Raw genomic sequence first — 55,381 nt, 5'->3', positions numbered from 1 at the left:
GCCGCGCAGCCCGTCCTCGACTTCTGGGAGCCGATCCACCGCTCGGGAACGGGCGAACTCGTGCTCGACCCTGACGAATTCTATATCCTCGTCTCCAAGGAAGCCGTGCATGTGCCCCCCGCCTATGCGGCGGAAATGACGCCCTTCGACCCGCTCGTCGGCGAGTTCCGCGTGCATTACGCTGGCTTCTTCGACCCCGGCTTCGGCCATAGCCCGGCGGGCGGCACCGGCAGCCGCGCGGTTCTGGAGGTGCGCAGCCATGACGTGCCTTTCATTCTGGAAGACGGGCAGATCGTCGGCCGCCTCGTCTACGAGCGCATGGCCTCGCTGCCCGACCGGCTCTACGGTCTTGATCTCAACTCCAACTATCAGGCGCAGGGGTTGAAGCTGTCGAAGCATTTCGTCTGAGCGGCGTCTTCCTCTCCGGCGGACTGCGGACGGACCTTGCCCTCGGCGCCATCGTTCTGGCGCTGGCGCTTTGGGCCTTCTGGCGCGGCCGGCGCGCAGCCTCTCTGGCGCGCGAGCTCAAAGCCCTGCGGGCGGACGAAGCGCGCCGTCGCCAGTTTGCCGAAGAGAACGATCTCTCCGATACTGACAATCAGCTTCGCTTCATCGCGGCGGCAAACCTGCGCGCCGTGCGCCCGGTGAACAAGGAAGCCCAGCGTGTCCTCGACAGTCTGGATGCCTGGATCGCGGAGCATCGGCCGGATTGGCGCGTCTCCTTCGAGGTGGCGATGGGCGCTTTCGTGCGCACCGCCTATAACCCGAGAGACTGGCGGCAACGCGCCGCCTTCCGCTCCTACAACAGCAAGCGCGTGGACTTTCTTGTCGTGGACGGAGCTGGCGAGCCTCGGCTCGTCGTGGAATATCACGGCACGGGTCATGATCTTTCGGGCGACGCGGCAGAGCGTATTAGCGTCAAGCGTACCGTCTTGGAGCGCGTTGGTATCCCCTTGGCGGAAGTCCCGGCCAAGGCCGGGCGCGCTGCAACCTGGGCGCTGATCGACGCGGCGCTGGGACATGTGGAGCCAGGCAGGGGGGCGCGCTCCGGGCGCACAGGCCAGCGTTAAGCCGATCTCCTTTTCCGCTCTCCGACCACCCTCGATCCGCTTGCGTCGGCACGGGGCTTGCGCTACGACTTTGTGAGACGCGGGCGTAGTTCAGCGGTAGAACGCCAGCTTCCCAAGCTGGATGTCGTGGGTTCGATCCCCATCGCCCGCTCCAAACCTTTTCCAAAAATTCGCTTCTGTTCAGCCTCTGCGCAGGCCGCTTTGCATGGTGCGACCGCTGTCGGGGTTGGTCTCGAAAGTTTCGTGTTTTCTTCACAAAGCCGCTTGCCAACGGCAACGGGATGGAGCATAAGCCGCTCATCGGCAGCGGCCCAGCGGGCAGCGGCGGAATGACAGAGCGGGCGGGCGTAGCTCAGGGGTAGAGCACAACCTTGCCAAGGTTGGGGTCGTGGGTTCGAATCCCATCGCCCGCTCCAGTCTCACCAGATATTATCTCACATGTTCAAGCTCGATGTGCATCGCATCGGGCTCTTTGCGTTTCAGCTTCCTTGCAAATCTGGCGAGCTGTGCTTGTCTCGGCTCTTGCGCTACGGGCCGGCTTCGATGGGCGGGCTCCTCAGAGCCCGCCCATCGCGATGGTCAGTAGCTGATTCCGCTCGCGACGCGCGGGCCGCCCACGAAGAGGTTCGAGCCCCAGGCACGGGCCGAGGCCATGGCGGGGAAGGGGGAGAGGGGCGGCGTGCCGGAGGGGCCGACGCCCAAAATCGGCATGACGCGCGCGATGATCTGGCCCGTCACCGGCACGGCGTTCCAGCCCGAGGTGCGGAAGCCATAGGTTTCCGGCAGGGGCTTGGGCTCGTCCAGCACCGTCATGAAGAGATAGCGCGGCGCATGGGCGGGCGCGATGCCCATGAAGGCGGTCAGCACCGTGCCGCTGTCATAACGCCCGTTCACCACCTTCTCCGAGGTTCCCGTTTTGCCGCCAATGAAATAGCCGTCCACATCCGCCTTGCCGGCCGAGCCGACGCGCGCGTTGAGGCGCATCAGGAAGCGTAGCGCCTCGCTGGTGCGCTCGGACACGACGCCCTCTGCCACCACGCGCTCCTCCACCGGCGCGCCCTTCACGAAGGTCGGGCGCAGGAGGCGGCCATTGTTGACGACGGCCGCGATGCCCATGCTCGCCTGAAGCGGCGTCACCGCGATGCCGTGGCCGAAGGAAATGGTGGCCGTGTTCAGCTCGCCCCATTTGGAGGGGAAGAGCGGGCTGGCGCTTTCGGGAAGCTCCGTCGTCAGCCGGTCGAGCTGGCCGAGTCGCTTGAGGAAGGTGCGGTGATGCTCCGGCCCGACCGCCATGGCCATCTTGCCCATGACGATGTTGGACGAATGGATGAAGGATTCGGGAATGTTCAGCGGCCGATTCTGGCCACGATAGTCGCGGATCGAGAAGCGCCCGAAGCGCAGCGGCGCGCTGGCGTCCACGACCGAGCGCATATCGAACAGGCCGGAATCCAGCGCCATGGCCGTGGTCATGGCCTTGAAGGTCGAGCCCATCTCATAGGTGCCGACGGCGACGCGGTTGATCCGGTCGGGCTTCAGCGCGTCGGTCGGCACGTTCGGGTCGAAATCGGGCAGGGAGGCCAGCGCGATGATCTCGCCATTGGCGATGTCCATGACGAGCCCCGCACCGGCGATGGCCTGGAACTTCGTCACGGCCTCCGACAATTCGGAGGTCAGCGCGTGCTGGGCGCGCAGATCGAGGCTGAGCTGGATCGGCTCCAGATTGCCGCCGAGATTGAGGCCCACACCGCGCAGCGCCTGAAGCCCCTGCCGGTCCACCCAGCTTTCGATCCCCGCAATGCCGATATTGTCGACATTCACCGCGCCGATCACATGGGCGGCCGCGCGCCCGTTCGGGTAGAGCCGGCGCAGTTCGTCGCGGAAGCCGACGCCGGGAATGCCGAGCGCCCAGAGCTGGTCGCGCTCGGCCTTGCTCGTGGTGCGCTTGATCCAGGTGAAGGCCGAGCGGCTCGACAGGCGGCGGCGCAGATCGCTGGCGTCGAGATCGGGGAAGACGCGCAGGAGGCCTTCCACGGCCTCGTCCACATCCACCATCTTGCGCGGCTCGGCATAGACCGAGGCGCTGGGGACATCCATGGCGAGCACATGGCCGTTGCGGTCGAGAAGGTTCGGCCGCGCCTTGGAGGGAGGCGAGGGCCAGGCGACGGACACTGCTTCCTCCACCGCGCCCAGCATCACGAGCCGGCCGCCGATGGTGAGGTAGCAGGCCGCGAAGATCGCGAGCATCAAGCCGGTGCGGATGCGCACATAGGGCGGTCGCCGAGAGCCGAACTCGGGCGTGGCTTTCACGGACAGGCGTCGAAGGAAGGGGAGGGGCATGGGTCTGGGGCATCCGCAGCGGCATCGGGCCGATCGAAGCCGATCGGCGGCACTGGCGGAGGGAAGTCTGCGAAAACGCTCGTTTGCCGCATCCGATCCGAGCCGTGGATGGGCGCGGGCGAGCCTGTCAGGAGGAGGGGCGGCTGTCGCCTGTCCCGGCCCGACCCACCTGTTTCTGCAAACAAGGCAGCCGGCCTATCCTGATCATGGCGCGGATTGTCAGACGATTTCGCTGGCTTCGCTCCGAAACGCTGGATGCGCGCGCGGAGGCGGGCGGTCGGGACCGCCCAGAACGGGCGTCAGCCTCGGCGATGTGCGAGCCTGGCGGAATGAGGTGCCGGGCCTGGTGGCAGGGCGCCAGGGATGAACGGCGAGAGCATCCAGCGAATGCGGCTCGTCGGATGGCGCACCGCTAGGATCGACCGAGTGACCGTTCGCGGGCGATGCGGCGTGGTCATCCGCAGGTGTTTCGCCCACTTCGAAGGCTAAGGCGAGCGAGGCGCTCGCTTGGGCGAAGCTCGCCGGCGATGTGACGAAGCCGATCGCCACCAGCGCCATCAAGGCGAAGAGCGTGCTGGCGATCCGGTATGGGGGCCGAGCGAGACGAAGCCACATGGCACCAATCTCGCGCAGTCTTGGTTAAGGCGAGGTAAAGAGCGGGGGCTTTGCGTTCCCCTCTGGCGTTACGGATTGCCGCTGGGATTGGTCGGGGTGCTGCTTTGCTGCGACATGGACATTTCCGCGACGCTGGGGCTGGCGGTCGGTGCGCCCAGAATCAGCGTGCTCAGCATCGCACCGAAAAGCACGACCAGAAACGCCGCAATAGCGAAGCGCAGCTTTGGACCCATGGGCTTGCCATGGGTGATCGGCCGTCCGTCTTCCAGTCTTTCGATGGTCATAGCGACACTCCTCGCAATATCTGGAGGAGAAACGGGCAAGGTCACCAGCACGTTCCATCGGAGCGCGAACGCATGACTTCGACGTCGGTGCGGTGTCCTGCAGTTCGACGATGGTGATCTGTGGAGGGTGGCTCCCCGGGCCGGATTCGAACCAGCGACCGATCGATTAACAGTCGATTGCTCTACCACTGAGCTACCGGGGAATGACGCGCTCGTACCAAGAAACCGGCAGGAGAGCAATCGCAAAATGACATTTTCATGCCAGCGCGATGAAGAAACATGGGCGGCCACGAGACCCTGACAGAGCAGTCGGGAAACGCGACCAAGGCCGATCCGTGGGAGGACTTAGCACGTGCAACATGCTCCCCCGACCGCGTGATGTCCAGCGCGCGTCTGTCGGGACGTTCCCGACGGCATGGGTTCGGGGCGTCGGCGGAACCCAAAAGACGCGCCGGCCTTTCCCTGAAAACCAAGGAAGGATTTGGGCATGAACGACAACAGGAAGCGTGTCGGGCCGGAAGACGAGTCGCGCGAGGCACAGATGGACGATGCCTCGCCTTCGAAGACGCCCGGCGATCTGGAGCCCAGCGACCAGCGCGGGCGCGATGAACCGAAAAGCGACGGCAACCCGTTCGTGACCGGAGACGTTCGCTCCAGCTGAACAGGGAAACGGCCTCTGCGAAGGCGGCCGTTTTTGGGAAAGTCTGTCAGGCGCTCAGGCGCTCGAAACCCGGTTCGTGCTCTTCGGCGTCGAGATCCAGCATGGCCGGGCCGGCGGCGCGACGAAGGGTGGACAGCTTGCGGGACGGTGCGGCGGAGGCGCTTCGCTGCGCGGCCTTCAACTTATTCTGTTCGATCTGGCGATTGGTGGCGGCGATTTCCTGTGCCTCCACTTCGCGCAGCCGCTCGCGCTCTTCCTCCGACAGTCGGAAGAAACCGGCGCGCTCTTCGAGGCGGCCCGCTTCGGAGGCGAGATGGTCGGCCGTGGCCGTCATGTCGCTTGCCGCGCCGGCATTGGCCTGCGTCACCTGATCCAGCTGGCTGATCGCCTGGTTGATCTGCTCGATGCCGATGGACTGCTCGCGGCAGGCAGCGGAGATTTCCGAGACCAGTTCCGCGGTGCGCCGGATATCCGGCACCAGCCGCTCCAGACGCAGGCCCGCATCTTCGGCGACCACCAGCGTGCGGGTGGAGAGCGTGCCGATCTCGGTCGCGGTGGCCTGGCTGCGCTCGGCGAGCTTGCGCACTTCCGAGGCGACCACCGCAAAACCCTTTCCATGCTGCCCGGCGCGGGCCGCCTCGATGGCCGCATTCAGCGCGAGCAGGTCGGTCTGACGCGCGATCTCCTGCACCACGGCGATCTTCTCGGCGATCTCACGCATGGCCTTCGTCGATTGCGCCACCGCTTCGCCCGTCGTGCCGGCATGTTCGGCAGCTTGGGCCGCGATCTTCTCGGTGGTGGAGGCGTTTTCGGCGTTCTGGCGGACATTGGCCGTCATTTCTTCGATCGCGGCGGATGCCTGTTCGGAGGCGGCGGCCTGCTCGGTCGAACCGGACGAGAGTTTTTCGGCGGTTTCGGCCGAACGGGCCGAGCCGGCGGCCACCAGCGAGGACGAGGCGCGTACACCCGAGACGGTTTCGGAGAGTTTCGCCGTCATGTCGCTCATGGCGCGCTGCAGATCCGCGATCTCGTCGCGGCCCTTGGACAGACGCACGCCCCGCGCCAGATCGCCCGCCGCCATGTGGAGCACGTCCTCGCGCAGAAGGCGCAAGGGGCGAAGCATCGGGCCGATGGCGAAATAGGCGAGAACTCCGACACCCACGAGAATTGCGGCGTTGGTTCCGGCCAGCGTGACCAGAAGTCCGTTCAAACCCGCTAGGAAATGGTCCTGCGCGACGCCGACGAACAGGACGCCGATCGTCTGGCCCGAGGCATCCTTGATCGGATCATAGGCCGTATAGAACGGCTGCCCGAGAATATCGGCCTTGCCCCGGTAGGGCTGGCCGTTTTTCAGAACGGCCTCGATGACGGGGGCGGCGGTCAACTTGGTGCCGACTGCACGCGTTCCGTCCGCCTTCACGACATTGGTGGAAACCCGCGTATCGCCGGAGAACACCGTGGCGACGCCGCCGACCAGCGCCTTGATCTGATCCACCGGCTCGAAAAAACCATCGAGCTTCTGCTGGCTGACGAAGAGTTGCCCGTCCACCATGCGGAAGTCCTGACCATAGTGGTGCAACACATCCCATGCGATATTCATATTGGTCGTCTGCTGCGCGCCAGCTTTCTCTTCGGCGTCCTTCATCATCCTGTCGCGGACCTGCCAGAAATTGGCCAACGATAAGATGAGAAGACCGCTCAGGAGCAGCATCGTCATTTTCAGGCGAACCGTCAGTCGCGGAAGGTGGGCCATGTAGAGCCTTCGTATCGAGAATGCGCACCCGGCGGATCGGTGCGGTCCAGTTCCTCGATAAAACAGGCGCTAGGGTTTCATCGGTATGAAGGGCAGGGTTGTGTGGTTCAAAAATGATACCTAAGACGCATTTATCGTTACCCAAACATTCGCGCGCTCATTCGTCTCCTGCTTCAGCCAGGGGCTGCCGGGTGAAGCCGGCGAGATCGCCGCTCTGCTTCAGGTCGCGCTCGATCTCCAAGGCTGAGACCGCATAGGCGGTGAGAAGCTCGGCCAGCGAGCGCAGGGCGTGCATGTGGATGCGCTCCCAGCCATGCGAGGCATCGACGCCGAAGGTGACGAGGGCCGTGCGCACATCATGCCCGGCCTCGACGGCGGAAGCCGAATCCGAGCGATAATAGCGGAAGACGTCCTTCTGGAAGCGGATGTCCTCGTCGCGGCAGAGGCGCACGAGCTTGCGCGTCAGATGATAGTCGAAGGGGCCGGTCTGGTCGGCCATGGCGACCGTCACGCCGAATTCGGAGGAGTTCTGCCCCGGCGCGCTGGTGCCATTGTCCACCGCCACCATGGAGGCGACCTCGGGCTTCAGGATCGAGGCCGCGCCGACGCCGACCTCCTCCGCAATGGTGAAGAGCCAGTGGATATCCACCGGCGTCTTGGAGCCCGCGCGCTCCATCGCTTCCAGAGCGGCCAGCATCACCGCGACGCCGGCCTTGTTGTCGAGATGGCGCGAGACGATGAAGCCATTGTCGAGGAATTCAGGCTGCGGGTCGATGGCGACCGTATCGCCCACATCGATGCCGAGCTTCACGACATCGGCCGGCGTGCGCACGATCTCGTCGATGCGCAGTTCCACATGCGCCCAGCCGATGGGCGCTGTGTCCACCTCCTCGTTGAACGTGTGGCCGGAGGCTTTCAGCGGCAGGATCGTGCCGCGATAGGTGGCGTCCTCGGCGAAGATCGTCGCCCGCGCCCCTTCCGCAAAGCGCGCCGACCATGTGCCGATCGGCACGAGTTCGAGCCGCCCGTTGGATTTCATACCCTTGACCTGCGCGCCCAGCGTATCGAGATGGCTGACGATGGCGCGGGCTGCCGCGCGGCGCGAGCCCTGCCTGATAGCGCGGATCGCCCCGCGCCGTGTCAGTTCCACCTCCAGCCCGAAGCGCTGCAATTCCTCGCTGACATAGCGCACCACCGTGTCCGTGTAGCCGGTGGGGCTCGGGATCGCGAGGAGGGCGCGCAGCTGCGCGGCGAGATAGTCGGTATCGATCGAATGGCGGGCCATGGTCGGGCGTTCAGTCCAGGCGGCGTTTGAGGCGCGCGGTGCGGGCGGAGGAGGGGATGGAGAGCGGAAACAGGAGGTCGATGAAGCGCTCGGCGGTCGGCTGCGGCTCGTGATTGGCCAGGCCCGGCCGCTCGTTCGCCTCGATGAAGACATAGGGCTCGCGCGAGGGGTCCTCGACCATGAGATCGATGCCGCAGACGGGAATGTCGATGGCGCGCGCCGCCGCAATGGCGGCCTCCACCAGACGCGGATGCACGATGTCGGTGACGTCGTGGATCGTCCCGCCCGTGTGAAGATTGGCGGTGCGGCGCACGGTGATGCGCTCGCCCTCCGCTGGCACGTCCTCCATCGCGTAGCCGGCGGCCTTCACGGTCCGCTCGGTCTCGGCGTCGAGCGGCACGCGGCTTTCGCCCGAGGTCGCGCTCTGGCGGCGGCGGGACAATTGCTCGATGAGTTCGCGCACGCTGTCCACGCCATTGCCAGTGATGGCCGGGGGCTCGCGGATCGCGGCGGCGACGAGCCGGAAGTCGATGACGACGAGCCGGAGATCGCGCCCCTGAAAGCAGCTTTCGATCAGAACACGCTTGCATTCGCGGCGAGCGGCCTCGATCGCCGCCTTCGCCTCCTCCAGCGTTTCGACGCCGACGGAGATGCCGCGCCCCTGTTCGCCGCGCGCGGGCTTCACCACGATCTGCCCATGGCTCTGGAGAAAAGCGGACAGCTCCTCGTCACCGCCCGCCGCGATCTGCTCGGGCACCACGACGCCGGCATCGGCCACGAGGCGGCGCGTCACGCTCTTGTCGTCGCAGATGGAGAGCGCGACGGCGGAGGTGAGGTCCGACAGGCTTTCGCGGCAGCGCAGGCTGCGCCCGCCATAGGTCAGGCGGAAGAAGCCGCCGTCCGCGTCGAGGATTTCGGCATGGATGCCGCGCCGGCGCGCCTCGTCCACGATGATGCGCGCATAGGGGTTCAGCGCCTCGTCGGCGGCGGCTGCGCCGGTGAAGAGCCGCTCGTTGATCGGATTGCGCCGCTTGACCGCGAACACGGGCAGCCGGCGGAAGCCCAGCCGCTCGTAGAGCGCGATGGCGGCGGCGTTGTCATGCATGACGGAGAGGTCGAGCGAGCGCCGCCCGTCCGAGCGCAGGCGCCCGGCCAGCGCGCGCACCAGCGCTTCGCCGAGGCCGGGATAAACCGCCTGCGCGTCGATCGCGAGGCACCAGAGCGAGGCGCCGTTCTCCGTGTCGCCGAAGGCCGCGACATGATCGAGCCCCGTGACGGTGCCGATCACCGCGCCGGTGCGCTCGTCTTCGGCCACGAGATAGCGCAACGCCGAGCCCTCGCGCTGCGACCAGAGAAAGCTCGGCTCGACCTCCACCATATGACGCACGCGGTAGATGCGGTTGATGGCGGCCGTGTCGCTTTCGCGCTCCAGTGGCCGAATGCGAAAGCCGCTGGGCGCTCGCGAGGCCGGCTTCATCGCGGCGAGATCGAGCCGGTAGGTATGGGATGGGTCGAGGAAGAGGTCGATCGGTGCTTGCGCCAGAAGCACGTGCGGCTCCGAGACATAGAAGGCGATGTCGCGCCGGGCGGGGCCTTCCTCCTCCAGCGAGCGGGCGAGATGGGCGGGGTCTTCGAAGGTCTGCGCGAAGCAGAGCCGGCCCCAGCCGCAATCGAAGGACACGTCGCGCGCCTGCGCGCTGTCGGTTTTCAGCGCCGCCATCGTCACAGCCCCTGTTCCTGGAGCCAGAGTTCGAGCAGCGCCACCTGCCACAGCTCCGAGCCCTGAAGCGGGGTGATATGGCTCGCCGGGTCGGCAAAGAGCGTGTCGAGATAGGCGGGGTCGAACAGGCCGCGCTCGCGCGCCCTCGCCGAGCCCATCGTATCGCGCACCATGTCGAGCGTCGGGCCGGCGAGATATTTCAGCTGCGGAACCGGGAAATAGCCCTTCTTGCGGTCGATCACCTCGGAGGGGATGATGCGCCGGGCCACGTCCTTCAGAATGCCCTTGCCGCCGCCCTTCAGCTTTTCGAACGAGGGAATGCGGGCGGCCAGTTCCGCCAGTTCATGGTCGAGGAAGGGCACGCGCGCTTCCAGGCCCCATGCCATGGTCATGTTGTCGACGCGCTTCACGGGGTCGTCCACCAGCATGATCTGGCTGTCGATCCGCAGCGCCTTGGCGACGGGATCGTCCGCGCCGGGCAGGGCGAAGTGATCGCGCACGAACTCGAAGCTGGCATTGCGCCCGCCGCGCCAACGAGGCCCGAACTGGCTTTGCAGCACATCGTGCGAGCGGTCGAAGAAGGCGCTGGAATAGGCGGCGAGCGGGTCGGCCGCGCCCTGCATCGGCGGATACCAGTGATAGCCGGCGAAGATCTCGTCCGCGCCCTGGCCGGACTGGACCACCTTGATATGCTTGGAAACCTCCCGCGACAGGAGGAAGAAGCCGATATTGTCGTAGGAGACCATGGGCTCCGACATGGCGCGGATCGCCGCCGGCAGGTTCTGGAGGAGTTCCGCGCCGGGCACGAAGATGCGGTGATGCTTGGTGCCGTAATGGCGCGCGATCAGGTCGGAATATTCGAACTCGTTGCCGACCTCGCCATGGGCGTCTTCGAAGCCGATCGAGAAGGTGGAAAGGCCGGTCTGCCCGGCCTCGGCCAGAAGCCCGACGATCACGGAGGAATCGACGCCGCCCGACAGGAGCACGCCGACCGGCACGTCCGCCACCATGCGCCGCTCCACGGCGCGGCGCAGATGCTCCAGAACCTCGTCTTCCCAATCCTTCGTGGTCTTGCCCGCATCCTCGGGGCGGGACGCGAAGGCGGGCGCCCAATAGGTCTCGTCGGAGAAGCGCCCGTCCGGCTCCACGATGCGGGTCGTGGCCGGCGGCAGCTTGCGCACGCCCTTCAGGATGGTGAGGGGGGCGGGCACCACGGCGTGGAAGCTCATGTAATGGTGCAGCGCGTCCGGGTCGATCGAGGTGTCGATACCGCCGGCGGCCACGATCGAGGGCAGGGACGAGGCGAACAGCAGCCGGTCCTTGTCCTGCGCGAGATACAGCGGCTTGATGCCGAAGCGATCCCGCGCGAGGCAGACGCGGCCCGTTTCGCGCTCGTGGATGGCAAACGCGAACATGCCGTGGAAGCGCTTCACGCAGTTCCGGCCCCAGGCATGGTAGCTTTTCAGGATCACTTCCGTGTCGCCATGCGAGAAGAAGCGATAGCCCATCCCCTCCAGCTCGCGCCGAAGCTCGGGATAATTGTAGATGCAGCCGTTGAAGGCGATGGTGAGCCCGAGTTCGGAATCCTCCATCGGCTGGGCGGATTGTTCGGTGAGGTCGATGATCTTCAGCCGGCGATGGCCGAGGCCCACGCGGCCGCGCAGGACCATGCCCGATCCGTCCGGCCCGCGCGGGGCGAGGCAGGTGGCCATGGCGCTGAGCGTCTCGGGGGAGGCGAAATGGCCGTCGAAGCGGATCTCACCGCAGAGTCCACACATGAGGTTTTCTTTCCGTGGGATGTCTTCGGGTTGTCTGGTCGGGCCGGTAGCTAGGGCGGCTTTTGCCGCAACCCAGCAAAAAGCGCCGTCGGCTGGCCGATCCAAGCGTGGCCATCGCTGGCCGGAGCCTCTATGACCCGGACGAAACGGAGGTTTCAGGACAGGCCATGACCGCGACCACTCCCAAAGGGCCCACCCTCGTGCCGATGGAAACCTATCGCGCGTATCTCGACGGCGAAGACTTCGTGTCCGACTGGCTGGTGGTGGACCAGCGCATGATCGACACGTTCGCCGAGGCGACGCACGACCATCAATTCATTCATGTGGACCCGGTACGCGCGGCGGCCGAGACGCCCTTCGGCGGCACGATCGCCCATGGGTTCCTGACGCTCTCGCTTCTGTCCATCCTCGCCTATGGCGCGATGCCCGGCGTGGTGGGCACGAAGATGGGCATCAATTACGGCTTCGAGAAAGTGCGCTTCATCACGCCGGTGAAATCCGGCGCGCGGGTGCGCGGGCGCTTCCGCCTCGTCGGGCTGACGGAGCGCGCCGTCTCCGTCCAGTCCGCCTGGGAGGCGTCCATCGAGATCGAGAACGCGCCCAAACCCGCACTCACCGCCCATTGGATCACGCTCGCCGTGATCGAGACCCCCGCCGCCTGAGCCTGGAGATAAACCTTATGTCCGACGCATCCTGGCCGAAAGCCGTTCTCTTCGATCTCGACGGCACGCTGATCGACTCGCTGCCCGATATCCACGCCGCGCTGAACGAGACCATGGCGAGCTATGGCGAGCCGCCCTTCACGCTGGAGGCGGTCGCCGTCATGGTCGGCGCGGGCGTGCAGGCGCTGATCGAGCGCGCCTATGCCGCACTCGGCAAGAGTATCGACCCAGCCTCGCGCGACAAGGTGGTCGCCCGCTACCTGTCGATCTACGGCCCGCGCGCGACCGAACTCACGACCCTCAATGCCGGGGCCAACGACACGCTGCGCATCCTGGGCGAGGCCGGTTTCCAGCTTGGCGTCGTCACCAACAAGCCCCGCGCCGAGACCGACGATATCCTTCGGCATTTCGGCATTCTGGAGCGCATGGCCCTCGTGGTCGGCGGCGACGCCGGCCCGCGCAAGAAGCCGGCCCCCGATCTTCTGCTCTTTGCCGCGCAGGAACTCGGGCTGGAGCCGGCCAACATTCTCTTCGTCGGCGATTCCGAAAACGACGTGGACGCGGCCAAGGGCGCGGGCATGAAGGTCGTTGCGCTGCGCGGCGGCTACACGGCGCTGGGGGCCGACGCGCTCGGGGCCGATCTCGTGGTCGACCGGCTGGACGAGATTCCCGGACAGCTGCACAGCCTCAAGGCGTAGTCGCGCCGCTTTTTTGCCGCAATCGGACTCGCCGTGCGTCACCTCGCCGCTATCGTCTCCCCAAGAGGGAAACCGGGAACGGGAGGATCGGGATGGGGACGCAGGACAGGCACGCCAGCCTCAAACGGGCGGTCGGCTTTCCGCAGGTTGCCCTGTTCGGGCTCGGCTCCATGCTGGGGGCGGGCATCTACGGGCTGATCGGCGAGGCGGCGAAGGAACTCGGCAGCGCCATCTGGATCGCCTTCGTGGTGTCCATGGTGGCGGCGCTGCTCACGGGTCTGTCCTATGCCTCCATCGCCTCGCGCTATCCGCGCGCCGGCGGCGCGGCCTATGTCACGCAGCGCGCCTATGGTCGGCCGATGCTGTCCTATGTCGTGGGCCTCGCCGTGGTCTGTTCGGGCCTCACTTCGATCGCCACCCAGAGCAATGTCGTGGCGCGCAATTTCATGGGCGTCACCGGTATCGACGCGCCGCAAAGCGTGCTTGCCATCGGCTTTCTCGTGCTTCTGGCCGGCGTCCTGTTCCGGGGCATTTCCGAATCGCTCTGGCTGAACGCGCTCTGCACGGTCGTCGAAGCCTTCGGCCTCCTGCTCGTCATCGCGGTCGGCGTCTCCTATTGGGGCAGCGCGAACCTTCTGGAATTCCCGACGGGCGAAGGCGGCGAGGCACTCAGCGGTTCGGTCGTGCTGCTCGTCGCGCAGGGCGCGGTGCTCACCTTCTTCTCCTTCATCGGCTTCGAGGACATGCTGAATGTCTCGGAGGAGGTGCGCGAGCCCGAGCGCACCATGCCCAAGGCCATCATCGCCGCCATGCTGGCCGCCACCGCCATCTATATCGCCGTCGCCGTCACGGCGGTTTCGGTCGTGCCCTGGCGCGAGCTGGCCGAAGCGCCGGGGCCGCTGATCCTCGTGGTGGAGCGCGCCGCGCCCTGGTTCCCGACCAGCGTCTATGCCGGCATCACGATCTTTGCCGTCGCCAACACAGCGCTCGTCAACTATGTCATGGCCTCGCGCCTGCTCTATGGCATGTCGCGTCAGGGCCTCCTACCGGAAGCCTCCGGGCGCGTCCACGCCACGCGCCACACGCCCTATGTCGCCATTGCCGCGCTCTTGGTGATCGTGGTGGCGCTGTCGCTCGTCGGCAATATCGGCGCGCTCGCCGCCTCCACCGTTCTTCTGCTGCTGACGGTCTTCACCGTGGTCAACATCGCGCTCGTCGTGCTCCAGAACCGCAAGGGCGAGGCGAAGGGGCGGTTCGAGATTCCGCGCATCGTGCCGATCCTCGGCGCGGCGCTCTGCGCCGCGCTGATCGTGGTGCGCATCGCGGAAGGCGATTGGGCCGCGCCGCTTATCGCAGGCGGATTGCTCCTCGCCATTCTCGTTATGTATCTGGTGACGGGCGCCGGCCGGGAAGGGCGCATCGACGCCTTTCTGGAAAGCGAAAGCGCCAGCTGAGCCCCAACGAAAAGGGCCGCCCCGAAGGGCGGCCCCGCATGAGAGGTCGAGCGGTAGGCCTCACGCGTAGTCGTCGTCGCCACCGCCGTCGTCGAAGCCGCCATCGTCATAGCTGGCGTCCTGATATCCCGAATTGTCATAGCCATTGTCGTAGCCGCCCTGATCGGCCACGTCCTGCGCCTGCGGCGCCTCGTTGATGATCTCGGTGTTCTCGACCGTCGTGTTCTCGACCACGGGCGTTTCGCCCGGGTTCATGAAGGAATGCGAGCCGCCGAACATGTTGCCCAGCATGTTGCCGAGCACCACGCCACCAGCGACGCCGACGGCCGTCTGTGCCGCGCCGGCGAGGAACCCGCCGCCGCGCCCGCTCTGCATGGGCGGCTGATAGCCGGCCGGCTGACCATAGCCGGGCTGGGGCGCGCCATAACCGGGCTGGGGCTGACCATAGCCCTGCGGGGGCTGGCCGTAGCCGGGGGCCGCCTGCTGTGCGCCGCCCCAAGGGCCGCCGCGCTGAGGCTGCGGCGCGCCGTAGCCGCCTTCCGGCCCGCTCTGATAGCCCTGCGGAGCGCCCATCGGTCTGTTATCGCGCGCAGGCGCATTGTCACGCGAGGACGAGCCGCCGCCGAACAGGCTGCTGAGGAAGCCCCCACCGCCGCTGCTTTGGGCCGGACGCTGGCGCTCGGCTTCTTCCAGTTCCTGAATGCGCGCATGGGCGGCCTTGAGGGCCTCCTCCTGCACGATGATCGTCTGCGCCATGTAATAGGGCAGGTGCGGCGCGGTGGAGACACGATCGCGAATGAAACTTTCCGCCTCGCCGTCGCGGGGGGGCGCCCCCCGCTCCGCTTCGCCCAGGCGGGTGAAGAGGCTCTGAAGCATCTGACGTTCGTCGGTGTTCATCTCGTTCGCTCGTTCGCAAGCCGCCGGGGCGGCCAATCGCTTGTCCTCGGCCGGCGACTCGAAACGGAGCGCTCGGCGGACTGCCTAGAGATGAGCGAGGGATTGTGGCGGTTCCAGCGGGGCGACGATAGATTCTTTGCGAGACGCCCGTCATCGCGCCGAGGCTGGAGCCGGCCCTGCGCCCGGCGGGCGTCGCCATGGCGTGGCCGTTCGCGCTGGCGTAAGGGGGAGGGCGTTGATCACGTGCGGTCTTGCTGCGTGCGCTTGAACTGGGCGGCGGTACGGATCGCGGCCAGCTTTCGCTCGGTAAGGCTGGGTCTTGCCGGATGACGGCTGCGGCCGGCGGCTTCGGCTATGAGGAGTTCCTTCGATGCGGCATGGTGCATTTCGGCACGGCTTGATCCTCAGTCTCCTGGTGTCGACGCTGGCCGGCGCGCCGGGCTCCGCCCTCGCCGAAACCTCACCCCGCGCCGTTATTGCCTCCCAGGCGATCGAAAAGGTCATCCGGCCCGGTTACGAGCGGCTCGATAAAGCCGGCGAGGCGGAGGCCAAGGCCTTCGACACGCTCTGCGCCAAGCCGGACGAAGCGGCGATGGTCGCGGCGCGCCAGAGCTTCGGCGAACTGGCGCAGGCCTTCGGCGCGGTGGAGTTCATCACCTTCGGCCCGATCGCCGAGGGCAGCCGGCTGGAGCGCTACCTGTTCTGGCCCGATCGGCGCGGCGCGGCGCAGCGTCAGGCGCAGATCATCGTCAACCGGCGCAACGCGGACGCGGCGACGAGCGATCTCCTGCCGCGCCAGAGCGTCGCCGTGCAGGGGCTGACGGCGCTGGAATATGTTCTCTTCGGCGCGGGATCGGACAATCTGACGTCGCAGGCTGGCGCCTTCCGCTGCCGTTACGGCGCGACGATAGTCGGCAATCTCGGACAGATTTCCGATGCGGTGGCCGAGCAATGGCGCAACCCCAACGGCTTTGCCGGACGACTCACCCAGCCCAAGACCTCCGACCCCGTGTTCCGCAGCCCGGACGATGTCCTGGCTCTGTTCCTGACGACGGCCGTGCGCGGCCTCGATGAGATCGGCGACACGCGCCTCGCGCCCGGTCTTGCGGCCAGCCAGGGCGAAACACCGTCCAATCTCTTTCTGTTCGGCCGCAGCGGGCACGACACGGCCATGCTGGTGGCCGATATCGAAGGGCTGCGCGCGCTCCTCGCGCAGTCCGGCCTCCTCGCGCTGACGCCGGGCTTGAGTCTCTCGCCCGACACGGAACTCGGCGCGGTCGCCGTTTCCGTCCGCTCGCTCGGCCCCGATCTCGGGTCCGTGGTCCAGACGACCGAAGGCCGCGCCAAGCTCGGCGCGGCGCTGGAGCGGATCAAGGCGGTGAGAGCGGTTCTCGCCGACGAACTCGCGCCGGCCCTTGGCCTTCGGATCGAAGCAGCGCGCGCGACGCCCTGATGCTAGCGAGCCGCCCGGCGCGCGAGGCGCCGATCAGGCGACGGCGCGGCGGGGCAGGCGATGCGAGCGGCGCACCAGCGCGCGCACGGCGATCTGAATGTCGATCGGCTGCGCCAGAATCGGCAGGACGCCGCTTTCCCACACGCGCCGATCCTCGATCGACAGGCTGCGCTGGCCATCGCTCGCCACGCGCTGCGCCACGACCATCTCGCGCGACCCCGGCATGAGAAGGCCTGCGTCGATCACGTCGGCGATCAAGCGGGACAATTCGGGGTCGGCGGACATGGGAGTTACTCCGGAAACACGTTACTCCGGAGATAGGGCCGAGACGCGCGATTTCCACGCCGCGCGCCGGCAAAGCGCAAGCTTGTGTTCAGAAATCGATCTTGCGGGGCACATAGCCGCCGCGCTGCACAATGGAGGCGATGGCCAGTTGCTCGCGGATCGGCTTGGCGAGGATCGGGAGGACTTTGGTTTCGAACAGATCGCGCTCGTCGGACCCCAGCGCGCCGAGACCTTCCTGCGCCACGCGCGCGGCCACGACATGCTCCGGCGAGCCGGGCTTGATGAGCCGGGCGTCCATCACCTCGTGGATCAGCGCGTTCAATTCGGGGTCTACGGTCTTCGTCATCAGTCGTGCCTTGCGATTGCGCGGCGAGAGGTAGCGATGGATCGTGGCGCTGTCGAGAAAGCGCGAGGGGAAGTTTTTGTGTGGTCGGCCCTTGCGTTTTTCGCCGCGTAACTTTGCCGCTGACCGGAGCAAATGCCGGTGGCCCGCATTGCGGTTCGGAGGCCAAACAAAGGACCCCATCATGAGCCAGAAACTCAGCGACCACGCGCTGTCGATCCTGACCTTCGCCGCCTATCACTCGCTGGTCAGCGGCGAGGCGGTCACGCGCGTCGTTCTCGACGACGGCAAGGGACACAAGGCCGACTCGGCCGGTGTCGAGGAACTGGAAAAGGCCGGTCTTCTGAACGAGACCGGCGATCGCGGAACGCTGACGGACTCCGGCACGCAGCGTCTGGCCGGCCTGATCGAGGCCATCCGCCAGTCCGCCTGACAAAAAAGGGCGGCCGGAGCCGCCCTTGAACCTCGTCCCTTCGGGGCGAGAGCCGGTCAGGCCGTGCGGCCGACTGCTGGAAGCGAGGCATCGGAGCCTCGGCGATAGATCAGAAGCGTGGCGACCAGTCCGCAAGCGCCCCCGAAGGCCATCCAGAGGCCGGGCGCGGCCTTGTTGCCGGTTGCCTCGATCATCCAGGTCGAAACAAGCGGCGTGAACCCGCCGAGCAGCGCGGTGGCCAGCGAATAGGCCAGCGAGAAGCCCGCCGTGCGCACGCTGCCCGGCACGATCTCGGTCAGCGCCACGACCATCGCGCCATTGTAGCTGCTGTAAAGGAAGGACAGCCACAAGAGGACGACCAGCATATGGCCGAAGGTCGCGTTCGCCACGAGCCAGGACAGGGCGGGATAGGCGGTGAGAATGGTCAGCGCCGAGAAGGTCAGGAGAAGCGGCTTGCGGCCGATCCGGTCCGACAGCGCGCCCATGATCGGCAGCCAGAACAGGTTGGACAGGGCCGTGCAGAAGGTGACGATCAGGCTGTCGGTCTCGGAGAGTTTCAGCACCGCCTTGCCGAAGGTCGGGGTGTAGACGGTGATCGTGTAGAACGAGATCGTCGTCATGCCGACCATCAGCATCCCGAGCAGCACGATCCGCCAGTTGCGCGTCAGCGAAGCGAAGACCTCGCGCATGGCGGGGCGGTGCTTGCGCTGCTGAAACTCGTGCGTCTCCTCCAGCGAGCGCCGGATATAGAACAGGAAGGGCACGATCGCGCAGCCGATGAAGAAGGGAACGCGCCAGCCCCAGTCGCTCATGGCGGCCGGCGCCAGCATGTTGTTCAAGGCGTAGCCGATCGCGGCCGCGAACATGACGGCGACCTGCTGGCTACCCGACTGCCAGGACACATAGAAGCCCTTGCGCCCGGGCGTCGCCATTTCGGCGAGATAGACCGACACGCCGCCCAGCTCGACGCCCGCCGAGAAGCCCTGCAGCAGGCGGCCGACCAGCACCAGAAGGGGCGCTGCGAGACCGATGGTCTCGTAGCCCGGCACGAAGGCGATCAGGATCGTTCCCGTCGCCATGATGCCGAGCGTGACGATCAGACCCTTGCGCCGCCCGATACTATCGACATAGGCGCCCAGAAAGATCGCGCCGAGCGGGCGCATCAGGAAGCCTGCGCCAAAGGTCATGAAGGTCAGCATCAGCGAGGCGAACTCGCTGCCGGCCGGAAAGAATGTCTTGGAGATATAGGACGCGTAAAATCCGAAAAGGAAGAAGTCGAACATCTCCAGGAAGTTGCCGCTCGTCACGCGCAACACGGTGGCGATCTTCGAGCTGGCGGGCCGAACGGGCGTCATGGCATCCTCTCTGGAGTGGCGGCGTCCAAGGGGGACGCAGAGGCGGAAGTGGCATCATCACGCCGCCCGTCCGGGCACGGGGGCGGGTGCCGTCCTCCTTGGCTCGCGATGGAGCGTGCGGTTGTGTAGACGAAGAGCCGGCGGCTCACAATCGAATCTTCACGCGATTGTCAGAGCGTGCGCTCTTGCCAAATGGAAAACGCTTCGACCGCACTTTCGCGCTGGTGGCTTTCCGGCGATCGAAACTCCCCGACGCTACGCCTCGCCGGCGAAATCCTTGCGGCTGATGCCGTGGCGCTGGAGCTTGTCGTAGAAGGTCTTCCGGGGAATGCCGAGCGCCTCGATCGTCAGTTTCACGTCGCCGTTGTTCTCTTCCAGCGCCTCGCGGATCGCATCCGCCTCAAAGGCGTCCACGCGCTCGGGCAGGGTTAGGCCCGCGCGGGGGATTTCCGGCCGCGATGCCACATCGGCGATCCCGAGGGCGACGCGCTCGGCGAAATGCACGAGCTCGCGCACATTGCCCGGCCAGTCATGCTCGCGCAGATGCCGGATCACGCCCGGAGATATCGCGGGCGGCTCGCGGCGGAAGCGCTTGGCCGCACGCTCCAGAAAGGTCGCAAACAGAAGCGGCACGTCGTCCCCCCGCTCGCGCAGGGGCGGGATCTGCACGGTGACGACGTTCAGGCGATAGAACAAATCCTCGCGGAAATAGGCCCGCGCTTCGGGCGCGCCGAGGTCGACCTTGGCGGCGGCCACGACGCGCAAATCCACCGCGCGGCGCTCGTTGGTCCCTAGCGGATCGACCTCGCGCGTTTCCAGAACGCGCAGGAGCTTCACCTGCAGCGCTGCCGGCATGGACTCGATCTCGTCCAGAAACAGCGTGCCGCCGCTCGAATGCTCGATGCGCCCGACGCGGCGCTTGGCCGCGCCCGTGAACGCGCCGCTTTCATGGCCGAACAATTCGCTCTCGATCACGGTTTCCGGCAGCGCGCCGCAATTGAGCGCCACGAAGGGTTTGGGCGCGCGGCGGCTCCAATGGTGCAGGGCGCTTGCCACCACCTCCTTGCCGGAGCCGGTCTCGCCTTCCACCAGAACGTCCACATCCGCATCCGCGATCTGGCGGATCGTGTGGCGCAGGCGCTGCATGGCGGGGCTTTCGCCGATCAAGGGCGCATCGCTCGCATCCACCTGCCGCGCGAGATCGCGCAGCCGTCGGTTTTCCAGAACCAGCCGCCGCTTCTCGCCGGCCCGCCGCACGGCATCCATCAGCCGCGCAGCCGAATAGGGCTTGGCGATGAAGTCGTAGACGCCCTCATGCAGGGCATCCACGGCGGTCGCGACATCGCCATGGCCGGTCACCAGGATCACCGGCAGGTCCGCGTCCACCGCGCGCAGGCGGCGGAACAGGTCCAGCCCGCTGAGGCCGGGCATCCGCAGATCGGTGACGACCACGCCTTCGAAGCCCTCGTCGATCGCAGCCAGAAGCGCTTCGCCCCGCTCGAAAAGAAGCGGGCGATAACCGGCCAGAAGCAGGGATTGTTCGTTGGCGGCGCGAATGTCGGCCTCGTCGTCCACGAAGGCGACGGGCAGGGGCAGGGTCTCGCTCATGCTGTGTTCCCTGTTTCATGGACCCATCGAAGCCGCGCCGTGAAGGTCGCACCTCGGCCCGGTTCGCTTGTCGCCGAAAGCTCGCCGCCCCATTCGGCGAGAATGTCACGCGAGATGACGAGGCCGAGGCCGAGTCCGCGCGGCTTGGCGGTGGAAAAGGGGATGAACAGGCGCGGCAGAACGGACGGGTCGATGCCCGGCCCGTTGTCGCCGACGCTGAGCGCGACCTCTTCGCCGTCCCGCCAGGCAGCCAGCACGATGCGCGCGCCCTCCGTCTCGGCCACGGCATCGAGCGCGTTCTGGAGCAGGTTCACCAGAACCTGTTCCAGGCGAATCGGCTCGCCAAGCACGCTGAGGTCCCAAGCGTCGCCCTCGCGCACCAGATCGGCCGAGACGACCGAAAAGCGATTGTGCAGCAGCATTTGCGCGCCGTCCGCCGCCTCGCGCAGCGAGACGGGGCCAAGCGGCTGCGAGCCGCGCCGCGAGAAATTGCGCAGCGCCCCGGTGATCGAGCCGATGCGATCCGTAAGGCCCACCACGAGCTTCAGATTGTCGGCCGTGCGCTGCGTGTCGCCGCGCTCCAGAAACAGGCCGGCATTCTCGCCATAGGTGCGAATGGCCGTGAGTGGCTGGTTGATCTCGTGCGCCACGCCCGCCGCGATCTGCCCGAGGGTCGCCAGGCGCGCGGCCTGGTCCAGCTCCTCGCGCAACTCGCCCGCCCGCTGGTCGGCGCATTCCCGCGCGTCCATGGCATCACGCAGGCGGCGGTTCGTGTCCGCGATCTCGGCGGTGCGCTCGGCAACGCGGCGCTCCAGTTCGGCGGCCGTGGCGCGCAGGTCGGCCTGTCGCTGGTGCGAGCGGCGGCGGCGGCGCTGGAGCGCGATGCCGGGGCCGACCACCGCCAGCACGATCGCAAAGCCGACCAGCCGGCTGGAGCGCTGCGCCTCGTCCAGCACGTCTTCGGATGGCAGAAGAAGATAGAGCCGCCAATTCAGGCTGGGGTCTCCGAGCGGGCGCTCCGATACGAAGACGGGAATCTCCCGGTTCGGCCCGCTCGCCAAGCGGCCCTGCGTGCCGCCGTTCAAGGTCAGTTCGCTCAGCGGCGTCAGGGGCGCTTCGCCAAATTGCAGCGTTTCGCGAATGGCGTATCGCTTCTGTGGAGCAAGAGGTTGCAGCGTGTGAAAGCGCCAGTCCGGCCGGGTCGTCGCGAGGATCACGCCCGGCTCGTCGGTCGCGAAGACGATGTTGCCGCCGGCGCGCCATGTCTCTTCCACGGCGTCCAACTCCATCTTCAGGACCACGACGCCGAGCGGCGCTTCGGCGCTGCCGACCCGGCGCGCGATATAGAGCCCCGGCCGGCGGCTGACCGAGCCCAGCGCATATTGCTCGGCTTGGCCGCCCGTGATGGATTCGGAGAAATAGCGGCGAAAACGGTAGTCGTTGCCGATGAAGCTTTGCGGATCGGCATAATTGCTGGAGGCAATCGCCAAGCCCGTGCGCGCCACGAGATAGATCACGCTCGCGCCCGTCGTCGCCGCCAGGCCGTCCAGCCGGCGGTTCACACGCTCCAGCATCGGCTTTGTCGGCTCGCGTAGAACCGCCAGCACTTCGGGGTCTTCGGCGAGCACGCTCGGGACGGCGCGCTGCTTGCCGATCTCGCTGCGCAGGACCGAAGCCGCGGCAGCCAGAGCGCTTTCGGATCGATCCGCCAACTGGCTGTCGGCGCCGCGCCGCCCGATCTCGCCCGCCGCCAGCCAAGCCACGACCAGAAGCGCGAATCCGCCCGCCAGCGTCACGAGACGCATCACGGTAGGAGACGGACGAGGTGAAGCAGCATGGATCATCTTGTGCGGAATATCGCACAAGCGCCGGCAAAGGTTGAGTGAAAATCCGCACACGTCACGCAGTGCCAGCACTTCAAACGATTTAGAAAGCCTTGCGTTCCCGGCATGTCTGCCCTGCGCGGCATTTGGCACGGCGCTTGCAATGATGGTTTTCGAAAGGTTTGCGGATCGCGAGCCTTCACGACGCGGTCGGGATGAGCCGCGCGAAGAAACCTGTTTGGGAGGTATTCATGGCATCCATACCCGTGGTCGCGAGCGAGCCCGCTCCCCGCAAGCCGCTTTACGCGCAGCTCTACGTTCAGGTTCTGGCGGCGATCGCCGTCGGCATCCTGCTCGGCCATTTCTACCCGCAGACCGGCGAGGCGATGAAGCCGCTCGGCGATGCGTTCATCAAGCTCGTCAAGATGATCATCGCGCCGGTCATCTTCCTGACCATCGTCACCGGCATCGCCGGCATGAGCGATCTGAAGAAGGTCGGGCGCGTCGCCGGCAAGGCGATGCTCTACTTCCTCACCTTCTCGACCCTGGCGCTGATCATCGGCCTCATCGTCGGCAACGTGATCCAGCCGGGTGCGGGCCTCAACATCGACCCCGCCTCGCTCGACGGCAAAGCCGTCGCCGACTACGCCGTGAAGGCGCATGAGCAGACCATCACGGGCTTCCTGCAGAACATCATCCCGACCACGATCGTCGGCGCCTTCTCCTCGGGCGACATTCTTCAGGTCCTGTTCTTCTCCGTCCTGTTCGGCCTGGCGCTCGGCATGGTCGGCGAGAAGGGCAAGCCGGTTCTCGACTTCTTCCAGGCCGTGTCGGCTCCGATGTTCAAGCTGGTCGGCATCCTGATGAAGGCCGCCCCGATCGGCGCCTTCGGCGCCATGGCCTTCACCATCGGCAAGTACGGCATCTCCTCGGTCGCCAATCTCGCCATGCTGATCGGCACCTTCTACATCACCGCCTTCCTATTCGTGTTCGTCGTGCTCGGCGCGGTCTGCCGCTACAACGGCTTCTCGATCGTCGCGCTGGTCCGCTACATCAAGGAAGAGCTGCTGCTCGTCCTCGGCACGTCCTCTTCGGAAGCCGCTCTGCCTTCGCTCATGGAAAAGATGGAAGCGGCGGGCGCCAAGAAGTCGGTCGTCGGCCTCGTCATCCCGACCGGCTACTCGTTCAACCTCGACGGCACCAATATCTACATGACGCTGGCCGCGCTCTTCATCGCACAGGCCACCGGCATCCATCTCTCGCTGGGTGAGCAGGTTCTGCTGCTTCTCGTCGCCATGCTCTCGTCCAAGGGCGCGGCGGGCATCACGGGCGCCGGCTTCATCACGCTGGCCGCGACGCTCTCGGTCGTGCCTTCCGTTCCGGTCGCCGGCATGGCGCTGATCCTCGGTATCGACCGCTTCATGTCGGAATGCCGCGCGCTGACCAACCTCGTCGGCAATGCGGTCGCGACCCTCGTCGTCGCTCGCTGGGAAGGCGAACTGGACACCGACCGCCTCCATGCCGCGCTGGCCGGCCACGCCAAGCCGCTCGGCCCGGCCACGGAAGAGACCGGCACGATCCAGGTCGTCCCGGCCGAGTAAGCCTCTGCTCTTGGAGCGATTGTGAGAAACCCGCCCCGATCGATCGGGGCGGGCTTTTTCGTTTGGGGCTTCACGCTCCTAGCGCGGCCGTGATGCGTTCGGGCCGCAGGGGCAGATCGCGCAGGCGCGAGCCAGTGGCATGGGCCAGCGCATTGCCGATGGCCGCCGCCGCCGGCCCCTGCGCGGCTTCGCCTGTGCCGAGAAAAGGCTCGTCCGGCCGGTCGAGAACATGCACCTCGACCGAGGCCGGCACGGACGAGAAGCGCAGGATCGGATAGCTCGCCCAGTCGCGCGAGGCCGGGCCGCGCTCGCCGAAGGCGACCTCCTCGAAGAGAGTCCAGCTTGTGGCCTGGATAATCCCGCCTTCGATCTGGTTGCGGATGCCGTCCGGGTTCACCGCCTCGCCGCTGTCGCAGGCCGCGACGACGCGCCCGATCTGGATGTTTCCCGTGTCACGCTCGACGCTGAGCTCCAGTGCGACGGCGCAGTAGGCGGCGAGATTCTTGTAGCGGGCATAGCCGAAGCCGCGTCCGTGCATCGGACCTTTGGGCACCCAGCGGTCCCAGCCGAAGCGCATGGCCGCCGCTTCCACCACGGCGCGCGCGCGCGAGTCGCTCAAATGCGCCAGCCGAAAGGCCACGGGGTCCGCCCCGGCGCGGAGCGCCAACTCGTCCATGAAGCTCTCGAGCGAAAAGACATTGTGATAGGCCCCCAGCGAGCGGAGCGCCGACACGCGCACCGGCATCTCAGCGACGAAATGGTTGGTCACGCGCTGGTTCGGGAGGTCGTAGCCCGGAATGGCGTTGCGGTCGCCGCCGCCCGTCGGCTGCGGAATGGGACGCGGCGTTTCAGGCTCGAAGGGCGGCTCCACCAGCCGGCCGGCCAGAAGATTGCCCGCCGTGCCCGGCCGCGTCGAATGGGGCATGGACCAGACATCGTAGCACCATTGCGTGATCCGCCCCTGGGGCGAAAGCCGCGCGCCGATCTGCGAGACCGTGGCCGAGCCATAGGGCTCGAACAGATGCTCGTCCTCGCGCATCCATTGCAGGCGCACCGGCCGGCCCGGCACGGCGAGCGCCAGAAGCGCGGCATCGCCGGCCGCATCGTCCGCGCCATTATGACCGTAGCAGCCCGCGCCCTCCGCGTGGATGACGCGCACGCGCTCCGGGGGCAGGCCCGTCAGTTCGGCAATGGCCGCCCGGTCGGGGAAAACGCCCTGCGTATGGCTCCAGACGGTGAGCTGGCCGTCGCGAATCTCGGCCAGCGCGCAGGACGGGCCGATCGAGCCGTGCATCTGATAGGCCCGCCGATAGGTCGCGGTGATCCACTCGCCCTCCGGCGCGGGGCCGGCGGTCTCCGCGATCACGCTCGTCTCGGCTGGCGCCATGCGCAGCCAGTCATGAATCGAGCCGGCCGGGGGCAGGGGGGCGGGCTCGTTCCAGCGCGCCAGCCGGGCGAGAGCGTCGCGCGCGCGGATCGCCTGCCATTCCGTTTGCGCCACGATGCCGACGAAGCTGCCCTGACGCACGACTTTCAGAACGCCTTCCATCGCCTCCACCTCGGCTGGCGCGAGGTCCAGAAGCCGCGCGCCCGGCAGGGGCGGGCGCAGGACGCGGGCATGGATCATGCCCTTCGGTCTCATATCCTGGATATAGGCCGCGCGACCCGTCAGCTTGGCGGGAATGTCGAGGCGCGGCACGGGCTGGCCGACCACGCGCCGCTCGGCTCCCTGGATCAGGGGCGCGCCGGGGCGGGCGTCGATCGCCAAATCCAGCCCGGCCACAAGATCAGCATAGGCAAGGCTCCGCCCGTCCGGCGCGCGTACGATGCCGTCTTCGGCGTTGAGGCTCTCGGGGGCAAGCCCAAGCCGTTCGCCGGCGCGCGCAAGAAGAAGGGCCCGAACCTCGGCCGCCGCATGGGCGATGGCCGCGCCGCTTTCGCTGATCGACTGGCTGCCGGCGGTGAAGCCTTCGTTCGGCGTCGCGCCCGTGTCGGCGGTCTGGAGCCGGACCCGATCGGGCGCCATGCGCAGCTGTTCCACCGCGATCTGCCAGAGCGCGGTGCGCACGCCCTGGCCGAGCTCCGCCTTGCCGGTGAAGACGGTGGCGGTGCCATCGGACCCCAGCCGAATCCAGCTGTCCAGGCGGGGCGTGTCTTCCAGACTGCCCGGTAGCGCGCCGCCGGCCTGCGCGCCCTCGCCGCCGATATCGGCCTCTTGCGCGCGCGCGGAACCCGGCGCGAGCGCGAAGAAGAGCGTCAGCGCGCCGCCTTTCAGCACGAGGCGGCGGGAGAGGTCGGGGCTCATGGCTTGGAGCCCTCAAGCTTGGCCGAGGCAGCGGGAGGCGTCGTCACGCGCAGGGCCGCGCGGAGAATGCGCGCGTGGGTTCCGCAGCGGCAGAGATGGGGCTGAAGCGCTTCACGGATCGCCGCCTCGTCGGGCGAGGCGTTGCGGCGTAGGAGCCCTTCCACGGCGATGATCATGCCGGGAATGCAATAGCCGCATTGGGCTGCCTGCTCGGCGATGAAGGCGGCCTGCACCGGCCCCGGCTTCTCGCCCGCGCCGAGCCCTTCCAGCGTCACCACCTCGCGCCCTTCGAGCGCCGCCACGGGCAGGAGGCAGGAAAAGGAGGAGCGTCCGTCCACCAGCACGGCGCAGGAGCCGCATTGGCCGACGCCGCAGCCATATTTCGCGCCGTTCAGCTGCAGCTCGTCGCGCAGGAGATAGAGAAGCGGCATCGTCGGATCGGCGTCCGTCTCGACGCGCCGGCCGTTGACGGTCAGCGTCACCATGTCCGATCGTTCCTCTGTGAGAAGGGCACCGCGCGCCTCACGGCAACCCCGCCCGATCCGCCAGCTCGTTCACCGTGGCATCCAGCTGCTGGAAGGGCGGCTCGTTGGAGTAGCGCGCGCGGATATAGGCGGCGAGATCGGCCACCTGCTGGCGCGTCAGGAGCCGGGCGAAGCCGGGCATGGCTGCGCCCGCCGCGCCGGGGGGCAGCTGCCGGCCGTGAAGAATGAACTGCACGAGATTGCGCGCGCTCTCGGCGTGGGTCGCGCCGCTTTTCTCCAGCGGCAGGCCTTGCGAGGCGGAGGCAGGGGAGCCGCTGTGACAGCTCGCGCAGGCGCCGGCAAAGAGCGCCGCGCCCGGCATCGTGTCCGGCTTGGTCTCCGTCCGGGGCGCAAGTGGCGCTCGTTCGCTTTGCTGCATGAGGGACAGGAGATAGGCCGAGATGGCGCTCGCGTCCTCCATCGGCGTGCGGGCGAGATGCGCGCCGACCGGCTGCATCGGGCCGGCAGCCGCGCCGTGATCCCGGTCGAACCCATCGCGCAGATAGGTCTCGAGAGCGCCTTGCGTCCATGGCGCGGTCACTTCGATCGGCCCGGCGATGGCGGGGGCCGACCAGCCGGCGGATAGGCCGCCGCGCAGCGCCTCGTCACTCGTTTCGGCCTGGATCAGATTGCGCGGCGTGTGGCAGGCTCCGCAATGGCCCGCGCCCTCCACAAGATAGCGCCCATAGTCGAGCGGCTCGCTGAGCGCGGGATCGGGCTCGAAGCGCCCCTCGCGGAAGGCTAGGAGCTTCCAGCCGGCCAGAAGCGGGCGAAAGCGCAGGATGGCCGGTAGATCGTTCTCTGGCGTGGTCCGGCGCACCGGCTCGCGCGTCATCAGGAAGGCGTAGAGCGCGGCGACGTCGCCGTCCGAAAGTTTGGTGAAATGATCATAGGGAAAGGCGGGGTAGAGATGCTCGCCCTTGGCGCCAATGCCCTCGCGCATGGCGCGGGTGAAGGCCTCGAGCGACCAAGTGCCGATGCCGGTCTCGGCGTCCGGCGTGATGTTGGTGCCGTAGATCGTGCCGAAGGGCGTGTCCACGCCATAGCCGCCGGCATAGGGCGCGCCGCCGGGCACTGTGTGGCAGCTCACGCAATTGCCGATCAGCGCCACGCGCTGCCCGCGCTCGACCGCCAGCTGCGAGAACGCGGCGCGCGGCTGAGGCGGCACGGGCTCCATCGCCTCGGGGCTGAGGGCATAGACGAGAAAGGCTAGCCCCGCCGTCAGAAGCAGGCCGAGAAGAAGGGCAGCAATCCGGATCAAATCCGCAGGGTTCCGGTTCGTCGGAGACATCCCGGCATAACCTACGGCGTATCCGCCGCAAGGCCAGAGCCGATCACGCCAAGGTCAGCTATTGCGCTATTCCGACACCGCATAGAAGCGCCCGGCAATGCGGTGGCGCTCGCCATCCTCGACGAACTCGGCCAGCGACACGAAGGCCAGCCCGAGTTCGGGGCCCTTCGACCAGACGATGCGCGAGCGATGCTTGTACGACTCCACCTCGTCGAACAGGAAGAGCATCTCGGGAATCATCACCTGCACCGGCGCGAAGGCGCGAATGCGCGCGCCGCGATCGGAGCGTTCCACCACCGCGCAATCACACAGGAATTGGCCCCCCTCCGTCAGGAGCTTGGCGGGCCGCAATCTCGTTTTGCGGCGCGATTGCCGGCGTCTGTCGCGGATCAAGAGAAGAGGACTCCGGGAGGATGCGATGCCTGATTCATATCCGACTAACCTTAACGCGCGATTTACTGAGCGTCGATGCGGGATCGTCGATCTTCGTTAATGGGCCGAGCGCCACCCTTGGGTCATTCCGCACCCGAGGATTGCGCCATGACCAACATCGCCACGCTGGACCTCTACGACGAAGAAACAGAGGAAGCGGAGTCCACACGCCCGCCGATCAAGCTGGCCCGCTTCGCCGACGACTGGTCGATGGCGGACTGGGTGGTGGGGTCCGGGTCGGTTCTTCTGGCGCTCGCTTCGGCCGGCTTCTTCACGTGGTCCTTCGTGGTGTCGATCCGGTCGCCGGATTACTTTCAGGAAGCGGCGCTCGCCAACATGCCGCCCAAGACCGATAAGATCGAAACCGGCTCGCTCGACATGGCCAGTGCCATGCCCGCGCCGCAGATCGTGCGCCTGCGCGAGCCGACGGCGGACGATTATCAGATCGTGATGGTGTTCAAGGACGAGGCGCTGCTGGCGACGCGCAACGAGTTGATGCGCGTCAAGGTCGGCTCCGTGGTGCCGGGGCTCGGCTCGATCCGCTCGATCACCCCGGGTCCGTCCAGCCCGGTGATCGTGGCCGAGAACGCCACGCTGCGCAGCGCCCCCGCAACGCCTTGAGGCTCAGGCCTTCTTGCTCTCCAGCAGGATCTGCCCCTCGGAGCGGATCTTGCCGGTGACCTTGTTGGCGAGCGAGGCCAGAAAGCCCGGTAGGTCCAGCTCGATATGGACGTGATCGTCCAGAATATCGAGCCGGCCGACGATGCGCTGGCCGAGCATTCCGGCGCGGAAGTCGAGATGATCGCCGGTCCACTGGTCCTCGAACTTCAGCATCCCGCCCGTCGCGTCGGAACGCACGCGGTCGAACCCTTCGCTGATGCGCTGGCGCGCCGCCTCGCGCGTCAGCTTGTGCGGGATGTCGACCTTTACCGTCTCGGCCATGAACTTGGTCTTTCGTCGCGGGTTTCGTGCCCTGCATATGGGGGATGAGAGCCCCGGCGCAACTGCCGCGCGCCAAAGCGAGGGACCGGAGCGCGCATGAAAAAAGGGGCCTTGCGGCCCCTTTTCTCGCTTCTCTGATGATGCGCGAGGATCAGCCCGCGACGCGCGAGCCGCCCTGCGGGCGCGAACCGCCGCCCCGGCGGGTGCGGTTGCGCCCCGGGTTGGCGTTGCGCTCGTCCGAACGGGAGGACTCGCCGCGTGGCGCACCGCGCTGCGTGTCGCCATGGGGGCGACGCTCGCCCGGCTGGCCGTTACGCCCGCCGCGTCCACCCTCGCCGCGGGGGGCCGGGCGCGGTCCGCGCTGGGGACGGGCCGCCCGTTCGCCGCGCGGCTCGTCGGCCACGGCCGAGGCGTCGGAGAACTCGTTGGTCTGCACGTCGAAGCGCAGGCCCGTGATCTTCTCGACCTGACGCAGCTTGGAGCGCTCGGACGGATCGCACAGCGTCACCGCGATACCCGACTTGCCCGCGCGCGCCGTGCGGCCGATGCGGTGCACGTAGCTTTCCGGCTCTTCCGGCAGGTCGAAGTTCACGACATGGCTGATGTCGTCGACATGGATGCCGCGCGCCACGATGTCGGTGGCCACCAGAACCCGCAGCTTGCCGGCATGGAACTCCGATAGAGCGCGCTGGCGCGCACCCTGGCTCTTGTTGCCATGGATCGCGAGCGCGCCGATGCCGGCCTTTTCCAGGTCTTCCGACAGACGGTTGGCGCCATGCTTGGTGCGGGTGAAGATGACGGTCTTCTCGAAGCCCGGCAGATGCTTGATCAGCCAGTGCTTCTTCATCTTCTGCGGGACGAGGAAGACGCTCTGGTCGATCTTCTCGACCGTCACGACCTCGGGCGTCACCTCGACGCGCACCGGGTTCTTCAGGAACTTGGCGGCCAGCGAGGCGATGTTGTCGGGCATGGTCGCCGAGAACAGAAGCGACTGGCGGCTCGTCGGCAGCATCTTCACGATGCGGGTGATGTCGCGGATGAAGCCCATGTCGAGCATCCGATCCGCTTCGTCGAACACGACGTGGCTGATGTCGGCGAGCGTCAGGCCGCGCTGGTCGATCAGGTCGAGAAGGCGGCCCGGGGTCGCGATCACGATATCGACGCCGCGACGGGCCGCTTCCATCTGCGGACGGATCGACACGCCGCCGAACACGGTCATGTGGCGGATCGGCGTGCCTGATGTGAAGCCCTTCACATTGTCCGCGATCTGGATGGCGAGTTCGCGCGTGGGAGCGAGCACCAGGACCTTCGCGGAGCCGGACTTCGGCCGGCCGCCGGCGCGCAGGAGCTGATCGATAATGGGCAGGGAGAAGGCCGCAGTCTTGCCCGTGCCGGTCTGGGCGATGCCCAGAACGTCGCGGTTCTTCAGAACAGCGGGGATAGCCTGCGCCTGGATCGGCGTCGGCACGGTGAAGTCCATGGCCGCGAGAGCGGACAGAAGCGCGTCGGCAAGGCCGAGCGCCTGAAAATTCGTTTGGGTCAAGAAATGCCTTACGATGGCTTCGGCCCACAGGAGGGCCGATAAACGGCTAAACGTTCCTGCGCGGGAACAGATCAGCGCGGACCGCGGCTGGCACGAAAATTTCGACCAGCAGGCGCCCGACCAGTCCGATTCTCGAACATCGCAGAAGGCAGGCGCAGCGCAAACGCGGAATTACCGGGCCTATATCGGCGCGTCGCAGTTCAGCGTCAAGCGGTTTCCTCGCGCGCTGAGCGATCGTCAGCCATGCAGATATATTCGGGCCTACCGTCCCGCAGGGGGAAGCCACTTGGATTTTGGCGCTTCAAGCTAGATATGAAGGATGGACAAGACGGGGGTTCGGGGCTTGCAGGGGAAACAGGGGCTCCAGTGGCACGATGAAGGGAACATGGCGTTCCTTTCGGGCGGCGGGGAGTGCGGCGCTTTGATGCGTGCGTTCGATTGGTCCGCGACATCGCTGGGGCCTGTCGAGGCATGGCCTCAAAGCCTGAGGACGGTTGTCGGCATCACGCTCGGGTCGCGTCAGCCGATGCTGATCGTCTGGGGCCCGGACCGGATCACCCTCTATAATGACGGCTACGCCGCCATGTGCGGCCAGCGCCATCCCCAGGCGCTCGGCCGCCCCTTTCGCGATCTCTGGTTCGACCTCTGGGACGTGGTGGAGCCGATCCTCGACCGCGCCTATGCGGGCGTCTCCACGCATATGGACAATATCGAATTCGTGATGCACCGGAACGGCTATCCAGAGGAAACGCATTTCGCCTTTTCCTACACGCCCGTTCGCATCGAGTCGGGCGAGGTGGGCGGCATGTTCTGCGCCTGCACGGAAACCACGGGCGAGGTGATCGCGCGGCGTCAGATCCTGGCCGAGCGCGCCCGATTCAGGCAGATGTTTCAGCAGGCCCCGAGCTTCATGGCCATGTTGCAGGGGCCGGAGCACCGCTTCGAATGGGTCAATCCCGCCTATCAGGCGCTAATCGGAAACCGCGATCTGATTGGCCGTCCCGTCGCGGACGCGTTGCCCGACGCGATGGAGCAGGGTTATGGCGACTTGCTCGACCGTGCCTATGCGAGCGGCGAAGCCCTGACGCAGGCAGGCGCGCGCTATGTGGTGGCGGGCGAGCCGGACACCCAGCCCGTCGAGCGCTATCTCGATTTCGTCTACCAGCCGCTGCGCGACACCGCCGGGCAGGTGACGGGCATTTTCGTCGAAGGCTACGACGTGACGTCCCGCATCCTAGCCGATCAGCAGCGAGTCGATTTGACGCGGGAGCTGGCCCATCGGATGAAGAATTCCATGGCCATGGTGCAAGCCATCGCCACGCAGACGCTACGCCAGGTCGGTTCGCTGGAGGAGGGGAGAGACGCCCTGTCCGGCCGCATCGCCGCGCTGGCGCGCGCGCAGGATATCCTGACGCGGGACGACTGGGAAACGGCCGAAATCCACGAGGTCGTGGCCTCCGCGCTGGTGGCACTGGAACATGTGCGCGAGCGTATCCGCGTATCCGGCCAGTCCTTGGTGCTGCGCAGCCAGCAGGCGCTGGGGCTGTCGCTGGCGCTTTACGAACTGGGCACCAACGCCGTGAAGTACGGCGCCTTATCCAACGAAACCGGCTATGTGGACATCGAGTGGGCCGTGTCGCCCGAAGGCGCGTTCGATCTCACCTGGCGCGAAACCGACGGCCCGCCCGTCGTTTCGCCGGAGCGCAAGGGCTTCGGCACACGGCTGATCCAGCGGATCGTCGCGCCCTATTTCGACGGTTCGGCGTCCATGGATTTCCCGCCGGAGGGCCTGGTCTTCGCGCTGCATGGAAAGGTGAGCGCAAGGCTATAGTAATAGCTTCGAACTAATGGCTCCGGACGCGTCCGAGCCCGTCTCGTTCGAAGGATACTTCCCTTGGGTCGTGCTTTCCTGCCCCAGCGCCCCGGCGCCGTGATTGTCGATGATAACACGCTGATGATGATGGATGCGATGGACATCGCCGAAGAGGCCGGCTTCGTGTCCTATGGTGCACGCAACGCCGACGAGGCGATCCGCCTTCTGGAATCGTCACCCGACATTCGCGTGCTCTTCACCGATGTGCAGATGTCCGGCTCGATGGATGGCTACCGCCTGGCGGCGACGGTGCGCGAGCGATGGCCGTCCGTGCGCATCCTCGTCACGTCGGGCGTGCGCGGGCCGGAGGTGGACGAACTCCCCGAGGACAGCCTGTTCTTCTGCAAGCCCTATGCCCATCACGCCGTGGCCGATGCCATGACGCGGCCCTCGCTCTGACAGACGAAGAGGCCGCGCCCGGCGGCCTCTCTGCCCTTATCGGAAATGGCCGAGCACTTTGTTCTGGATGCGCTGGAACAGGCCGGCCGCCTCGACGGGCTTGGCCGCGTAGAGCGGCTCCTCGCGCAGGACCTGCCCGTCGCGCATGACCTTCAACTGCGCGATGCGTCGGCCCTCGGGCACGGGCGCGTCCACCGGGCCGATCGGCTGAATCTCGGTCGTGACCGGACCGCCGCCTGCGCCGCGCGGTTGGAGGAACCGGATCTCGCCGGCCGGGCGCACCGGCACGCTCGGCTCGGCCCCGTTCTGCACCGGCACTTCGCCGATCGCCTCGCCGGCCTTGGCCACCACCACCGTTTCGAAGCCGCGCAGGCCGGCCGTCATCATGGCGCGGGCTTCCTCGGCCCGCTCCTTCACGCTCTTGAGGCCCGTCATCGCAAAGACGATTCGCCGGCCCGTGTCGTCCTTGGCCGAGGCGACGAGCCCATAGCCCGCTTCCGCCGTGTGCCCCGTCTTCAACCCGTCCGCGCCCAGCGCCAGCAAGGGGTTGCGCGAGCGCTGGGTGATGCCGTTGAAGGTGAATTCCTCTTCCGAAAAGAGCGGATACTGCTCGGGAAACTCGCGGATGATGTAGCTTGCCAGCGTTACGAGATCGCGCGCGGAGACATATTGGCCGGGATCGGGCAGCCCGTGCGGGTTCGCGAAATGCGAATGGGTGAGCCCCAGCTCGCGCGCCTTGCGGTTCATCATCTCGGCAAAGGCCGGCACCGAGCCGGCGATCCCTTCGGCCGCCACGATCGTCGCGTCGTTGCCGGACTGGATGGCGATACCCTTGATGAGATCGCCGAGACTCACCTGTGAGTTCAGCGGCAGGAACATGGTCGAGCCGCCGGACGCCGCGCCCCCGGTGCGCCAGGCATATTCCGACACGGGAAAGGTCTCGTCGAGCCGCACCGAGCCCTTGCGCAATTCATCGAAGATGACGGCGAGCGTCATCAGCTTGGACAGGCTGGCGGGCGGAATTTCCTGATCCGGGCTCTTCTCGAACAGAACGGTGCCGCTCGCAAGATCGACCATCATCGCCGTGCGCGCACTCGTTTCCAAAGCCGCTGCGGGCTGGCCGAGAACGAGCAACAGCCCGGCCAGGGTCAAAAGCCGCGTCGCGATCGTCCGCGATTCGATCCGCGTGCCTGAAGCCATGATGCGTCTCCCTGAATGCCTGCCCGTGATCCAAGAGTGCATCGCACCGCGTAAAAGAAAAGCGGCGAGTGCGCACGATCTCGTTGGATGGACATTCCGCGTGTATGAACGGGGTCGGACTGTGTTCTTTCGATCAAGGCTGCAAGCATCATGAGCATCGGACTGATCGCCCTTCTGGACGACGTGGCGGCCCTCTCGAAGGTCGCGGCGGCCTCGCTGGACGATGTCGGCGCGCAAGCCGCCAAGGCCGGTGCGAAGGCAGCGGGCGTCGTGATCGACGATGCGGCCGTGACGCCGCGCTATGTCGTCGGCTTCTCGGCGGACCGCGAATTGCCCATCGTCTGGCGCATCGCCAAGGGCTCGGTGCGCAACAAGCTCCTGTTTCTCCTGCCAATCGCGCTGGCGCTCGGCGCTCTCGCGCCCTGGGCGATCACGCCGCTCCTGATGCTCGGCGGCTGCTATCTCTCGTTCGAGGGCGCGGAAAAGATCTACGAGAAGCTCGTGCCCCATGCCGAGCACGCTGATGAGGACACGTCCGTCCCGCCGACGACCGACGCCGCGCTTCTGGAAGAGCAGCGCGTGGCGAGCGCGGTGAAGACCGACTTCATCCTCTCGGCCGAGATCATGGCGATCACGCTGGCCGGTCTGCCTGATGGCAGCATCTGGACCAAGGCGGTGGTCATGGCCATCGTGGCCGTCGGCATCACGGCTGTGGTCTATGGCGCGGTGGCGCTGATCGTGAAGGCCGACGATGTCGGCGTCGCGCTGGCCCGGCGGGGGGAGGGGGCGCTCGCCGCCTTCGGGCGTGGGCTGGTCCGCGTCATGCCGCATTTCCTGCGCGTGCTGGCGGTGGTCGGCACGGCGGCCATGGTCTGGGTCGGCGGCGGAATTCTGGTCCACGGCCTCGCCGGATACGGGCTGGACGGGATCGAGCATGTGATCCACGAGGCGAGCCTCACCGTGGCGAACCTCGCCCCCGGCATCGGCGGCATTCTGGGCTGGTTCGTCACGGCGCTCGGCTCCGGGCTGGTCGGACTCGTCGTCGGGTTCGCGCTGATCCCGATCGTCGGCCGGGTGATCGCCCCGGCCTGGAAGGCGGTGAGGGGCGGCTGAGCCTGACGCTCAACCCTCCATCTCGGCGCGCAGCATTTCCAGCTCCAGCCACTCGTCCTCGGCCTTGGCCAAGGCCGCGCGGTCCTTCTCGATGGCGCCCGCGAGCTTGGAGAAGCGATCGGGGTTCTTGGTGAAGAGCGCGGGATCGGCCATCTCGGCTTCCGCCTTGGCTATCGCGGCTTCCAGCTTGGCGATCTCCTTGGGCAGATTCTCCAGCGCAAATTTCTGCTTGAAGGAGAGCTTGGTCGCCGCGCCCACCGGCTTGGATGCAGTGCTTGCGGATCCGCCCGAGGCCGCCGGTTTCGGCTTCTCGGCCTTGCGCGCTTCCTTCTGCGCGCCGCGTTTCTGGGCGGCCATGTCGCTGTAGCCGCCCGCATATTCCAGCCAGCGCCCGTTCTCTTCGGGCGAGATCACGCTCGTCACGGTGCGATCGAGAAAGTCGCGGTCGTGGCTGACAAGAAGGACCGTACCGGGATAATTGGCGATGAGTTCCTGAAGGAGGTCCAGCGTCTCCATGTCGAGATCGTTGGTCGGCTCGTCCAGAACGAGAATGTTGGCGGGGGTCGCGAGGGTTTTTGCCAGGAGCAGACGCGCCCGCTCGCCGCCCGACAGATTGCCGACCGGCGTTCGGATCTGCTCGGCCTGGAACAGGAAGTCCTTGAGATAGCCCGCGACATGGCGCGGCTCGCCATTGACCATGACCTGATCGCCGCGCCCGTCCGTCAGCGCGTCGGCGACCGAGAGATCGTCGCGCAGCGAGGCGCGCTTCTGGTCGAGAAAGGCGAGGTCCAGATTGGTGCCGAGACGCACGGTGCCGGAATCGGGCTCCGTCTCGCCGATCAACATCTTGAGAAGCGTGGTCTTGCCCGCGCCATTGGGACCGACGAGCCCGACGCGATCGCCGCGCTGGATGCGCGTCGAGAAATCGTCGATCAGGACGCGCTCGCCATAGGCCTTGGAGATGGCCTTGGCTTCAATGACGAGCTTGCCGCTTTCGCGCGTTTCGCCCACCACCATTTCCACCGTACCCACGGCGCGGCGGGCGTTCTTGCGGTCGGCGCGCAGCTGGTGCAGGCCGGCGAGGCGGCGCTCGTTGCGCGTGCGCCGGGCGGTGACGCCATAGCGCAGCCAGTGCTCCTCGCGCACGATCTTGCGATCGAGCTTCTGGAGGTCGCGCTCTTCCTCTTCGAGAACCTTGTCGCGCCACGCTTCGAACCCGCCGAAGCCTTCGTTCAGGCGGCGCGCCGAGCCGCGATCGATCCAGACGGTCGCCTCGGTCGTGCGCTCCAGAAAGCGACGGTCATGGCTGATGATGACCACGGCCGAGCGGATAGAGCGGATTTCCTCTTCCAGCCATTCGATGGTCGGAAGGTCCAGATGGTTGGTCGGCTCGTCCAGAAGCACGATGTCGGGCTCGGGGGCGAGAACGCGCGCCAGCGCCGCACGGCGCGCCTCGCCGCCCGACAGATCGCCCGGCCGCGCGTCGGCGCGAAGTCCGAGACCCTCAATCAGACGTGTGACGCGGTAGGGCTCGTCGGCGGGGCCAAGGCCCGCCATGACATAGGCTTCCACCGTCTCGGCCGCGCCGAAATCGGGCTCCTGCGCGAGATAGCGGATGGTCGCGCCCGGCTGGCGGAAGACCTCGCCGCCATCGGGCTCGACGATCCCAGCGGCGATTTTCAGGAGGGTCGATTTGCCCGAGCCGTTGCGCCCGACCAGTGCAATGCGATCCCCCGGCAGGACGCCGAGTTCGACATGGGTGAGAAGAGGGGTGCCGCCGAAGGTGAGGCGCACGCCGTCGAGGCGAAGGAGCGGGGGAGGAGCCATGGGCGGCTTCTAGAGCATTTCCGGCCGAAGCGGAATTGTCTCGGCGTTGGAGGCCCTGCGAAAACAGCAGGCGGGGGAGTGCGGTGCGAAGGCGAGCGCACCGGACGCGATCAGCCGCTCGGCCCGAAGCTTGATCGCTCCTTCTCCCCCTCCGGGAAATGCCCGAGAAGCCATTCGCGAAACACCCTGATCTTGGGCGAGGTCCGGCGCGCGGGAGGATAGCAGAGCCAATAGCCCCGCTCGGTCGGGCAGAGGAGGTCGAAGGGCTGGCGCAACTGCCCGGACGCCAGAAGCTCCTTGTAGAAGAAGGGCGTGAGGATCGCGACGCCATGCCCGGCCGCCGCCGCGATGGCCTCCAGATCCTGCCCGCCCATCTTGTGGCCGTCATCCTTGTCGAAGCCCGGCCGCTCGATTCCCGCATGGGCGAACCACTCGTTCCACCAGGGATCGGTCGGGTCGATCAGGGGATAGTGCAGGAGGTCGGCGGGGCTGCCGAGCGGCAGGCCGACTTTCGCCTCCAGCGCGGGGTTCAGCATCGGCGTGAAATCGGCGCGCAGCAGAAGATGCGAGACGAGAGGGCTGGTTGGTCTCGGACCGCCGCGAATGGCGATGTCGACGCCCTCGCGCTCGAAGTCCGCGAGCACGCGTGTCGTCTGGAGTCGCACGGCGAGCTCAGGGTGAGACAGCTGGAAGGCGTAGAGATGCCGAGCCAGCCAGCCGGTCGCGAAGGTCGGGATGACGCTGATGGTGAGAACGCCCGAAGCCCCGCCGCGCGCGGCCTCGAACGCGTCCGCGATGAGATCGAAGGCCTGGCTCGCGTTTGAGCCGAACCGCTCTCCGACCTCCGTCAGCGCGATCTGCCGTTTGCCCCGCAGGAACAGCGGTGCGCCGACGCGCTCTTCCAGAATCTTGATCTGATAGCTGACGGCCGCCTGCGTCATGCCCAGCTCGGCCGCCGCCTTGGTGAAGCTCAAATGGCGCGCGGCGGCTTCGAAGGCGCGAAGGGCGGCAAGCGGCGGCAGGTTGCGAGACATGATGCATAAAGCTCCCTTATGCATTATGCGCGAGCTTCGATTGGACCCGCAAGCCGCCTCACGCCATGTTCGAGCCTATCAACAGAGGGATCGAACCCATGCGAACGGGCATGCTCGACGGAGCGCACGCGGCGGAGCCCCGCCATGCGTGGACAAAACTCGGCTTATGGTTGGGTGCGCTGGCGCGACGTCTCGCGCCGCCTCATGGTACGATGCGCGAAGACGAGATGCCCGACTGGATCAAGCGAGACATCGGCTGGCGGGACGGGCCGGCCGAGCGGCCACGCGCCGAACTGGAAGGCTGGAGCCAACGCGAGCCAGCCAGGCGATCGCGTCTGGACTGACGCGGGGCCGATGCAGCCTTGCTGCGGATCGAGGAGCGCCGGGAGCTTCGCCCCGGCGCTTTGCCATGTCAGCTTCCGGCCATGCCGGCCTTGAGACGCCGGGACAGTTCGTCGAAGGGCTGGTCGGTCGGGCCGTCGGCGGGGCCTTGCAGAAGATTGCCATAGACATGAGGCACGAGATCGACTGCCTGGTCGAGCGTCGCGTCCGCGCCGCGCTGATAGCCGCCGAGAAGGCGCAGGTCGCGCGTGTCCTCGTAGCGCGAGATCATGGAGCGCAGCCGCGTGACCAGTTCTCGCTCTTCGTGGCTCCAGGACAGGTCGGCCAGACGCGAGATGGATTTGAGAACGTCCACGGCCGGGAAGCGGCCTTCCTCGGCGATCGAGCGGCTGAGCACGATATGCCCGTCCAGCGTGCCGCGAATGGAATCGGCCACCGGCTCGTTGTGGTCGTCGCCATCCACCAGAACCGCGAAGAGACCGGTGATCGTGCCGCTGTCCGGCGCGCCGGGGCCAGCGCGCTCCAAAAGGCGGGGCAATTCGGAAAAGACGCTCGGCGGATAGCCGCGCGCCACCGGCGGCTCGCCGGCGGCCAGTGCCACGTCGCGCGCCGCATGGGCAAGGCGCGTCACCGAATCCACGATGAGGAGGACATGGTCGCCCTGGTCGCGGAAATATTCGGCGACGGTCATCGCGGTCTTGGGTGCGAGACGGCGCATCATCGGGCTCTCGTCGCCTGTCGCCACCACGGTCACGACGCGGCCGAGTTCGCCCTGCATGGTTACTTCGAGAAACTCGCGCACCTCGCGGCCGCGCTCACCCACCAGCGCCACGACCACCGTGTCGAAGCCCTTGGCGCGCGCCAACATGCCCATGAGCGTGGATTTGCCGACGCCCGACCCGGCGAAGATGCCCATGCGCTGGCCGCGAATGAGCGGCGTGAAAATGTCGATCGCCTTGACGCCGGTGGCCACCGGCTGCGTCACCCGCCCGCGCCGCAGCGCAGCGTCCGGCAGCGTGTCGGTAAGATAGCTGACCGGGCCTTGTTCGAGGGGGCCCCGATCGTCGCAGGGGCGACCGAACGCATCGATCGTGCGCCCGCGCCAGCTGGCGGCCGGCGATACCGTGACGGGGCCGGTGCGCCAGGCGAGCGAGCGAACGCCGCTCTGGAAGCGCACCGCGAAGGGCTTCACCGTGGCCGAGGCTTCCTCGACGCGCACGACCTCGCCCAGTTCCTCGCCTTCGGGGCCGTCGCAGACCACGCAGTCGCCGAGCTTCACATAGGGGCTGAGGCCCGCCACGCGGAAGGACTGCGCGGACACATCGACGATATGCCCGCTGATGCGGATCAACGGCTCGTTCAGGCCCGAAAGATCGACCTTCTGCCTGGAGCCTGCCGTCATTTCGTGGCTCCGAGCTGGGTGACGGCGGAGTTGAGCGAGTTCTCGGAGGTCTGGATCATGTTGGCGGCCTGCTCGAAGGCCCGCTGCACTTCGATGAGGCGCGTCATCTCAAGAATGGGATTGACGTTGGAGCCTTCCACATAGCCCTGCGCGACGGCCGTATCCTCGAAATCCACCAGCGGCTGGGCTGCCTTGTTGGGAACGACGCCGGAGGTGCCGGCGCGTTGGAGGTCGGCGCCCACCGGCATCTTGAACAGGCCGACCGCGCCGATCTGCACGTTCTTCTGCGTGATCATGCCGTCATGGGCGATGGAGATCGGACCGCCCGAGGGATCGATCATCAGGGGCGCGCCGCCGACATCGAGGAAAGGCTCGCCGTTGACGGTGACGAGTTCGCCGGTCGGCTTCATCTGCATCCGCCCGTCGCGCGTATAGACGGTGCCCTTGGGGGTCTGGATGGCGAAGAAGGCGTCGCCCTTGACGGCCATATCCAGCGAATTGCCGGTCTGCGTCAGCTCGCCGGCGCGAGTGGAGATGTAGCGCTCGCCGCCTGAGGTGAAGGCGACCGTCTCGGGGGCGGTACGCGACAGGAAGCTTTCGAACTTCACCTCTTCGGAGCGAAAGCCGACCGTGCGCGCGTTCGCCAGATTGTTGGCGATCGTGTCGAGGCGCTTTTCCGTTGCGAGCTGACCGGAGAGAGCGACGGGAAGCGATGTCTGCATGGGGGAGGCCTTGGATCGCGAGGAAATGCCGGGTCCGCAGGGCGCGGGCGGGCCTGATCCGAGTTCGGAAAAAGCCCGTTCTCCCTGACAATAACCTGCCGCAAATGGCCTGAACCTGACCGCGCGATGCACGCTCCAGCTGTTGCGCAACGCACAGTCTCACGCAAGTCGGGGTGCCTAAGGGTTAACGAAATCCTTTCTTCACCAGGGGCACCCGATGGGTATCATTCTCGGCCTTCTCGTCACGATTGGCTGCGTTCTCGGCGGCTATGTCGCTGCCGGCGGCCATCTTTATGTTCTCTGGCAGCCCTACGAACTGCTTATCATTCTGGGCGCTTCGCTCGGCACGTTCCTGGTCGCCAACAACATGAAGGTCGTCAAGGACACCGGCAAGGCGATGGGCGAGGCCTTCAAGGACGCCGTTCCCAAGCAGCGCGACTATCTCGACCTGCTCAGCCTGCTCCACTCCCTGATGCGCGAGATGCGCTCCAAGTCGCGCTCGGAAGTGGAAGCCCATGTCGACAATCCGGCCGAGTCGGCGATCTTCAGCGCGTTTCCGAACATCCTGAAGAACCAGGCGATGACCAACTTCATCTGCGATTATTGCCGCCTGATCATCATCGGCAATGCCCGCCCGCACGAGATCGAGGCGCTGATGGACGAGGAAATCCACACCGTCCAGCATGACAAGATGAAGCCCAAGCAGGCGGTTCAGGAAGTTGCCGACGGTCTGCCCGCGCTCGGCATCGTCGCCGCCGTTCTGGGTATCGTTCACGCCATGGGCGCGCTCGACCAGTCGCCCGAAGTGCTCGGCCATCTGGTCGGCGCGGCGCTGGTGGGAACCTTCGCCGGCATTTTCTTCTCCTACGGCGTGTTCGCCCCGATGGCGGCCAAGATCAAGTCCGTGCGCGACAAGCAGATGCGCATGTATGTCATCATCAAGCAGACGCTGATCGCCTACATGAACGGCGCCCTGCCGCAGGTGGCGCTCGAATACGGCCGCAAGGCGATCTCCGCCTATGACCGTCCGACCATCGATCAGGTCGAAGCCGAGACGATCGGCGGCGGCGCAGCGGCTCCCGCGGCTTAAGGAGGCTCCATGGACACCGTTACCGACCGCCGCATCGGGGAGCGTCTTCGCTCGGCGGCCCGGATCGAACCGGACCGCTATCCCCGCCTCAAGATCATCGGCGCCGCCTGGGCCGAGGCCGCAACGGCCAAGATCAACGCCAACTATGCCACGCCCCTCAAGATCGAGTTCGTGGACCTCTCGAACTTCACGTTCGATGCCGGCTCGATGAGCGCCACAGAGACCCAGCTCGCGCTGACCGTGCGCTCGCCCAAATGGCGCGAGACCGCCATTCTCGCCGCCGGCCCGTTCTTCGCCGACACGATCGCGGAAGCGGCCTTCGGTGGCGACGGGCGCAACAAGCCCGAAGCCGGTCGCCCGCTCACCAGCGTCGCCCGGTTCTTCGCCGACAACGCGCTGCGCGCCTTCGTGGACTGCGGCAACGGCGTGTTCGGTGACATCGCCCCGCTCGCCATGGCGCCGGACCGCCTCATCGTCGACGAGATTGGCGCCAAGGTCGATGCGTTGATCCCGGCCGACAGCCGGCAGTTCGTGGAGTTCCGATTCGAGCTGTCGATCGGACGCTGCGTGGCGGCAATGCGGGTCGCCATCCCCGAGTCGGTCCTCGCGACGCACAAGCGCGCGCTGGCCGTCATCCCCGACACCAGCCCCTCGATCGTCGACGAGAGCTGGACCAAGGGGCTCGAAGCCGGATTCCAGAAGGCCGACATGCGCGTGAGCGCGCTTCTGGCCGAACATCCGACCACGCTCGGCGAAGTCGCCTGTTTCCAGGTCGGCCAGACGATCTCGCTCGCCGTCACGATGGAAAGCCTGCTCGTTCTCGAATGCGAGGGGCAGCGTCTGTTCCGCGGGCACATGGGTCGCTCGCGCGACAGCTACATGGTGCGCATCGAGGAAGCGGTCGATCCGACGGAGGAATTCATCGATGACATCTTGGCTGATTGACGCCCTTCTGGTCAGCGCCCTGCTCGTCACGAGCTGGCGCACCGGCACCATGTATCGCGAGCTGCGCCGGCTGCGCAGCGACGAGACGGCGCTTCGGGCCGTACTGGTGGACGCCGATCAGTCCATCAACAAGGCGGCCAATGCCGTCGTGCTTCTCAAGAGCGAGGGCGTCCGTACGCTCCAGACCCTCGAGGAGCGCATGGCCGAAGCCCGCGAACTCGCCGAGCGGCTCGACATCATTCTCGACAGCTACGAGCGCCGCCGGATCGCCCCGGCCAACGATGCCGACACGCCCTCCCGCTTCGCGTCAGTTCCAGTCGCTATTCGTTAATAAATGATGGGTCGCTTCGACCCGACGACGTTCCGAAGGACCTTTTCTTCCATGGCCAACCAGACGATCGACCTCGAGACCGAAACGACCTTCACCCCGAATTTCGGGATGGAGGAGAGCGAATTCGCCACCGAGACCGACGCCGAGCTCGGCGCCGAACACGGCTTCATGGCGGAAGGCTACGACGACGAGATGCCGATGGCGGCCGCGGCCGACCTGCCGCCGGTTCAGCCCAATCTCGACGTCATCATGAACATCCCCGTCACCATGCAGGTCGTGCTCGGCTCGACCGTCATGCCGGTGGCCAATCTGATGAAGCTCGGACGCGGCGCGGTGGTCAAGCTCGACACCAATGTCTCCGATCCGGTGGACCTGATGGTCAATGGCCGCATCGTGGCGCGCGGCGAGGTGGTCGTTCTCGAAAACGAAGATCAGCGCTTCGGCATCACGCTGACGGAAATCGTGTCGCCGGCCGCCCACCAGGCGCGCGCGAAGTCCTCCGGCGCGATCTGACGGTTCGGCCATGTTGGGTGCTTACACTCCTTTGGAGCTCGAAGGGCCGCAGAAATCGGGCGCCGCGCGCGCCGCGATCCTGCTCCTGACGCTCGGCGGCGAAGGCGCGGCCAAGCTCCTCAAGCATTTCTCGCCGGAAGAAATCCGCACGTTGCGCCAGGGCGCGTCGCAGCAGAAGCCGATCACGGCCGTGGAACTCGACGCGATCGTCGCCGACTTCCAGGACGCGTTTCGCGCCGGACCCGGCCTGATCGGCCTGGATTCGGAGCTGTCCAAGCTCCTGCGCTCCTCGCTCTCCAGCGAGGAACTCGCGCTCGTCTTCGACGCCGACGAGGCCATGGAAGGCGATGCGGGGCTGCCGGTCTGGTACGAGATGGAACAGCTTGGCGCGCAGGCGATCACGGCGCTGCTCCTGAAGGAGCATCCCCAGGTCATCGCCTATGCCGTCCAGCGCCTCAAGGCCGAGGTCGCGGCGCAGGTCGTGGCCTCCTTCGAAGGGCCGCTACGCAACGACGTGGTGCGCCGTATGCTGTCGGCCAAGCCGCCGACCGAGCAGATGTCGCGCCTGATCGAGCATCGCTTCCGCGAATCCTTCGTGTCGGCCGGCAACGGCGCCGAGCGCAAGCAGCGCCACGCAACGCTGGCCGAGATCGTCAACCGCATGGAAAAGCGGCAGACCGACGATCTCCTGAACGCGATCGAGACGAGCGAGCCGGAAGAAGCCAAGGAGCTGCGCAAGCTGCTCTTCGCTTTCGAGGACATTCCGGGCCTGCCCAGGAAGTCCCGCCTGCTCCTGTTCGATGCGATCCCGACCGAAACGGTCACGCAGTCGCTCTCGGGCACCGACGAGACCATGCGCGAGGCCGTTCTCTCCGCGCTCGGCGCTCGCGCCCGGCGCATGGTCGAGGCCGAACTCAGCCGCAACGAAGCGGTCGCCGCGACCGCCGTCCAGGACGCGCGCCGCTCGATCGCCGCCGCCGCGCTGCGCCTTTCGGCGGAAGGCCGGCTCGACCTCACCGAACGGGGCGAATGACGGCCAGGGCCGGGCGGGGACCATGACGGTCCGCGCCCGGCCCTGTGCCTTATGCGATTGGGAGCGGACGGACCATGGCGGACGGTGCGGACAAAGAGTCCCAAACGGAAGACCCGACAGAGAAGCGCATTCAAGATACGATCGAGAAGGGCAATCTTCCGGTCTCTCGCGAAGCGCCGATTCTCGCCTCGCTTCTGGCCGCCATCGGCGTCGTCATCTTCCAGGCCCGCAACAACGCGGCGCAGCTCTTCAGCGATCTGAAGGTCACCTTCGAAAACCCGACGCAATGGTCGATCGGCAACGGCTACGACGCGCTCGGCTTTCTCCATACGATCTCGCTGCAGACCGCGCATTTCGTGCTTCCGGCCACCGGCCTCTTCATCGTGGCCGGAATACTGGCTTCCCTTCTTCAAAATCCGCCCCAGATCAATCTTGAACGAATTCGTCCCAAAGCGTCCAACGTCTCGCTAACTCAAGGTTGGGGAAGACTGTTCGGAAAGCGCGGTTTCACCGAGTTCGCTAAGTCATTGTTCAAGTTCTTCGGCGTTATGATCATCGTCGGTTGGATACTTTCCAAGGAACTGCCTCTCTTGTTGGCGACGATGTTTTCAGATCCGCAGCAGCTTCCCGAAACGATCCTCGGTCTGGCCATGCGCCTGCTCGCGGCCGTGTCCGTGGCGACGATCCTGCTGGTGGCGGCCGATCTCCTGTTTTCCCGTATCTTGTGGCGGCGCGACCTGCGCATGTCCAAGCAGGAGATCAAGGACGAGATGAAGCAGGCCGAAGGCGATCCGATGGTCAAGGCGCGCCAGCGCCAGATCGCCCGCGAGCGCAACAAGCGGCGGATGATGGCCTCGGTGCCCAAGGCCACCGTGGTGATCGCCAATCCGACGCACTATGCCATCGCGCTACGTTATGTCCGCGAAGAAGGCGGCGCGCCGCTGGTCGTGGCCAAGGGCGTCGACGCCATGGCCTTGAAAATCCGCGAGATTGCCGAAACACATGACATTCCTGTGGTCGAGGACAAGCTCTTGGCAAGGTCGATGTACGATCATGTGGAAGTCGATCAGATGATCCCTCCGCAATTCTTCAAGGCCGTCGCGGAAGTCATCTACTATCTCCATGAGCGTCCGGGGACGCGCCTGGAAATTGGTGTCGCCTAATCGATCCGGATCGCGTGTTTCCTTGCCCGGATCATCTTGTTCTTCCCGCGTAAAGGTTCTCCATGGGCGCCCAAGTCATGCTTAACGTTCGCAACAAGCACGCAGCCGAACGGGAACGTCTCGTGGCGAACGGCCTCCGCGAGGTCGTGGCTGAACTGCGGCTTGTGGAACCGGCCGACTATGTGGCGTTCCTGCGCATGGACGCTTTCGGCAATATCGCCGATATCGTGGAATCCTCCGCCCAGCTCTATCTGGCTCCCGGCGTCCTGCGCTTTGCCGAAAGCGGCGAGGAGCACTTGAGCTGGGGCTCGGCCCCGACCATCGATCTCGACCTCGAACTGCGCCTGCCCGAGGTGAGCGTCCACTTCCGCCTGACCCTCACCGCCACGCGAGCGGCTGTCCATATCAATTATATCGCCTTCAAGGACCCGGACGCCGACCCGAGCGTCAACACGCAGCGTCTGGCGAAAGCCATCGAGGCCGCGCGGATGCGCTCCGCGCCCCGCGTGTAAGCTATTGGCGTCGAGCGTGGCTGCGCCAAGCGGGCTCTCGTCCTTTGACTTGCGCATGGTCTGGGCTCGAAAGCCAACTCGCCTTTCCACGGACATGCGCTGACCAGCACCTCGCTCGTCTCCCGACCCGCCACAGACCCCGCTCGAGCGGGGTCTTTTTTTGACCGGGTGGCATGTATTAATTACGATTAATACTTGTTAACATCAGGTTAATAAACGAGTTTTTCATGTTTGGCCAGCTTCGGACAAGTGCCTATCCTTAAAACGGCGTTACGAGATGTTTCTCGAGGATTTACGCCTTCATGAGCGATCTTTATCTTTTCGGCCTGTCGTCCACCCGCGCAGACTGGCTTTCGCAGCGTCAGGCGGTCGTGGCCGAGAACGTCGCCAACGCCAACACGCCCGGCTATCGCGCCAAGGACGTGTCGCCCTTCACCTCCGTTCTCGAAACCACCAAGCTGGAACTTGCAGCCTCCAACCCCAGCCATCTCGTGGCCTCGGCCGGGCGGGATTTCGGTGTGGACGAAACGCGCCAGACGCCCTGGGACATCACCCATTCCGGCAACTCGGTGAGCCTTGAGCAGGAAATGCTGAAGGCCGGTGAGATCTCCCGAGACTTCGCGCTCGATACGTCGATCGCCAAGGCCTTTCACCGCATGTATCTCCAGACGCTGAAAGGCTGACAGTCGATGACCGATGCCATCTCCTCCGCTCTTCGCATTGCCGCCAGCGGCCTCGAGGCCCAGTCCACGCGCCTGCGCGTCGTGGCCGAAAACGTCGCCAACGCCCGCTCCACGGGCGAGGGGCCGGGCACCGATCCCTACCGCCGCAAGACCGTGACCTTCACCTCCGAGATCGACCGGCTGACCGGCGCCGAGATCGTTCGGGTCAAGGATGTCGGCCTCGACCGCTCGCAGTTCAAATCGGAATACGATCCGGGCAATCCGGCGGCCGACGGCAACGGTTACGTCAAGATGCCCAATGTCAGCCCGCTCGTCGAAATGGCCGACATGCGCGAGGCCAACCGCTCGTATGAAGCGAACCTGCAGGTGGTCAAGCAGGCGCGTGAGCTGATCAACCTGACCATCGATCTCATGAGAGGCTGAACGCCATGATCCCCGCTATCGGAAGCGCGGCCGCGCGCGTCGACACTTTCCGCCTCGATCCCACCTCGATGTCGGTCGGCACGACCGCCGCCGGCGAGGCCCACGCGGCCGCCGGCCAGGGCTTTGCCGCCGCGATGGCCGACATGGCGCGCGAAGCGAACCAGACGGTGAAAAGCGCCGAAGCGACCTCGATCCAGGGCGTGAACGGCAAGGCCTCGACCCAGGCCGTCGTGGACGCGGTCATGGGCGCCGAGCGCACGCTCCAGACGGCTATCGCGATCCGCGACAAGGTCGTCTCGGCCTATCTTGAACTCTCCCGCATGTCGATCTGAGAAAGACCAAAGCAATGCGCGCCCTTGCGATCGCCGCGACCGGCATGAACGCCCAGCAGACCAATGTCGAAGTGATCGCGAACAATATCGCGAACATCAACACCACCGGCTACAAGCGCGCCCGCGCCGAGTTCACCGATCTTCTCTACCAGGTCGAGCGCGCGCAGGGCGTGCCCGCCCGTGGCGGCGAGAACACGATCCCCGAGGGCGTGCAGATCGGTCTGGGCGTGCGCACGGCCGCCGTTCGCACCGTCCATATCCAGGGCGCGCTGCAGCAGACCGGCAACGATCTGGATCTGGCCATCAACGGCCAGGGCTATTTCCAGATCCAAGGCCCGAACGGCGAAACGCTCTACACCCGCGACGGCGCCTTCAACAAAAGCGCCACCGGCCAGCTCGTCACGCTCGACGGTTTCGTGGTCGATCCCGGCCTCACCATCCCGCAGGACACGACGCAGGTCTCGATCAACGAGGCAGGTCAGGTTTACGCCAAGGTCAGCGGCCAAGATCAGCTCATCGGCCAGATCTCGCTGGTCAACTTCGCCAACGAGCCGGGCCTCGCCGCGCAGGGCAACAACCTGTTCCGCGAGACCGTCGCCTCCGGCACGCCGATCGCCGGCGTTCCGGGCGATCCCGGCTATGGCGTGATCAAGCAGGCCTATCTGGAAAATTCCAACGTCGATCCTGTCAAGGAAATCTCCGAGCTGATCTCGGCGCAGCGCGCCTACGAGATGAACTCCAAGGTCATCCAGGCAGCCGACGAAATGGCCGGCGTCGTCTCGAAGGGTATTCGCTAAACCATGATCGCAGCCCCGCTTCTTCGCCGTTTCTCCCTCGCGGGCTTGCTTGGCGCGGGGCTTCTCGTCGCACTGTCGCCGGCCCCGGCCGGCGCGGCCGATCTCAACCTGCCGGTGCCGACCGCCGTGGTCTATCCCGGCCAGAGCGTGCTCGACAAAGGCATCATCCCGATGCGCTTCACCGTTCCGGGCGAGCAGCTGTCCTCCTACGTGGTCGAAGAGGGGATGCTGAAGAACCGACTCGCCCGCCGCACGCTGCTGCCCAACCAGCCCATTCTCCTGTCCGACCTGAAGTCGCCCGATTCGGTGACGGCCGGCGTTCCGGCCAAGCTGATCTATCGCGAGGAAGGCCTGCTGATCACCGGCATGGGCCTGCCGCTCCAGTCCGGCTCGGCGGGTCAGGCCATCCGGGTTCGCAACACCGACAGCGGCGTCACGATCTCGGGCATCGCCATGGAAGACGGCACGATCGAGGTGTCCTCACAATGAGCCTCAAGCGAGCGATGCTCGTCGCCACGAGCCTTTCCTTCGGCCTGACCTCGGCCTTTGCGGCCGATTATGCGGGCGCCGGCTACAGCCAGGCCGGCATCGGCGCGCGCGAGAATTTCAACATGGTGGTGCCGCGCGTGCGCCCCTCGGGCGGCGTGCGCATCAAGGACATCACGACCGTCAAGGGCGTGCGCGACAACCAGCTCGTCGGCTACGGTCTGGTGATCGGCCTGCAGGGCACGGGCGACAGCCTGCGCAACTCGCCCTTCACCGAACAATCGCTCCAGTCCATGCTCGACCGCATGGGCGTCAACGTGCGCTCGGCCAATCCACGCACGCGCAATGTCGCGGCTGTCGTCGTGACCGCCGATCTGCCGGCCTTTTCGGGCATCGGCTCGCGCATCGACATCAACGTCTCCTCGCTCGGCGACGCCTCGTCGTTGATGGGCGGCACGCTGGTGATGACGCCCCTCTATGGTCCCGATGGCGAAATCTACGCCGTCGGCCAGGGCGCGCTCGCCGTCAGCGGCTTCTCATCCGAGGGCACCAACGAAAGCCTGACGCAGGGCACGCCGACCACCGGCCGCATCGCCGGCGGCGCCTTGATCGAGCGCGAGGTGCAACGCGCGACGGTGGACACGCCCACTATTACGATGGAACTGCGCAACCCGGACTATCGCACGGCGATCCGTGTGGTGGACGCGATCAACGCCTTTTCGGTGCAGGCCTATGGCCGCCCCGTGGCGCGCGAGCAGGACTTCCGCAACATCACGCTGACGCGCCCGCCCAAGCTCTCCTCGACCCGCTTCCTCGCCGATCTCGGCGATCTTCAGATCACGCCCGATCAGGCCGCCAAGGTCGTCATCGACGAGCGCACCGGGACGGTGGTCATCGGGCAGGACGTCAAGATTTCGACGGTCGCCGTCACCCATGGCAGCCTGACAGTCCGCATCACCGACACGCCCAATGTCTCGCAGCCGGCGCCCTTCTCCAACGGGCAGACCGTTGTGACCAAGGACACGACGGTGGACGCGCAGCAGGGCGGCGGCAATCTCGCCATCGTGCAGGGTGCCAATCTGGACGCCGTGGTGCGCGGGCTCAACCGGCTCGGCCTCAAGCCTACCGGCATCATCGCCATTCTTCAGGCCATCAAGACCTCCGGCGCGCTTCAAGCCGACCTCGTGGTTCAGTGAGATCCGTCATGACCCCTTCGCCCTTCGTCCGCTCGTCTTCGCTTCGCACCGCGCTTCTGGCCGGCGTCCTGGTTCTGGGCGGCTTTCAGTTTGCTGAGGCTTCGGGCAGCAAGGAGCCCGTCGGGCCGCCGACGACGCCCGTGAAGGTGCGCGTGATCGGCGCCGACGGCACCGAAGCCTCCGTTCCGGTTCAGCCGACGACGGACGTGCAGCGTTACTGCTCCAATATTTCCGACCCCGCTCTCGACGCGCGCAACGCCCTTCAGCTCGCTCAGCTGAAGGAGGCCGAAGGTCAGCTCAACGCCCGGATCGAGGAACTCGATGCCAAGCGCAAGGAAGTCGAAGGCTGGCTGGCCGAGCGCAAGGCTTTCATCGACTCTACCTCCGACACGATGATCCAGATCTATTCGGGCATGAAGCCGGACGCGGCCGCCGGACAGCTTGTCGGCATGACGCGCCCGGCGGCAGCCGCGCTGCTCACCCGTCTCAAGTCCCGCCAAGCGAGCGCCATCCTGGCCGAGATGCCCGCGCCCGTCGCTGCGGAACTGGCCTCCATCATCATCCAGAAGACCGACCGCGCGGCCCAGGCGGACTCTGCCGGTTCGCCGCCCGCTGCCGAGGAACAGAAATCGTGAGAATCCTCGCCTGCCTTCTTGCCACCGGCGTTCTGGCCGGTTGCACCACGACGCGCGAAGACCTGATGAAGGAGCCCGTGCTGACGCCGGTGGGAACGGGGCTGCATCAGTTCCCGCCCGTGGTTCAGCCGCAGGCCGCCTATTCGCCCGAGCCGCCGCGCCACGTGAACTCCCTCTGGACCGGCCGCAACGCCGACTTCTTCCGCGACACGCGCGCGCTCAATGTCGGCGACATCGTCACGGTCAAGATCAAGATCGACGACAAAGCCAAGCTCGACAACAACACCAAGCGCTCGCGCGATTCGGGTGTCAGCGTCGGCGCCGATCTCAAAGGGTCCTTCGGCTCCTGGGGGCTTCCCACTGTGGGCGCCGATCTCGGCCTCAAGAACGGCACCAAGACGGCCGGCAAGGGCACGGTCGATCGCCAGGAAGAGATCAACGTCTCCGTCGCGGCCGTGGTCACGCAGGTTCTGCCCAACGGCAATCTCTATATTGCCGGCCAGCAGGAAATCCGCGTCAATTTCGAGGTTCGCGTTCTGTCGATCGCCGGCATCATCCGGCCGGGCGACATCCTGCCCAACAACACGATCTCCTACGAGAAGATCGCCGAAGCGCGCATTTCCTACGGCGGCCGGGGTCGCCTCACGGAAGTTCAGCAGCCGGCTTGGGGCCAGCAGGTCCTGGACAACGCGCTGCCTTACTGAGGCGTCCAGGGCGAAGCGCCGCTTCGCCCGAACTCTCCATCCTCTCCCTTGGAAACGGGTCGGTTCGCCGGCCCGTTTTTTGTTGCGCGGTGCGGTCAGGCTCGGGCCAGCACGATTTATTAACACTTTCCTCAATGCCCCACCCGCCCGCGATGCGTCGCGCCAGTGGCAGGGCATCGAGGCCGCGATGGAACCCGCTCGGGCGGGAGGCTGCGGCTTTCCCACAGCGCATTGTCTCGTGCCGGAGCGCCTGATGACCGACCTCACTCCCGAAGCGCTTGCCATTCTTGCGGGCGGCGACCCGAAAGCCAAGAAGGGCGGCAAGATGCAGATGATCGCCGTGGTGGCGGGGCTGACGCTTCTGGCGGCCGGCGGCGGCGCGGCGCTGGGCTTCCTCCTGAAACCGGCTCCCGCACCCGCGCCCGATGCGAGCGCGGCGGAAGCTCATCCGGCTGATGCCGCGCATGGCGAGGCCAAGCCCGCTGAGGGCGGACATGGCGAGTCGGCCAAGGCGGAGACGGGCGAGCACGGCTCGCTCGCCAACAAGGAAGCCAAGGGCGAACCGCCCAAGGAAAGCTTCGTCACCATTCCCGCCATTCTCACCGATCTGTCCTCCCCCGTTGGCGCGCAGGCCCGCCTCGAAATGGGTCTTGTGCTGCGCCAGCAGGGCACGGAAAAGGTGGACGAGGCAGCGCTGACCAATCAGGTCCAGGCCGACACGCTCGTTTTCCTGCGCACGCTGGAACTCGCGCAGATCGAGGGCTCGCGCGGCCTTCTTCATCTGAAGGAAGACCTTCTGGAGCGCGCGCGCCTGCGCTCGCCCGCCGTCGTCGACGTCACCGTTCGTTCGCTGGTGGTGAAGTGAGACGCGCGCTTCTCGCCGCCGCGCTGCTCGCGGCGGCCTGGGCCGCGCCCGCCCATGCGCAGGACGCGGTGGCCAATGCCGCCAACAGCCTGGCCTCGCTGATTCCGGCCGGCGATACGGCCGTCTCGGGCCGTATCGTCCAGCTTTTCGGCATCGTCACGGTTCTCTCGATCGCGCCCGGCCTCCTTGTGATGGTCACGGCCTTCACGCGCGTCGTCATCGCGCTGTCGATCCTGCGCTCGGGGCTCGGCCTTCAAACGACGCCCGCCAATCTCATCATCATCTCGCTGTCGCTCTTCATCACCTTCTTCGTGATGATGCCGACCTTCGATCAGAGCTGGCGCGACGGGTTGCAGCCTTTGATGAAGGGGCAGATCACGGAAGAAGAGGCGCTGCCGCGCATTGCCGAGCCCTTCCGCGATTTCATGCTGGATCAGGTGCGCAGCCAAGATTTGGCGCTCTTCTCCGACTTCGCGCAGGCCTCGAATCGCGACCGGCTGCCGGAAGTGCAGCAGGGCTCTGGGGAAGGGGAGGTCGTGGATTTCCGCGTTCTCGTTCCCGCCTTCATGATCTCGGAACTGCGCCGCGGCTTCGAGATCGGCTTCCTGATCGTCCTGCCCTTTCTGGTGATCGACCTGATCGTGGCGACCCTCACCATGTCCATGGGTATGATGATGCTCCCCCCGACCATCATATCGCTCCCCTTCAAGATCCTGTTCTTCGTCCTGATCGACGGCTGGAACATGCTGACGGGCAGTCTGGTGCGATCGTTCATGTAGTCAGTAAGTCGATCTATTGACTGGTGCTTCCAGCACAGGCTTGGCGGTGGTCAGAATGGAAAAATCGAGTGACAAAAACGAATTTTACCACGCCTTAAACTTTGACTCCTAGATTGAGTGTCATAGGAGATTGACCGATGAAAGGCCCAAGGGCTCACGGTCATAGGCATGAAGCCGAACTCCTATGCCGGCTCGATCCGGTCTGTCCCAACGATTGTATTTATCGGGACATCTTCCATGACCTCTGTGAACACGAACGCTGCCGCTCTCACCGCGCTGCGTACTCTCCAGGCTACCCAGTCTCAGCTCGAGACCGTCCAGGGCCGTATCTCTACCGGTTTCAAAATCGGCGAAGCCAAGGACAACGCTGCCTACTGGTCGATCTCCGCGACGCTGAAGTCGGATAACAAGTCGCTCGGCACCGTCAAGGATGCACTCGGTCTGGGTGCTGCCACGGTCGATACGGCCTACCAGGGCCTGACCAAAGCCAAGGACGTTCTCGACGAAATCAAGTCGAAGCTGACGGCTGCGACGCAGGACGGCGTCGATCGTAACACGATCCAGAACGAAATCAGCCAGCTTCAGGACCAGCTAAAGTCGATCGCCGGCTCTTCCGTTTTTTCGGGCGAGAACTGGCTGTCGGTTGACTCGTCGGCGACGGGCTACAACGCGACCAAGTCGATCGTCGCTTCCTTCGCTCGCAGCGCCAACAACGCTGTCTCCATCGGCACTGTGAACGTCGATGTTTCGAAGGTCGCTCTCTTCGACGCCAACCCGGCAAGCTCGGGTCTCCTGAACACGAAGAACGCTCTGACGGCCGCTGACGGCTCGCTGCTGACGGTTGGTGGTATCGACGCGACCGGTGCAACCCCGAACAACCAGGGTCTGGGCGCTGTTTCCACGGTGCTCGGCACCGGCAACCAGACCGCGACGCAGGCTGTAGCGACGCTCGGAACGCTGAACCTCGTCGGTCTCGACAAGACGGACCGCATCACGTTCAACCTGCAGGTTGATGGTGGTTCGGTCATGCCGGTCACGTTCAAGCCGACCACGGTCACCAACGCGACGAACTTCGTTTCGTCTCTGCAGTCCACGATCGACACCGCTGTCGGCGCCGGCAAGGTGACTGTCAGCGTCGACGCTTCGAACAACATCAAGCTGACCACGGCCAGCTCGGGTGGTTCGTCCGCGATCGCCGTGACGGGTATGCAGGCTGTTGATGGCGATGGCGTCCTGACGGGCCTTCTGGGAACGTCCGTGACGGGTACCGCGCCTGGTGCTGGCACGGCCACTGCGGCTGTCGCTACGACGGCTCCGGCCACCGACAACACCTACACGGCGCTGAGCGGCTCCGACACCATCACGTTCACGTTCCAGTACGGCTCGCGCTCGTACCTGGCGACGTTGAACAACGGTAACGCCGGATCTGCGACTAGCGAGGCCGCCTTCGTTACGGCGCTTCAGAGTGCCATCGATAACGCCACGGACATGAACGGTGGTACCACACTCGGCACCAACAAGGTAACGGCTGCGGCTGTTGGCGCCACCCACACCTTCACCCTGACGACGACTGCCAAGGGCCAGGACCAGGCTGTCGGCATCTCGAACGTTCAGGCGACCGGTACCTCGGCCACCACGCTCAAGGGTCACCTGGACAACGGCGGCACTTGGGGCGCAACGACCGCCGTTGGCACGTCGACAGCTGCCGCCTACACGTTCGCTGCCGCGATCAACACGTCCGGTGTTCAGCCTGGCGACCGCATCGCGATGGACGTCACCTTCACGGACGCGGCGGGTTCGGTTGGCACGCACAACTCGACGGTCTATATC

At 66.2% G+C, this 55,381-nt stretch carries 57 protein-coding genes and 3 tRNA genes (1 of these 60 cut by a window edge); 35 read left to right on the top strand and 25 right to left on the bottom strand.

Annotated features, from left to right (window positions below; translation table 11 throughout):
* The 4 genes from AUL36_RS02225 to AUL36_RS02205 all read left to right on the top strand — a co-directional run.
* Positions 1-408, top strand: the 3' portion of a protein-coding gene (locus AUL36_RS02225) for a 2'-deoxycytidine 5'-triphosphate deaminase (RefSeq protein ID WP_062217724.1). The gene continues 675 nt to the left of window position 1, outside the view; 408 of the gene's 1,083 nt are visible here — the last part of the coding sequence; its start codon lies off the left edge, out of view; its stop codon occupies positions 406-408.
* A gap of 236 nt (positions 409-644) precedes the next feature.
* Complete coding sequence (locus AUL36_RS23095) at positions 645-1,070, top strand: DUF2726 domain-containing protein (RefSeq protein ID WP_210168839.1); 426 nt, start codon at positions 645-647, stop codon at positions 1,068-1,070.
* Positions 1,071-1,149: 79 nt separating this feature from the next.
* Positions 1,150-1,224, top strand: a tRNA-Gly gene (locus tag AUL36_RS02210).
* A 187-nt stretch (positions 1,225-1,411) separates the two neighbouring features.
* Positions 1,412-1,486 (top strand) — tRNA-Gly (locus AUL36_RS02205).
* A gap of 163 nt (positions 1,487-1,649) precedes the next feature.
* On the opposite strand, the gene AUL36_RS02200 is transcribed toward AUL36_RS02205, so the two are convergent.
* The 4 genes from AUL36_RS02200 to AUL36_RS02185 form a co-directional block, all read right to left on the bottom strand.
* The gene (locus AUL36_RS02200) at positions 1,650-3,314 is read right to left on the bottom strand and encodes a peptidoglycan D,D-transpeptidase FtsI family protein (protein ID WP_156418239.1); all 1,665 of its coding nucleotides are present in this window, start codon (positions 3,312-3,314) and stop codon (positions 1,650-1,652) included.
* Positions 3,315-3,626: 312 nt separating this feature from the next.
* Positions 3,627-4,022 (bottom strand): hypothetical protein, encoded by a 396-nt coding sequence (locus AUL36_RS02195; protein WP_062217525.1) that lies wholly within the window; start codon positions 4,020-4,022, stop codon positions 3,627-3,629.
* 68 nt (positions 4,023-4,090) lie between these two features.
* A complete protein-coding gene (locus tag AUL36_RS02190) occupies positions 4,091-4,306 on the bottom strand; it encodes a hypothetical protein (protein WP_058635098.1) in 216 nt (71 codons plus the stop codon).
* A 128-nt stretch (positions 4,307-4,434) separates the two neighbouring features.
* Positions 4,435-4,509 (bottom strand) — tRNA-Asn (locus AUL36_RS02185).
* Positions 4,510-4,793: 284 nt separating this feature from the next.
* On the opposite strand from AUL36_RS02185, the gene AUL36_RS23630 reads away from it, so the two are divergent.
* Positions 4,794-4,967: a hypothetical protein gene (locus AUL36_RS23630; RefSeq protein WP_156418235.1), complete on the top strand. Its 174-nt coding sequence runs from the start codon at positions 4,794-4,796 to the stop codon at positions 4,965-4,967.
* A 46-nt stretch (positions 4,968-5,013) separates the two neighbouring features.
* Here AUL36_RS23630 and AUL36_RS02180 read toward each other — a convergent pair whose 3' ends face one another.
* From AUL36_RS02180 to AUL36_RS02165, 4 genes are all read right to left on the bottom strand, one after another.
* Positions 5,014-6,720 (bottom strand): methyl-accepting chemotaxis protein, encoded by a 1,707-nt coding sequence (locus tag AUL36_RS02180; RefSeq protein WP_062217523.1) that lies wholly within the window; start codon positions 6,718-6,720, stop codon positions 5,014-5,016.
* 157 nt (positions 6,721-6,877) lie between these two features.
* The gene (locus tag AUL36_RS02175) at positions 6,878-8,005 is read right to left on the bottom strand and encodes an osmoprotectant NAGGN system M42 family peptidase (protein ID WP_062217519.1); all 1,128 of its coding nucleotides are present in this window, start codon (positions 8,003-8,005) and stop codon (positions 6,878-6,880) included.
* A 10-nt stretch (positions 8,006-8,015) separates the two neighbouring features.
* Positions 8,016-9,725, bottom strand: coding sequence for an N-acetylglutaminylglutamine synthetase (ngg, locus tag AUL36_RS02170; protein ID WP_062217516.1), 1,710 nt, complete (start codon positions 9,723-9,725; stop codon positions 8,016-8,018).
* A 2-nt stretch (positions 9,726-9,727) separates the two neighbouring features.
* Positions 9,728-11,503 (bottom strand): N-acetylglutaminylglutamine amidotransferase, encoded by a 1,776-nt coding sequence (locus AUL36_RS02165; protein ID WP_062217513.1) that lies wholly within the window; start codon positions 11,501-11,503, stop codon positions 9,728-9,730.
* Between the two features lie 167 nt (positions 11,504-11,670).
* Between AUL36_RS02165 and AUL36_RS02160 the strand changes: the two genes are divergently transcribed.
* From AUL36_RS02160 to AUL36_RS02150, 3 genes are all read left to right on the top strand, one after another.
* Positions 11,671-12,165 (top strand): MaoC family dehydratase, encoded by a 495-nt coding sequence (locus AUL36_RS02160; protein ID WP_374700730.1) that lies wholly within the window; start codon positions 11,671-11,673, stop codon positions 12,163-12,165.
* A gap of 17 nt (positions 12,166-12,182) precedes the next feature.
* Positions 12,183-12,863, top strand: a complete 681-nt coding sequence (gene gph / locus AUL36_RS02155) for a phosphoglycolate phosphatase (RefSeq protein ID WP_062217510.1) — start codon at positions 12,183-12,185, stop codon at positions 12,861-12,863.
* 92 nt (positions 12,864-12,955) lie between these two features.
* Complete coding sequence (locus AUL36_RS02150) at positions 12,956-14,317, top strand: APC family permease (protein ID WP_062217508.1); 1,362 nt, start codon at positions 12,956-12,958, stop codon at positions 14,315-14,317.
* 60 nt (positions 14,318-14,377) lie between these two features.
* Here the strand turns inward: AUL36_RS02150 and AUL36_RS02145 are convergent, their stop codons facing one another.
* The gene (locus AUL36_RS02145; protein WP_062217505.1) at positions 14,378-15,214 is read right to left on the bottom strand and encodes a DUF2076 domain-containing protein; all 837 of its coding nucleotides are present in this window, start codon (positions 15,212-15,214) and stop codon (positions 14,378-14,380) included.
* A gap of 251 nt (positions 15,215-15,465) precedes the next feature.
* On the opposite strand from AUL36_RS02145, the gene AUL36_RS24130 reads away from it, so the two are divergent.
* A complete protein-coding gene (locus tag AUL36_RS24130) occupies positions 15,466-15,615 on the top strand; it encodes a hypothetical protein (protein WP_192843768.1) in 150 nt (49 codons plus the stop codon).
* The gene (locus AUL36_RS02140) at positions 15,612-16,667 is read left to right on the top strand and encodes an imelysin family protein (RefSeq protein WP_062217502.1); all 1,056 of its coding nucleotides are present in this window, start codon (positions 15,612-15,614) and stop codon (positions 16,665-16,667) included. The genes AUL36_RS24130 and AUL36_RS02140 overlap by 4 nt, the downstream gene beginning before the upstream one ends.
* Before the next feature lie 33 nt (positions 16,668-16,700).
* Here the strand turns inward: AUL36_RS02140 and AUL36_RS02135 are convergent, their stop codons facing one another.
* Positions 16,701-16,952, bottom strand: a complete 252-nt coding sequence (locus tag AUL36_RS02135) for a hypothetical protein (protein ID WP_058602516.1) — start codon at positions 16,950-16,952, stop codon at positions 16,701-16,703.
* A gap of 88 nt (positions 16,953-17,040) precedes the next feature.
* Positions 17,041-17,298 carry a hypothetical protein gene (locus AUL36_RS23625; protein WP_156418234.1) on the bottom strand — a complete coding sequence of 86 codons (258 nt, stop codon included), beginning with the start codon at positions 17,296-17,298 and terminating at the stop codon, positions 17,041-17,043.
* Between the two features lie 181 nt (positions 17,299-17,479).
* On the opposite strand from AUL36_RS23625, the gene AUL36_RS02125 reads away from it, so the two are divergent.
* Positions 17,480-17,728 carry a hypothetical protein gene (locus AUL36_RS02125; protein WP_058602514.1) on the top strand — a complete coding sequence of 83 codons (249 nt, stop codon included), beginning with the start codon at positions 17,480-17,482 and terminating at the stop codon, positions 17,726-17,728.
* 56 nt (positions 17,729-17,784) lie between these two features.
* On the opposite strand, the gene AUL36_RS02120 is transcribed toward AUL36_RS02125, so the two are convergent.
* The 3 genes from AUL36_RS02120 to AUL36_RS02110 form a co-directional block, all read right to left on the bottom strand.
* Entirely contained in the window at positions 17,785-19,083 is a 1,299-nt protein-coding gene (locus AUL36_RS02120) for an MFS transporter (RefSeq protein WP_062217496.1), read from the bottom strand.
* 255 nt (positions 19,084-19,338) lie between these two features.
* Complete coding sequence (locus AUL36_RS02115; RefSeq protein ID WP_062217493.1) at positions 19,339-20,691, bottom strand: sigma-54-dependent transcriptional regulator; 1,353 nt, start codon at positions 20,689-20,691, stop codon at positions 19,339-19,341.
* Positions 20,688-22,496 (bottom strand): sensor histidine kinase, encoded by a 1,809-nt coding sequence (locus AUL36_RS02110; RefSeq protein WP_062217490.1) that lies wholly within the window; start codon positions 22,494-22,496, stop codon positions 20,688-20,690. Before AUL36_RS02110 ends, AUL36_RS02115 begins: the two co-directional genes overlap by 4 nt.
* A gap of 269 nt (positions 22,497-22,765) precedes the next feature.
* Between AUL36_RS02110 and AUL36_RS02105 the strand changes: the two genes are divergently transcribed.
* Complete coding sequence (locus AUL36_RS02105) at positions 22,766-24,115, top strand: dicarboxylate/amino acid:cation symporter (protein ID WP_062217488.1); 1,350 nt, start codon at positions 22,766-22,768, stop codon at positions 24,113-24,115.
* Between the two features lie 70 nt (positions 24,116-24,185).
* Here AUL36_RS02105 and AUL36_RS02100 read toward each other — a convergent pair whose 3' ends face one another.
* The 4 genes from AUL36_RS02100 to AUL36_RS02085 all read right to left on the bottom strand — a co-directional run bounded on the left by AUL36_RS02100 (position 24,186) and on the right by AUL36_RS02085 (position 28,628).
* Complete coding sequence (locus AUL36_RS02100; RefSeq protein ID WP_062217484.1) at positions 24,186-26,420, bottom strand: xanthine dehydrogenase family protein molybdopterin-binding subunit; 2,235 nt, start codon at positions 26,418-26,420, stop codon at positions 24,186-24,188.
* Positions 26,417-26,905 carry a (2Fe-2S)-binding protein gene (locus AUL36_RS02095; RefSeq protein WP_058635111.1) on the bottom strand — a complete coding sequence of 163 codons (489 nt, stop codon included), beginning with the start codon at positions 26,903-26,905 and terminating at the stop codon, positions 26,417-26,419. Before AUL36_RS02095 ends, AUL36_RS02100 begins: the two co-directional genes overlap by 4 nt.
* A 37-nt stretch (positions 26,906-26,942) precedes the next feature.
* Positions 26,943-28,205 (bottom strand): cytochrome c, encoded by a 1,263-nt coding sequence (locus AUL36_RS02090; RefSeq protein WP_062217482.1) that lies wholly within the window; start codon positions 28,203-28,205, stop codon positions 26,943-26,945.
* Between the two features lie 96 nt (positions 28,206-28,301).
* Entirely contained in the window at positions 28,302-28,628 is a 327-nt protein-coding gene (locus AUL36_RS02085) for a hypothetical protein (protein ID WP_153005402.1), read from the bottom strand.
* Between the two features lie 147 nt (positions 28,629-28,775).
* On the opposite strand from AUL36_RS02085, the gene AUL36_RS02080 reads away from it, so the two are divergent.
* Complete coding sequence (locus tag AUL36_RS02080) at positions 28,776-29,288, top strand: hypothetical protein (protein ID WP_062217478.1); 513 nt, start codon at positions 28,776-28,778, stop codon at positions 29,286-29,288.
* A 3-nt stretch (positions 29,289-29,291) separates the two neighbouring features.
* Here AUL36_RS02080 and AUL36_RS02075 read toward each other — a convergent pair whose 3' ends face one another.
* Positions 29,292-29,609: a polyhydroxyalkanoic acid system family protein gene (locus AUL36_RS02075; protein ID WP_058635115.1), complete on the bottom strand. Its 318-nt coding sequence runs from the start codon at positions 29,607-29,609 to the stop codon at positions 29,292-29,294.
* 151 nt (positions 29,610-29,760) lie between these two features.
* The gene (locus AUL36_RS02070; RefSeq protein WP_058635116.1) at positions 29,761-31,152 is read right to left on the bottom strand and encodes a DEAD/DEAH box helicase; all 1,392 of its coding nucleotides are present in this window, start codon (positions 31,150-31,152) and stop codon (positions 29,761-29,763) included.
* Between the two features lie 424 nt (positions 31,153-31,576).
* Here AUL36_RS02070 and AUL36_RS02065 point away from each other — a divergent pair, with 424 nt between their 5' ends.
* Together AUL36_RS02065 and AUL36_RS02060 are read left to right on the top strand one after the other, a co-directional pair.
* Positions 31,577-32,983 (top strand): sensor histidine kinase, encoded by a 1,407-nt coding sequence (locus AUL36_RS02065; protein WP_156418233.1) that lies wholly within the window; start codon positions 31,577-31,579, stop codon positions 32,981-32,983.
* A gap of 63 nt (positions 32,984-33,046) precedes the next feature.
* Positions 33,047-33,424, top strand: coding sequence for a response regulator (locus AUL36_RS02060; RefSeq protein ID WP_082655453.1), 378 nt, complete (start codon positions 33,047-33,049; stop codon positions 33,422-33,424).
* 36 nt (positions 33,425-33,460) lie between these two features.
* Here the strand turns inward: AUL36_RS02060 and AUL36_RS02055 are convergent, their stop codons facing one another.
* Complete coding sequence (locus AUL36_RS02055; RefSeq protein ID WP_058635118.1) at positions 33,461-34,624, bottom strand: D-alanyl-D-alanine carboxypeptidase family protein; 1,164 nt, start codon at positions 34,622-34,624, stop codon at positions 33,461-33,463.
* Between the two features lie 150 nt (positions 34,625-34,774).
* Here AUL36_RS02055 and AUL36_RS02050 point away from each other — a divergent pair, with 150 nt between their 5' ends.
* On the top strand, positions 34,775-35,737 hold the full coding sequence (locus tag AUL36_RS02050) for a DUF808 domain-containing protein (protein WP_062217472.1): 963 nt from the start codon (positions 34,775-34,777) through the stop codon (positions 35,735-35,737).
* A 9-nt stretch (positions 35,738-35,746) separates the two neighbouring features.
* On the opposite strand, the gene AUL36_RS02045 is transcribed toward AUL36_RS02050, so the two are convergent.
* Positions 35,747-37,564 (bottom strand): ABC-F family ATP-binding cassette domain-containing protein, encoded by a 1,818-nt coding sequence (locus AUL36_RS02045; protein WP_062217470.1) that lies wholly within the window; start codon positions 37,562-37,564, stop codon positions 35,747-35,749.
* 110 nt (positions 37,565-37,674) lie between these two features.
* The gene (locus tag AUL36_RS02040) at positions 37,675-38,598 is read right to left on the bottom strand and encodes a LysR substrate-binding domain-containing protein (RefSeq protein WP_062217467.1); all 924 of its coding nucleotides are present in this window, start codon (positions 38,596-38,598) and stop codon (positions 37,675-37,677) included.
* 98 nt (positions 38,599-38,696) lie between these two features.
* Between AUL36_RS02040 and AUL36_RS23620 the strand changes: the two genes are divergently transcribed.
* A complete protein-coding gene (locus AUL36_RS23620; RefSeq protein WP_210168837.1) occupies positions 38,697-38,942 on the top strand; it encodes a hypothetical protein in 246 nt (81 codons plus the stop codon).
* Between the two features lie 68 nt (positions 38,943-39,010).
* Here AUL36_RS23620 and AUL36_RS02035 read toward each other — a convergent pair whose 3' ends face one another.
* Positions 39,011-40,342, bottom strand: a complete 1,332-nt coding sequence (locus AUL36_RS02035) for a FliI/YscN family ATPase (RefSeq protein ID WP_062217464.1) — start codon at positions 40,340-40,342, stop codon at positions 39,011-39,013.
* Positions 40,339-41,064 carry a flagellar basal-body rod protein FlgF gene (gene flgF / locus AUL36_RS02030; RefSeq protein WP_062217461.1) on the bottom strand — a complete coding sequence of 242 codons (726 nt, stop codon included), beginning with the start codon at positions 41,062-41,064 and terminating at the stop codon, positions 40,339-40,341. The genes AUL36_RS02035 and flgF overlap by 4 nt, the downstream gene beginning before the upstream one ends.
* A gap of 217 nt (positions 41,065-41,281) precedes the next feature.
* Here flgF and motA point away from each other — a divergent pair, with 217 nt between their 5' ends.
* From motA to AUL36_RS01940, 18 genes are all read left to right on the top strand, one after another.
* The gene (motA, locus tag AUL36_RS02025) at positions 41,282-42,154 is read left to right on the top strand and encodes a flagellar motor stator protein MotA (protein WP_058635125.1); all 873 of its coding nucleotides are present in this window, start codon (positions 41,282-41,284) and stop codon (positions 42,152-42,154) included.
* Between the two features lie 9 nt (positions 42,155-42,163).
* Positions 42,164-43,099 carry a FliM/FliN family flagellar motor switch protein gene (locus AUL36_RS02020; RefSeq protein ID WP_058635126.1) on the top strand — a complete coding sequence of 312 codons (936 nt, stop codon included), beginning with the start codon at positions 42,164-42,166 and terminating at the stop codon, positions 43,097-43,099.
* Complete coding sequence (locus tag AUL36_RS02015) at positions 43,080-43,430, top strand: DUF6468 domain-containing protein (protein WP_058635127.1); 351 nt, start codon at positions 43,080-43,082, stop codon at positions 43,428-43,430. The genes AUL36_RS02020 and AUL36_RS02015 overlap by 20 nt, the downstream gene beginning before the upstream one ends.
* Positions 43,431-43,622: 192 nt before the next feature.
* The gene (fliN, locus tag AUL36_RS02010) at positions 43,623-43,943 is read left to right on the top strand and encodes a flagellar motor switch protein FliN (protein ID WP_244498451.1); all 321 of its coding nucleotides are present in this window, start codon (positions 43,623-43,625) and stop codon (positions 43,941-43,943) included.
* A gap of 10 nt (positions 43,944-43,953) precedes the next feature.
* Positions 43,954-44,976 (top strand): FliG C-terminal domain-containing protein, encoded by a 1,023-nt coding sequence (locus tag AUL36_RS02005; RefSeq protein WP_082655451.1) that lies wholly within the window; start codon positions 43,954-43,956, stop codon positions 44,974-44,976.
* A gap of 74 nt (positions 44,977-45,050) precedes the next feature.
* On the top strand, positions 45,051-46,139 hold the full coding sequence (flhB, locus tag AUL36_RS02000) for a flagellar biosynthesis protein FlhB (protein ID WP_058635129.1): 1,089 nt from the start codon (positions 45,051-45,053) through the stop codon (positions 46,137-46,139).
* 62 nt (positions 46,140-46,201) lie between these two features.
* Complete coding sequence (locus AUL36_RS01995; protein WP_062217455.1) at positions 46,202-46,651, top strand: hypothetical protein; 450 nt, start codon at positions 46,202-46,204, stop codon at positions 46,649-46,651.
* 302 nt (positions 46,652-46,953) lie between these two features.
* Positions 46,954-47,334, top strand: coding sequence for a flagellar basal body rod protein FlgB (flgB, locus tag AUL36_RS01990; protein ID WP_058600921.1), 381 nt, complete (start codon positions 46,954-46,956; stop codon positions 47,332-47,334).
* Positions 47,335-47,340: 6 nt separating this feature from the next.
* Positions 47,341-47,757: a flagellar basal body rod protein FlgC gene (gene flgC, locus AUL36_RS01985; RefSeq protein WP_058600920.1), complete on the top strand. Its 417-nt coding sequence runs from the start codon at positions 47,341-47,343 to the stop codon at positions 47,755-47,757.
* 5 nt (positions 47,758-47,762) lie between these two features.
* A complete protein-coding gene (locus tag AUL36_RS01980; protein ID WP_058600919.1) occupies positions 47,763-48,089 on the top strand; it encodes a flagellar hook-basal body complex protein FliE in 327 nt (108 codons plus the stop codon).
* A gap of 14 nt (positions 48,090-48,103) precedes the next feature.
* Positions 48,104-48,886: a flagellar basal-body rod protein FlgG gene (flgG, locus tag AUL36_RS01975; protein ID WP_058600918.1), complete on the top strand. Its 783-nt coding sequence runs from the start codon at positions 48,104-48,106 to the stop codon at positions 48,884-48,886.
* A 3-nt stretch (positions 48,887-48,889) separates the two neighbouring features.
* Entirely contained in the window at positions 48,890-49,375 is a 486-nt protein-coding gene (flgA, locus tag AUL36_RS01970) for a flagellar basal body P-ring formation chaperone FlgA (RefSeq protein ID WP_058600917.1), read from the top strand.
* A 122-nt stretch (positions 49,376-49,497) separates the two neighbouring features.
* Positions 49,498-50,568: a flagellar basal body P-ring protein FlgI gene (flgI, locus tag AUL36_RS01965; protein WP_058600962.1), complete on the top strand. Its 1,071-nt coding sequence runs from the start codon at positions 49,498-49,500 to the stop codon at positions 50,566-50,568.
* An 8-nt stretch (positions 50,569-50,576) separates the two neighbouring features.
* The gene (locus tag AUL36_RS01960; protein ID WP_062217453.1) at positions 50,577-51,203 is read left to right on the top strand and encodes a MotE family protein; all 627 of its coding nucleotides are present in this window, start codon (positions 50,577-50,579) and stop codon (positions 51,201-51,203) included.
* On the top strand, positions 51,200-51,907 hold the full coding sequence (gene flgH, locus AUL36_RS01955) for a flagellar basal body L-ring protein FlgH (RefSeq protein WP_192843405.1): 708 nt from the start codon (positions 51,200-51,202) through the stop codon (positions 51,905-51,907). Before AUL36_RS01960 ends, flgH begins: the two co-directional genes overlap by 4 nt.
* A 253-nt stretch (positions 51,908-52,160) precedes the next feature.
* Positions 52,161-52,772 carry a flagellar basal body-associated FliL family protein gene (locus AUL36_RS01950; protein WP_153003778.1) on the top strand — a complete coding sequence of 204 codons (612 nt, stop codon included), beginning with the start codon at positions 52,161-52,163 and terminating at the stop codon, positions 52,770-52,772.
* A complete protein-coding gene (fliP, locus tag AUL36_RS01945) occupies positions 52,769-53,551 on the top strand; it encodes a flagellar type III secretion system pore protein FliP (protein ID WP_058600915.1) in 783 nt (260 codons plus the stop codon). The genes AUL36_RS01950 and fliP overlap by 4 nt, the downstream gene beginning before the upstream one ends.
* A gap of 237 nt (positions 53,552-53,788) precedes the next feature.
* The coding region (locus AUL36_RS01940; protein ID WP_062217450.1) for a flagellin N-terminal helical domain-containing protein at positions 53,789-55,381 on the top strand (1,593 nt) is incomplete at its 3' end.

Source organism: Aureimonas sp. D3, from assembly GCF_001463805.1.
GTDB classification, from domain to species: Bacteria; Pseudomonadota; Alphaproteobacteria; order Rhizobiales; family Rhizobiaceae; genus Aureimonas; species Aureimonas ureilytica_A.
This window is presented reverse-complemented; position numbering and strand designations above follow the sequence as displayed.

Coding starts and splice junctions, on each gene's coding strand:
- AUL36_RS02200 (WP_156418239.1), bottom strand. CDS start 3,314: ATGCTCGCGATCTTCGCGGCCTGCTACCTCACCATCGGCGGCCGGCTC.
- AUL36_RS02195 (WP_062217525.1), bottom strand. CDS start 4,022: ATGTGGCTTCGTCTCGCTCGGCCCCCATACCGGATCGCCAGCACGCTC.
- AUL36_RS02190 (WP_058635098.1), bottom strand. CDS start 4,306: ATGACCATCGAAAGACTGGAAGACGGACGGCCGATCACCCATGGCAAG.
- AUL36_RS23630 (WP_156418235.1), top strand. CDS start 4,794: ATGAACGACAACAGGAAGCGTGTCGGGCCGGAAGACGAGTCGCGCGAG.
- AUL36_RS02180 (WP_062217523.1), bottom strand. CDS start 6,720: ATGGCCCACCTTCCGCGACTGACGGTTCGCCTGAAAATGACGATGCTG.
- AUL36_RS02175 (WP_062217519.1), bottom strand. CDS start 8,005: ATGGCCCGCCATTCGATCGATACCGACTATCTCGCCGCGCAGCTGCGC.
- ngg (WP_062217516.1), bottom strand. CDS start 9,725: ATGGCGGCGCTGAAAACCGACAGCGCGCAGGCGCGCGACGTGTCCTTC.
- AUL36_RS02165 (WP_062217513.1), bottom strand. CDS start 11,503: ATGTGTGGACTCTGCGGTGAGATCCGCTTCGACGGCCATTTCGCCTCC.
- AUL36_RS02160 (WP_374700730.1), top strand. CDS start 11,671: ATGACCGCGACCACTCCCAAAGGGCCCACCCTCGTGCCGATGGAAACC.
- gph (WP_062217510.1), top strand. CDS start 12,183: ATGTCCGACGCATCCTGGCCGAAAGCCGTTCTCTTCGATCTCGACGGC.
- AUL36_RS02150 (WP_062217508.1), top strand. CDS start 12,956: ATGGGGACGCAGGACAGGCACGCCAGCCTCAAACGGGCGGTCGGCTTT.
- AUL36_RS02145 (WP_062217505.1), bottom strand. CDS start 15,214: ATGAACACCGACGAACGTCAGATGCTTCAGAGCCTCTTCACCCGCCTG.
- AUL36_RS02135 (WP_058602516.1), bottom strand. CDS start 16,952: ATGTCCGCCGACCCCGAATTGTCCCGCTTGATCGCCGACGTGATCGAC.
- AUL36_RS23625 (WP_156418234.1), bottom strand. CDS start 17,298: ATGACGAAGACCGTAGACCCCGAATTGAACGCGCTGATCCACGAGGTG.
- AUL36_RS02125 (WP_058602514.1), top strand. CDS start 17,480: ATGAGCCAGAAACTCAGCGACCACGCGCTGTCGATCCTGACCTTCGCC.
- AUL36_RS02120 (WP_062217496.1), bottom strand. CDS start 19,083: ATGACGCCCGTTCGGCCCGCCAGCTCGAAGATCGCCACCGTGTTGCGC.
- AUL36_RS02115 (WP_062217493.1), bottom strand. CDS start 20,691: ATGAGCGAGACCCTGCCCCTGCCCGTCGCCTTCGTGGACGACGAGGCC.
- AUL36_RS02110 (WP_062217490.1), bottom strand. CDS start 22,496: ATGCGTCTCGTGACGCTGGCGGGCGGATTCGCGCTTCTGGTCGTGGCT.
- AUL36_RS02105 (WP_062217488.1), top strand. CDS start 22,766: ATGGCATCCATACCCGTGGTCGCGAGCGAGCCCGCTCCCCGCAAGCCG.
- AUL36_RS02100 (WP_062217484.1), bottom strand. CDS start 26,420: ATGAGCCCCGACCTCTCCCGCCGCCTCGTGCTGAAAGGCGGCGCGCTG.
- AUL36_RS02095 (WP_058635111.1), bottom strand. CDS start 26,905: ATGGTGACGCTGACCGTCAACGGCCGGCGCGTCGAGACGGACGCCGAT.
- AUL36_RS02080 (WP_062217478.1), top strand. CDS start 28,776: ATGACCAACATCGCCACGCTGGACCTCTACGACGAAGAAACAGAGGAA.
- AUL36_RS02075 (WP_058635115.1), bottom strand. CDS start 29,609: ATGGCCGAGACGGTAAAGGTCGACATCCCGCACAAGCTGACGCGCGAG.
- AUL36_RS02065 (WP_156418233.1), top strand. CDS start 31,577: ATGCGTGCGTTCGATTGGTCCGCGACATCGCTGGGGCCTGTCGAGGCA.
- AUL36_RS02055 (WP_058635118.1), bottom strand. CDS start 34,624: ATGGCTTCAGGCACGCGGATCGAATCGCGGACGATCGCGACGCGGCTT.
- AUL36_RS02050 (WP_062217472.1), top strand. CDS start 34,775: ATGAGCATCGGACTGATCGCCCTTCTGGACGACGTGGCGGCCCTCTCG.
- AUL36_RS02045 (WP_062217470.1), bottom strand. CDS start 37,564: ATGGCTCCTCCCCCGCTCCTTCGCCTCGACGGCGTGCGCCTCACCTTC.
- AUL36_RS02040 (WP_062217467.1), bottom strand. CDS start 38,598: ATGTCTCGCAACCTGCCGCCGCTTGCCGCCCTTCGCGCCTTCGAAGCC.
- AUL36_RS23620 (WP_210168837.1), top strand. CDS start 38,697: ATGCGAACGGGCATGCTCGACGGAGCGCACGCGGCGGAGCCCCGCCAT.
- AUL36_RS02035 (WP_062217464.1), bottom strand. CDS start 40,342: ATGACGGCAGGCTCCAGGCAGAAGGTCGATCTTTCGGGCCTGAACGAG.
- flgF (WP_062217461.1), bottom strand. CDS start 41,064: ATGCAGACATCGCTTCCCGTCGCTCTCTCCGGTCAGCTCGCAACGGAA.
- motA (WP_058635125.1), top strand. CDS start 41,282: ATGGGTATCATTCTCGGCCTTCTCGTCACGATTGGCTGCGTTCTCGGC.
- AUL36_RS02020 (WP_058635126.1), top strand. CDS start 42,164: ATGGACACCGTTACCGACCGCCGCATCGGGGAGCGTCTTCGCTCGGCG.
- AUL36_RS02015 (WP_058635127.1), top strand. CDS start 43,080: ATGACATCTTGGCTGATTGACGCCCTTCTGGTCAGCGCCCTGCTCGTC.
- fliN (WP_244498451.1), top strand. CDS start 43,623: ATGCCGATGGCGGCCGCGGCCGACCTGCCGCCGGTTCAGCCCAATCTC.
- AUL36_RS02005 (WP_082655451.1), top strand. CDS start 43,954: ATGTTGGGTGCTTACACTCCTTTGGAGCTCGAAGGGCCGCAGAAATCG.
- flhB (WP_058635129.1), top strand. CDS start 45,051: ATGGCGGACGGTGCGGACAAAGAGTCCCAAACGGAAGACCCGACAGAG.
- AUL36_RS01995 (WP_062217455.1), top strand. CDS start 46,202: ATGGGCGCCCAAGTCATGCTTAACGTTCGCAACAAGCACGCAGCCGAA.
- flgB (WP_058600921.1), top strand. CDS start 46,954: ATGAGCGATCTTTATCTTTTCGGCCTGTCGTCCACCCGCGCAGACTGG.
- flgC (WP_058600920.1), top strand. CDS start 47,341: ATGACCGATGCCATCTCCTCCGCTCTTCGCATTGCCGCCAGCGGCCTC.
- AUL36_RS01980 (WP_058600919.1), top strand. CDS start 47,763: ATGATCCCCGCTATCGGAAGCGCGGCCGCGCGCGTCGACACTTTCCGC.
- flgG (WP_058600918.1), top strand. CDS start 48,104: ATGCGCGCCCTTGCGATCGCCGCGACCGGCATGAACGCCCAGCAGACC.
- flgA (WP_058600917.1), top strand. CDS start 48,890: ATGATCGCAGCCCCGCTTCTTCGCCGTTTCTCCCTCGCGGGCTTGCTT.
- flgI (WP_058600962.1), top strand. CDS start 49,498: ATGGTGGTGCCGCGCGTGCGCCCCTCGGGCGGCGTGCGCATCAAGGAC.
- AUL36_RS01960 (WP_062217453.1), top strand. CDS start 50,577: ATGACCCCTTCGCCCTTCGTCCGCTCGTCTTCGCTTCGCACCGCGCTT.
- AUL36_RS01950 (WP_153003778.1), top strand. CDS start 52,161: ATGACCGACCTCACTCCCGAAGCGCTTGCCATTCTTGCGGGCGGCGAC.